This window comes from Ruegeria sp. CDSA020 (genome assembly GCF_059612345.1).
Map to the genome: position 1 here is coordinate 115,343 of NZ_JBXWQK010000002.1, position 54,677 is coordinate 170,019.

Here is a 54,677-nt window from a genome sequence, read left to right on the forward strand (position 1 = left end):
CCGATCTGGATCAAATCATCCGGGGATTGGATATTGTTTGCCGTCAGATCGAAAGCATCAGATGGCAACCCGTGTTGTGCCGCCATTGTATTGGCAAGCAAGGCCAACCCGTTGATGTTTTCGATCCGCAACTGAGCAATCTCGCTGCGCAGCCGGGTGAACTCGGCCCGGACTTCGGCCATTTGCAAGGCGCGCTCAATGCCGCCATCCGGGTCGGTAACCGCCTCGTTTCCTACACCAGGCACCGGCCGGCTAAGCAACGCGTTCATCCCATCATAGTCAAGCTGGCTGAGGAATATGCGCACATCCTGCTCCGGGGCATCCGTGTACATCTCAACACGTATTTCCTCACCCAGACCCAGGGTGCCCGTATAGATCTGGAACCCAACCGGCTCTGTCAGGTCCGTCACTTTGGCAGTGATCATCGACCAGACTTTACGGACATCGAGATGGATCGGGCTGTACTCAGCTTCGACGAACTGAAAATAGGCAACGCCCCCGATCACACCGAACGGAGCATAGTTGCTGGCACCGAAATCCATCGAGTCGATCGATCTTGCGATATTGCCTGCAAGTGAATCCGCGGAAGCTTCCTGCCGCAGTTTGATCTCAATCCAGTAAGTGTGACCAGCCTTTTCATAAACCCAGCTTGCCTTATCCAGTTTTTTGGCCTGTATTTCAGCTTTTTGAACGGCCACCTTACTGGCAAGCGGGCGCGCTGCCTCGCTGACTGATTTCAAGCCCCCCCCTTCACGCGCATCGAGCGTGAAGTCACTGTCCATTATTGCCCGACGCGAAAGCTCTGAATCCGGGACCGGCATATAGGGCTTGCCCCCTGCGCGCCAACGCTTCTGGCGGTCGCGTTCTGCCGCTTCGGCATCCAGTTCTTCATGATAAAGGGCGAACCGCGTTTTGAGCGTTTCCACATAGCCGTTTGCCGACAGCCTACTTTCGTGTTTCTTATCCTGCTGGTAGTAATCCAGCCCGGCGACAACCAATCCAACAATCAGCGCAAACCCGATCAGCCGCAACGCGTCCATCAAATTACCTCAATATTCATTCACTGCTTATTTCGCGCAGAATCTTTGAAAATTGAGGCATCCTTGTGGCCTAGATACGGAATAATCCGCGCGGTTTTTACCCGTCCCGAGCCGGAAATATTTTTCCAGGGTTCATGATATTGTCGGGATCAAGCGCCTTTTTCACCGCCTCCATAAAGGTCAGCGCTGCCCCTAGCTCCTTGGCCAGATATGACCGCTTTCCTTGCCCGATCCCATGTTCCCCGGTACAGGTTCCCTCCATCTCGATCGCAAGGTCATTCAACCACCCAACAAACCCGTCCGCTTTGGCCACTTCGTCGGCGTTTTCCATGTCGATCAACAGCAAGGTGTGAAAATTACCGTCCCCTACATGCCCGACAATCGGCGCCAAAAGCCCAAGTTCCTTGGCCTTGTTCCGGGTCGCAGTCACGCATTCTGCCAGTCGCGAGATCGGTACGCAAACATCGGTTGATATGCCCCGCGCACCGGGGCGCAACTGCAAGCTGGCCCAATACATATCATGGCGTGCCTGCCAGAGTTTGTTGCGTTCTTCGGTTGTCGAAGTGGCCGCGAAATCTGTGCCGCCGAACTCTTCGGCGATCTGACCAAATGTCTCAGCCTGCTCGACCGCACCACCAGTTGATCCATGAAACTCCAACAGCAAAAGCGGGGTTTCCGGTAAGGCCAGTCCCGAATAGGCGTTTGCGGCCTTCACCGACACCTCGTCCAACAACTCGATCCGGGCCACGGGAACGCCGTACTGGATCGTCATCATTACAGCCTGACATGCCGCGTCGACAGAAGGAAAAACACAACGCGCCGAGGTGATCGCTTCGGGGATGCCTTGCAGACGCAGAGTGAGTTCTGTGATGATGCCCAGCGTGCCCTCTGCGCCCACCATCAGGCGGGTCAAGTCATACCCGGCCGACGACTTTCTGGCCCGCTGCCCGGTTCGGATGATTTGCCCGTCCGGCATCACGGCCTCAAGGCTAAGGATATTGTCCTTCATCGTGCCATAGCGCACCGCATTGGTTCCCGAAGCACGGGTCGCCGCCATACCGCCCAGCGAGGCGTTCGCACCGGGATCAATCGGAAAGAACAGACCCTGATCACGCAGATGAGTATTCAGCTCCTCTCGCGTTACACCTGGTTGCACGACACAATCCAAATCATCGGAATGAACGGCCAGTACCTTGTTCATCTGAGACAGATCGACCGAAATGCCACCGGCTGGCGCGTTCACATGCCCTTCCAGCGAGGTTCCGGTGCCAAAGGCAATCACAGGGACCTTATGCGTGGCGCAGGCCTTGACGATTTCCGAGACTTCCTGGGTCGAACGCGGAAACACCACCGCATCAGGGGGCTGGTTTTCGATCCACGTGGTCGTATGCCCGTGCTGCTCGCGGATCGCCTGACCCGTTTGCAAACGGTCGCCGAATTGCTGTTTCAGAATGCCGACGACCGTTTCAATCCCCGCCTCGTTTCGCCGAAGCGACTTTGCCTGCACCATGCTTTCCCTTTCTGACTGGCCGCTAGACTATTCGCCCAGCGCAATGCCCTCACGTCGCGGATCGGCACCGCCTGTCAGCATGTCCCCGATCTCGATGGCATGAAGACCTGATGTCAGATCACGCGCGTTGACCTCATAGCCAAGTTCGGTCAACGCATCCGAAAGCCCTTCGGCCCCGGTGCCCTGTTCCACGTCGAACGTGCCGAAACGATTGACCAGATGCGGCAGTGCCAAGGCCTGTTGTACATCCATATCCCAATCTGCCCAGGCGATGATCGACTTGGCAACATAGCCGATAATCCGGCTTCCGCCCGGCGATCCGATGGCCAGAACCGGTGCACCGTCCTGCATCACAATGGTCGGACTCATAGATGAGCGCGGACGCTTGCCCGGTTCCAGACGGTTGGCAATCGGAACGCCATCACTGTGGGTTTTGAACGAGAAATCTGTCAGCTCATTGTTCAGCAAGAACCCGTTGGCCATCAGCCGGGATCCAAAGCCGTTTTCGATCGTCGTGGTCATGGACAGCACATTGCCATACTGGTCCACGATCGAAATATGCGAGGTCGACGGAAGTTCCAGCGAGATATCATCCGCCCAGTTCGAGGCGTGGTCAAATTCGGGATTCCCCGGACCGGCGTCGATCAATGCGGCCTCACCGCTCAGCAACGCGCCCCGTTCGGACAAATAGGCAGGATCGACCAGCCCCTGTGTCGGCATCGGGACAAAATCATGGTCAGCCATATAGCGCCCACGGTCGGCAAAAGCCAAACGCGAAGCATCCCCGATCAGCCGCCAGGATCTGATATCTTCGGGGCCTGACGCTGCCAGATCATAGGCGTTCAACATGCCCAGAATCTGCCCGACCGTCAGCGCCCCTGAGGATGGCGGGCCCATTCCGCAGACTTCATAAACGCGGTAGGTGGCGCAGACGGGGTCACGTTCGATGACCTGATAAAGCGCCAGATCTGTACCAGACAGCACGCCCGGATTCCCAGGCGCGTTGCGAACCGCGCTGACGATCCCGGCGGCAATCTCTCCTCCGTAGAATCCAGCTGATCCTTCCGCAGCCATGATGCGCAGCGTTTCCGCATAGGCCGGGTTCGTCAACCGCTGCCCCTGTGCAAGCGGCTGTCCATTCGGCAGGAAATACGCGGCTGTCTCGGCAAATCGAGACAGGCGTTCCGCGTCATTCTCAGCAAGGCTGGCCAATCGAGGGGAAACCAAAAAACCCTCATCAGCCAAATTAATGCCGTCAGAAAACAGGCCGGGCCACGGGCTGCGGCCCCAGCGGCGATGCGCCTCTTCCAACAAAGCCGGGGTGCCGGGTGTGCCGACGGAAAGTCCCCCGACAACCGCATCAAAGAATTTCAGCGGTTCGCCATTCTCGTCCTGAAACAGACGATGGGTAGCCTCAAGCGGGGCGGATTCACGTCCGTCCAGTGTTGTCAGCTTGCCAGAGGCCGCATCATACCAGACCAGAAATGCACCACCACCAAGGCCTGAGGATTGCGGCTCGACCAAACCAAGTACAACCTGCACGGCAACCATCGCATCAGCCGCCGAACCGCCTGCCCGCAGCACCTTGGCCCCGGCCTCAACCGCCAGAGGGTTGGCCGCGGCCACCATCCAGTTCTGCGACGTCACGGGTTCACCGGCCAATTTCGCTTCGAGTGAGGCTATGACTTCTGCGGTCAGGCCCTGAACCTGCCCGTCAGTACCACCCTCGGGTGCAACCGCATCCGCAGCTTCCTGAGAGGCCAACGGCCCGGCAAAGGTCATGGTTGCCAAAAGCAATCCCGAAATCAGACTTCGTTTCATAGTATCCTCCTGAAAAATTGACTTTGTATCGTCCGGCCACCAAGCCAAGTACTATAACATGGAAGGAACAACTTGGTCCGGTGGTCGGTGGCCGTCTTCGAATGTCTTGATATTTATGATAACTTTTTCGCCCATTTCGATCCGCCCCTCAAGCGTGGCAGATCCCATATGCGGCAACAGAACCACGTTCGGCAACTGCCGTAGGCGAGGGTTCACCTTCGTTCCGTGTTCATAAACGTCAAGACCTGCACCTGCGATATCGCCTGACCGGATTTGGCGGGTTAGCGCGTTTTCATCGACCACTTCGCCACGTGACGTATTGACGAGCACTGCACTGGGCTTCATCAGCTTTAGCCGCCGGGCATTCATCAGGTGAAAAGTCGAAGGCGTAGACGGGCAGTTGACCGAGATCACATCCATCCGTGCGACCATCTGATCAAGGCTTTCCCAATAGGTCGCCTCAAGCTCTTGCTCTGTCTCCGGTCTCAACCTACGACGGTTGTGGTAATGTATCTGCATTCCGAAGGCACTGGCACGACGGGCGACCGCCTGACCAATCCGGCCCATCCCCAAAATGCCAAGACGCCGCCCACCGATCCGCCCACCCAGCAACGCGTTGGGTGACCATCCTTGCCAGTCCCCTTTTTGCATGACGGACAGCCCCTCGGGGATGCGGCGGGTCACGGCCAATATCAGCGCCATGGTCATATCCGCAGTATCGTCGGTCAGCACACCGGGCGTATTCGACACAAGGATGCCACGCTGACGGGCGGTTGCGACATCGATATTGTCAACCCCTGCCCCATAGTTAGCGATCAGTCGCAGCCTTTCACCCGCCCGCCCCAGCAACCCGCCATCAATCGAGTCTGTAACCGTTGGTACAAGTACATCCGCTTCTTGTACGGCCGCTACAAGCTCTTCTCGGGTCATGGGTGCGTCGTCCGCACGCAACCGGACATCGAACAGCTCGCTCAATCGGGTTTCAACAGCCTCGGGCAACCGTCGCGTAACGACAACACTCAGACGTTCTCTAGGCACCTGTGTACTCCCACTGCTTTGCAAACTTTCGCGCGTCATGGCATCGTGGCGCAGGATAAGGCGGGGCACAAGAACCCCTGGGCATTGATCCAACCTTTTTTCGAAGCAAAATTAACAGGCATAAGAGCAGACTGTCAGTGAGTGTTCTCCTACCAGTAAATCGCCGGATTCTGGCGCTTTTTTCAGTAATTATGCTTGTGCTTGGTCCCTTGGTGGCCAGCGCACAGGATAAGCGCGGCCAAGTCACGAATCTGCCTTTGCCACGGTATGTTTCCATGAAAGCGGCCGAGGGAAACGTGCGCAGAGGACCATCCCTTTCGCATCGAATCGACTGGGTGTTCAAACGGCGTGGGATGCCTTTGCAGGTGACGGCGGAATATGGCAACTGGAGAAAGGTTCAGGACCGCGATGGCGCAGGGGGTTGGGTCCATTACGCCTTGTTGTCTGGCGTGCGCACAGTACTGATCGAATCCGACTTGCTGCCGGTCTATTCCAACCCGGACCCAAACTCGCAGGTCAGTGCGCGGTTTGAAACCGGCGTTGTCGCGCGGCTTGGAACCTGCACGATCGAGTGGTGTCGCATCTCTGCAGGTGGCTATCGTGGCTGGGCCCTAAAATCCAACCTTTGGGGCGTCGACCCCTCAGAGATTCGCGAGTAGCGCTGATCTCAGAGCAACCGGCAATGAAGTTCCCGATCCGCCACTCTCGAACTTGCTTATTCTTGTTATCTGCTTCGGCATTGGGCCGCCCTACGTAAGCAGGAGGCGCAACAAAGGGGTGCAGCGCCAGAAAGACCACATTCGCGACTGCCACTCGCCCTCGTTAAACCAATCGAAAACCTGCTTCCTGTCCGCCTGCCAGACGAATCCTCGCCCGGCCCAGCCGTTCAACATCTATCCGCAGAGTCATGCTTCATTGGCGGAAGAGCCAATTCACAGCCGTTGCCGTCAAACCATGTTCAACACCTTCGGGCAGGAAGAGGTGCTGCTAACATGACCCGTGAAAGATGCTCTGAATTTTTTTTATAACTGGCCTAATTTTTTGCCTGAAAGCTCTTGAACCCTACCAACAACAATCGTAGATAGCGCCTCACCGTTGGGGTGTAGCCAAGTGGTAAGGCAGCAGTTTTTGGTACTGTGTATCGTAGGTTCGAATCCTACCACCCCAGCCATGATATTCTCTTATTGCTAATTAACCATAAGCGTGCAAATTTCGCTCGGTTCGTGCAAATCGATGCCAATAAGTTTGTCTACTCACACCGTGTCGAAGATTCACCGTCATCTGTGCGTTTCTATTAGAAGCAGGGAATACTAGTTTTCCTTAGAATGTTGCTGCTGACTTTTTGTATCGAGCCGCGGCTGGTTGATGCAAAGGCCGATTCTAGGGTTCGCTCCAGATATGTTGGTTCCGTTCCCAGATCTTCTCGCTAATCAGGCAGTTTGAGGGTGAGGTAAGTTGCGCCTTCATAACCTCTCCTATTGCTGGCGCTGACCCAATTTCCAGTACCAATTTTCTTCGTACTCCCTCCGCAAAGCCCTGCCAGTCAAGCGCCGGGACTACGAATGAACCAGGTCCGCCTGTCACACAGTTCTGGTAGTAGACGTCAAGATCGTCGAAGTGCCGCTGACTCCCCATACCTTCGCGGGTCATCAACGGTTACCCATTTATAATAATCGACTTCGACAATACTGCCTCACGGGCCCGCAAAACCGGGCAGAAGTTGCGAAACATCAGCCGCGACAGCTGGTGAGGTCCAAACAAGGCCCGAAGCAAGCACAATCGCGGAAACCAAACCTTTCAACTGGCGCACTGTTTGGGAAGCTGGTTGGAAGGTGGCATCAATTGCATTGATCATACCTGTAGTCCCCGTACTCCAGCCAGTTTGCCGAGCCTTCCCTAAAAATCAGAAATTCGGACCTGTCTTCCCCTAGCAGGGCGACGACAAATCCGACCGGTGGCTCAGAGTTTCCGAAGTAACTGTAGGCCGTCATGGCTCTGATCGACTCGCCGTTGACCGCCACTCGCGCGTCCCACTCCCCCTCCGGGTTTTCCAAAATCATGGGTTCGATCACGCGTTTTATCGCACCGCCTCCACAATAGACGATGCCTTCGGGTGCTTCATAGGAGGCTCCCTGGCTGGCATCCGAAGCGCACTCAGAACGAAGGGACCGAATTGCGGCGCTGGAACCTTTTAAGTCGAAGATTCCATAGCTGACATCTTGATCAATCATCGACAAATTAACCGATGCATTGGCCGCAAGCTGGTCCAGTACAAAACCATAGTCCTGCTGACTATTGAAACTGATCTCGACAGGATAATTGTCAACGATCTGCAAAGCAGCGTTTTCAGCGCCAACCTGAAATGCCCCAACCTCGGTGGTTCCGTTCTTCAAAAAACGAAAGGAAAGCCCTTTCTTCTCCACAATGTCCTGGCTGTCCTCATATCCAGCTGGAGCAAAGCGAATACTGTTACACTGAAGCTCCAGCGTCATGTTTCCGGTCTGAATAAATGCATTGGGATTAGGCCCGGAACTGAACGACCACTCCGCCGATGCTGTGGTCGCCATTGCCATCATTAGCGTTCCAATGGAAATCGGTCTGAAACTCATTTTCTCTCTCCATGGTGTTGCGGTTTGCACTTTCATTCAGCAAAGATTCCGACCTGTTGCCCGGACAACAAGGTCAGGAAACAGGTGCGCCGTATCCGTTTGCGCCTTCTTGGGAAGGTCGTGTCAGCCACCAGATCATCAGAATGGACAGAACGAATTGCAGAATTGAGACAACAACTATACCGGTCAAACCCAGGACTGCGGCGGGTCCTCGCAATGCATCGGGGTTTTCGGTCCCTTGCTCCAATACCGAAAAGAACGCCACCCCACCCAGCATAACAAAAAGCGTTGCAATGCTGAGCGCCATCGGCAGCAGCAAGAACCAACCAGGTCGTCCTGTATCATGCAGCCTCCGCCAACCGGCGGCCAGCATAGGTATGAGAACGGCCAGTTGAAAAACAGAGGACAGAACCCGAGATCCTTGGCCTGTTTCGGGGTTTGTCCCAAACAGGATCGAATCCAACCCGGCTAAAACGGCACTCACGAGAACCACAAACAAGAAGAACCACCAGTATTCTGAGCGTATAGCCCGCCCGGAGAACTGGAAGTATTTCGAGAAACACGTTTTAACTGCTTCACCGAATCCCATCTTTCATTCCTTTCTCAGTTTCTGTGCGGTCTCAAAACATTTCGCCGCTCAGGAGAACACACTCTCCCCTCTGGGTACTCCCACTTACCTTTTTGTTTGAAAGCAGAAGCCTATCGTACGAGAGCGTAAAGAAGTTTGCGCGCGGAAAAAATGTTGATTTATGAAAAAATATATTCGAACATACGAATTCGACACAACTTTTTTTACCTCCGTTGTTGTCGCTGTCGCCCGATCTACCGGGCCCTTCCGACTGCTGGAGTGAGTGCCGGCGGTCGGAAGGCACTTCACAATAATCTGGCTTGGGAGAACACGATGCTCAGAATTAACGTACTCGCCCTCTCTCCCAAGCTCGCTCTAGCTTTTACCAGTGACGTCATACGGCCATCACGCGTTGTTGGCGGCCTCGGTAGTCAATGTAATGTCGTTCTGCCCCACAAGCCCCCCGCGGCAAGTTTTTGGGAAAGGTAGTCAAAGGATCGAGGTGTGTTCTGTTGGCTGCACAGACGCAAAAGCTTCAAACATGCGCATCCAATTTCACTAATTTCAATGGAACCAGAGGGAGAAGAAAATGACTAACAAGAAGGTGATGATTGCAGGCGCGACATGTTTCGCATTGCTTACAGCCTGCGACGACACGAGTACGTCAAGCGCGTCCGCCGAGCTCACGCCCGCTCAGCAGGCATGTTTACGGGATGTAGCCAACACGACAAACAATTCGCAAGTCGTGGTGCTCTCATCCGCGTTTAGCGAGGCGGGGACACAAGTCACTGTAGGCGTTGGTGAGGATCGCGCTCCGTGGAATTGCATTGCCTACAGTGATGGCGCGACAGCTGGTATCGAGTTCCTTGGCGACGAAGGCGCATTGTAGTCTGTTCGCTGTGTATCTCGAAAGCACCAGTCGTGATCAAATTTGAATAACGGCAAGCTTAGACATTCAAACCTCGTAATAGGATTGGGTTTTAACATGCTCAATCATGCTAAGGTTGTAGAAAATGCCCGTAACCAACTCGGTTGTAATTGCGATCATTTGCACTTTTGTGGCCATTGTTTCAGTTCCAAAATACAGCATTGCACAAACTTGGGACATAGCATCACAGCACTCTGTCAGCGGCGTAACGGTGTATGATTCAGATGAGCTGTTAACTTTTGCCGGTCAGTTGGCCTTTGATCGGTCAGGGCGCATCACAGCGGTGGAGGTCGCATCAACGATCACGCAGATCTACCGAGAAGACGGCTATTTTTTGGCTGAGGCCTGGCCTGGCCCCGATGGGCAGAGCATTGTTGTTGATGAAGGGCGTATTCAAACCATCGAAATTGAAGGTGTAGATACGCGCACGTTCCAAACCTTGGAAAAAATCTTTCGCCCCCTCACCACCGCATATCCAATAACTCTCAAACAATTTGAGCGGGCGGTTATGTTGGCCGAGGACATACCTGATTTGGAATTGTCGACCGAACTTGATTATCCGGATCAGGCAGGTGCTAGGCTGAGAGTATTGGGAGAGCCTCTGCGCAAACAAGCCGGGAGTGCGACACTCGACAACCCTCCGCGTGAGCTTGGAGAAGCGCTCAGCTTCTATGTCGTACAAGAGTTTTATTCGACGCTGACCGTCGGGGATTTACTGCGCTTTGAGGGATCAGGCAATTACAATTGGGACAAAGACGACGAACACTCTTTGTGGGGCGCTGTTACCTATCGCACGCCGCTGAACAGCAATGGTCTCTACGGTGAGATTTTCTACGGAAACATAAACGCAAAACGTGACCTCTCGGGGGATTTTGCAAGAACGGATATTGACGGCGAGAACTTCACCGTCGCGATGGGTTATCCCGTGATCCGCGATGTGGCCAGTTATGGATATTTTCTGCTGGATTATCGCCTTTCGAAAGCGGACTCAGTAAGTGGCGGCGTTCCATTGTCCAGTGACGCGAGCGTTGTTGGTCTTACGTATCTTTACGGGCAAAACTATCCAAAAGGACAAGCTCTGGAAGCGGGGCTAACCTTATCTTTTGGTGACAATGACAACGACACGACAGACGCGAATTTTGACGACGGAGACTCTTCGTTCTGGCATCTGCGGGGCGGCATCGGATACGAAAGCCCATTTACGAGCTTGTCACCCAACACAGCTTGGCGCACCGAGATCTGGGGCCAGTTCACAACCGACCGGTTACCCTCGGTCGAGGAGTACTTCCTTGGTGATCGCTATGCTTTGCGCGGATATCGGTTCGACGAAGTAGACGGTGATTCCGGGATTTCCGCGATTTTCGAAGTGTCGCACTCCTACTTTCCAAGTTCCCAAAGCATTCATCGCTTAACGCCTTTTGTCTTTTTCGACGTGGGTTACATCTCGAACAATGACCCAGCGAGTTTTGAAGTTGATAATGCTACACTGGCATCGACAGGTCTGGGTTTGGACATTGAGTTTAAGCAAAACCTATTCCTGTCCGGATATGTCGGTGTCCCTTTGAGAGACGGCCCTTTGACCGACTCAGGCGATCCTGGCGCGTATCTTGCTCTGACAACAAGTTGGTGAGGATGTTATGAAACGGAACCGCATTGTTTTATTTACCGCAGCTTGTTTGGTCGCAGAGCTGGCCGCTACGCAGGTCGTCGCTCAGGGAAATCATTTTGGGTGGTGCCGTGGCGTAGGGAATCCGCACCAGTCGAGCCAAGGATGTGGGCAGGCCGGTGGGCAAGGGGCAGGCAATCAAATTACCGGCCCAACGCAGCCGGTGGCAAATCAGTTGCCGCCTAAAGGAACACAGCAAACGCCCACATCAGTTACTGTTCCAGTCCTTGCGCCGGGCGCGGTCCCGAACGCAATTCCCGGTCAGGTTCCTATTGCGACACCAATAGCGGTTCCAGGTCAGGTTCCCACGCCGGTCCTAGCGCCGACCCTAGTTCCGCCTTTGACACCAAACGCGACACCAAACCGGGTTCCGACAGCTGTTCCAAATCAGGTTCCCTCATTGGCTACCGGTCCTACCGCGGTGCCGCCGCAAGTTCCGACTGCAACTCCCAATCAAGTTCCGATAGCTATCCCTGGCCAGGTTCCGCCTCAAGTTACTGGCCCGACGGCTGTGCCGCCCCTTGTGCCAACAGCGACACCCAACCAAATACCAGTCGCAGTGCCAGGCCGTGTTCCGCAACCCAGCGGCACTACAGCGACGCCACCGCTTGTCCCAACCGCAACCCCCAATCAAGTTCCCACGGCGGTTCCTGGCCAGGTTCCACAGTTGACACCAAAACCTACGGCAACTCACGTGGCCGTCCCAGGACATCCGAAGCCACAAGGCGTCGTGACAATCATGCGCCCAAAGCCGAGGCCGACAACCGGTACTGTTCAGCAACCTGGCACAACACAAGTGACCCACCATTTAACCCACCAAAGTAATTCAAAGAAACACGATCACGTCGCAGCAACACCTGGACGGCATGACCCGCACGACCTGCCGAGGTTCCGCAGCGCGGCGGCCAAGGAAAACTGGGAATGCGTTGCCAGCGGATTTGGGCAACGTCGGTATGATGCCGGGCGCGGCGTGTTGCTGAACAGCGGGGCACTACGACACCTTGGAAATGTGGATGCGATGGCTCGTGATGTACCAGCACGGCACCCGAAGCATTCCGGATGCATTATCTCGGTCAAACGAAAGCAGCGCTGAAGCTCGCTGGGTAGGTTTTGCTCGGGTAATGAGATTAATCGACCAATAGTTCGTCAATTGTCATCTGGACAATTGGATTTCGTATTGCCCTTAATCCCTGGCGTTTACGTTGGCTGATGTAGCCCAACAATGCTCCGTACCCAAATTTACTTCAAATAGGCCAACAATCTAAAATGCAGCACTTCCACGAAAAGTCTCCGACCATCTGGGCCGGTCAGGTTCGGCTAGAGAAACTTTGAACGGCAACTTTGCAAAGTCAGCTTTCTGCGCATAGCCGCCGTTTGCAACGACAGTTGCTGCAATCGCGGCGAATGTCGGCTCAGTGGCCACCTGCTCAATGCCCGCTTCGGTTTGCATGAAGATCGCGGCTGGGAATATTTCTACAAATAGCCGCGTCGCGCCATGTTTTGGGCTCAGAAGCCTCTCTGATTTTTTCCGGGAAATCGCGCCAAATTGTCCGAAAGCCGCCGCGCCGCTAAATCAGTTCTTTGTATTCGTACTTTTTACCAAGCGGTTGTCTCGGCACACAGCTTCGGGCAATGCAAAACACACTGGTGGATGTAATGGTGGATACACAAAGCAGATATCAGATCAAAGTCTCGATATTGAAGAGTTTATCTTAGCTAAATGGTGCCCGGGGGCGGAATCGAACCACCGACACGAGGATTTTCAATCCACTGCTCTACCCCTGAGCTACCCGGGCACGGAAACGGCTTTTGCCGTTGGGTGGAGGCGTTCTATGACTTGCTACTGGCAGTGTCCAGAGGCTTTTTTACATTTTTTCAATGTGGGCGCGGCATCTCAGTTTCCGATGAAGAAACATCCTGTTCAGCGTCTTCTTCACGCTGTGAAGGAACCGCGTAAGACCCGTTCAGCCATTTGGCCAAATCAATGTCTGCACAGCGTTTGGAGCAAAAAGGACGGAATTGAGACACGGTAGCTGCGTGGCAGATCGGGCAGCTCATTTCAGCACCTCTTCCAAGGAAATCCGACCGCGTTTGCGTTGCAATTCATAGTGACCCAAGGGGGTCCATCCTGCCAGAATCGTCTCGATCGGATCAGACTTGAATGCAGATCGCAAAGCGGCTTCGAAACCGCGCCGGTCTTTCTTGGGCATTGGAGCGAGGTCGAGCGTGATCTGCCCCCCCAACCCACGGACACGCAATGCACGTGGCAGTGCTTTTGCGCAGGCGAAATTGGCCTTGGTTCCGGCGGCCATCGAGGTGTCTGAACCCGTGTTTACATCTACGGCCACCAGGGCGCGGGTGGGCTGGATAAAGATGTGTCCGCCCCCGGCCAATGGTTCTGATATTCCGCCCGCCTGATCCAATGCATCCAGGACACCATGCGCCTCAAAGGCGCCGGGCTCGGTGACGACCTCGGCCGGGTCGGTCCAGTCGCGCCAGGCCAAAACATGCGGCCCATCACCTGCGAGCAGAACCTCAGGCTCGGTACCAGGATCGTTCATCACAGCATCGGCATGAGCCAGCATGACGCCGATATCTTCAGCAATCTCTTCGGCGTTCTCGCCCTGACAGCAGGACCGCAGGATCAACCCGTGTTCGCTGCCCGCCATCGCCTCATGTGCAATTTCCAGCAAGCGGTCGCGTTCATCGTCATCCCGGATGCTGCGCGAGATATTCAGGCCGGGCGCGTCCGGTGTGACAATCGCAAAGCGGCTTTTAAACAGCACGCGATCCGTCACCGGCACCGCCTTTCCGGGTTCGACAAAACCGGTCACCTGGACCAGCTTGAGCTCTCCGGGGGCCAATCCTTTGACCTGTCGCAAAAAGGCCTGGCCGTCCGGCGTGGCCAGAAACATCCCGCCCTGCCCCTTGACCGGGCGATCCGCCCGCGCCCGGTAGATAGTACCGGGTGCCGGGGCTTCGGAAGCAATCAGGAAATCGTCAAGCTTTCCGTCCACCATCAACGCCGCTGCCTCGCGGTTGTTGATGTGGTCTAAAACGATGGTACGCCCCTTCATGGTGCCTCGCGATACAAAGGATAGCCGATGCCCTGCAGCAAAGCGGCAGTCTCGGATAATGGTAGTCCCACGATGCTGGTAAATGAACCGGAAATCCATGGGATGAACGCCCCTGCAGGCCCCTGGATTGCATATGCACCGGCTTTGCCTTGCCAGTCACCCGTTGCCAGATAGGCATTGATCTCAACATCCGACAGGCGCTTGACCTTGACCTGAGACACCACATCGCGTTGCGATATGCGGTCTCCGCGCCGAACCGCAACCGAGGTAATCACCCGGTGCCGCCGTCCAGACAGAGCGTGCAGAAACTCGGCCGCCTGACCTGCATCTTCAGGCTTTCCCAAGATGCGCCGACCCAGCGCGACCGTGGTGTCCGCACAAAGTGTGACATCATCGCTTTCGGCGGGAACAGCTTGCACCTTGGCGCGTGTGATCCGGTGGCAGTAGGGCACCGGCAGCTCACCTTTCAAAGGCGTTTCGTCAATGTCGGGGGCGCGGATGGCGTCGGGCTGCACACCAAGCTGCGCCAGCAGGTCCAGCCGCCTTGGACTGCCCGATCCGAGAATAAACGCCATGTGTCGGGCGTTACTTAAAGCGATAGTTGATCCGACCTTTGGTCAGATCGTAGGGGGTCATCTCGACTTGAACTTTGTCGCCAGCCAGAACACGGATGCGGTTTTTGCGCATCTTGCCTGCCGTATGTGCGATGATCTCATGGCCGTTTTCCAGCTCGACCCGAAACGTCGCATTAGGCAGGAGTTCCTTCACGACACCGGGAAATTCGAGCGTATCTTCCTTGGCCATGTTGTCTCCATAATTACGTTGCACCCGCAGAATCTACGGGGATGTGCGCCTAAATGAGCCTATTTCAGGCTTATTTCAAGGGCGTATTCACCTAAAGAGAGGATATTGTGACTGTTTCGACTCGACCGCACTGCTCGTCCCAATGGGCGCGGTTCAACACATGGCCATCCCGGCGCACATTGGCGATCGTTGTCAGGTCGACGTCGGCATAGGTCCAGCCAGGTTGGTTCAGTGCACCCTCTGCTAACACTCCGGTCGCGGGAAAACCCTTGTCAGGTGGACCAAAAATACCGCCCGTTCCTGTATTCATATCCACCGCATCGGACCATTCGTTTTTGCCCACCAGAGACGCCATGACTGTAACACATTGGTTTTCCAGCGCACGCGACATAGCCCCGATGCGGACACGCCAGTACCCTGCCAACGCCTCGGTGCATGAGGGAACCAGGATTATATCCGCCTCACTTAGGGCTCTGCCTAGCAAGGGGAATTCACTGTCATAGCAGATCAGGATTCCGATTTTTCCAAGTGGGGTATTAAACAATTTCAGTGGTCCGCCCGGCGCGATATCCCAGTCTTCGCGTTCAAAGCGGGTCATGATCTGTTTGTCCTGATGGTCAAACGTCCCGTTCGGAGCGTAGAGCACAGCCCGGTTTACCGGACGGCCAGACCCGTCAATCACCGGAGCGGATGCGCCCAGGATGTAGGTCTCATGCTCTTGAGCCAAACGCGAATGCAGGGCCTGCACGTCCCCCATCCGATCTGAAACAGCACGGATCGAACGCTCTAGATCACCCGCTACTTCGGCCCCGTCCAAAGTCGACAATTCCATCGCGCCATACTCGGGGAAAACGAGAAGATCTGCCCCCTGCCCTGCGGCATCCGAGACCCAGCGGGCCAGCTTATCTTCATACTGCGCCCAGTTTTCGAGCCAGTCGAGGTTATAGGCGGCGGTGGCAGCTTTCATGGAGTAACTTTCATTGCGCTGGTTTGGCGAACACTAGTTGAGGGCGCCCTGAAAAGTACAGGAACATATGCGCATATACCGGCCCTGCAAGGGATTGTGAGTTGGCATCTCAAGCCTGAAATGGCTAAATAAGATTAGGAGAGTTGCGATGCAAAACCGGGAAAGTTTCGAAAAGTTCTATTACACAAAGGTTGGCATGGGAGAAGCCTGCGGTTGCGCCGAACGGATTATCGACGTGTACGAATTCAACCGAACGGGTGGAGCGCTATCAAAATCAACTCCGAGACAGCAAAGGCGGAAACGCCGGTCAATCAGGGCTTGGGCCGTAAAATACGGCCTTCTTGGGCGCAAACGTCAGCCATAAAATCTAAGCCGTGATATCCCTGATCCAAAACTGCAACGGCTTCAGCGTCTCGCCTTCTTCGCCGACATCCTTCCACGAAAACTGCGCGACAGCGCCGGGCAACGGCTCATACTTCCGCGCGCTCCAAAAAGCATCCAGCGGGCGGTAGGTATCAGGCCGCATCGGGTGATCGGTCGTGCGTTGCACACCGCAAAAGGCGCATTTGGTGAAGCCAAAGTTGCGCGCATGGGCTTCGCGCAGGTCAAAGAACCTATGCCCCACGCCCTGCCCGCGATAGTTGGGCAGCAAGACGGATTCGGCGCAGTAGAAGATCTGGGACAAATCCAGCCCAGAGCCATCGAAGGCCGCCGCGAAATCGGCGGCATGGTCGACTAGCGGGGCGCCGGTCGATGCGCCGATCAGACGATCCCCGTCAAAGGCACCAACAACGATGGCTCTGTCGCTGTCACGGTAGGATTGCAGGTATTTCCGCTCGTATTCCAGATCGCCGTCATAAAGATACGGCCATGCCCGAAACACCTCGATCCGCAAGCGAGCGACATCATCCAGAGCTGCCTCAAGCGCCGCCCCGGTCAAGGCGCGAACGCCTGTGACCTCAGCCATTCGAGACCTGCTTGGTCCAGTCGGCCAGGTTGTAAAAGGTGGTGACCCGCGTGATCTTGCCATCCTTCAGGTCAAAGAACGACCCGGCTGGTAGGCGGTAGGTCTGCCCGTGTGCTTTGGGCAGGCCTTCATCCGTCTCAAGATAGGTGCCGTTCACGATGAATTCAGCGGCGGCACGGGTACCGCCCTCGGCCGCGAACACAACGATATCGGTGAGGTTCTCGCGATAGCAGCGGTTCATGTGGTCACAAAAAGCTGCGAATTTCTCTTTGCCCACTCGTATCTGGCCTTCGTTCACATGATGGGCCACATCGTCGGACAAACAGGCCAGCATGCCGGTTACGTCCCCGGCGTTGAAGGCTTCGAAATAGGTTTTGACGGTTTCGTTCATGGTCACTCCGTTGGTTCACCCCAGCGGTCCTTCAGATGCTGAATGATCTGATCGCGGGTCTGTCGGTAGTGATGTAACTTTTCCTCGCGGCTTTCGCCCAGCCCGGTAGGGTCCATTATTGGCCAATAATCGACATCCAGATGAAAAACCCGCGTCAAATCCAGCGCACGGCGCTGGCTGGCCGGCGACAGCGCTACAATCAGATCGAACGAGCTGAGGTCGTCGCCCCATTCCTGCATTTCATCAAACGACCGGGACCGGTGACGTGAAAGCTCGACTTCGATTTCATGACAGACCGAAATGCAAAAGCCATCGATCTCAAGATCGTTGTGCACCCCGGCGGATTGCACATAGGTGCCGGTGCCATAAAACTTCTTCATGATGCCTTCGGCCATCGGAGATCGGACCGAATTGTGGTCGCAACAGAACAAGATGGACTGCGGCAGAGACGTCACCCGTCACCCCCCGAAATGCAATACGCAGATCAACGTAAACAGGCGACGGGCTGTGTCTGAATCAACTTCGGCCTTGCCTTCCAGACGTTCCTGCAACACCCGACTGCCTTCATTATGGATACCGCGCCGGGCCATGTCGATGGTTTCGATCTGGCTGGGCGGCAAAGTCTTTACGGCGTCGAAATAGCTTTCACAGATCTGGAAGTAGTCCTTGACCACCTGCCTGAATGGTCCAAGGGACAAATGGAACTCGGCCGCTTTTTCTTCGGCTTCGGTGGCAATGTCGAAGACCAAACGCTTGTCACGGATCGAGAGTTGCACATGATACGGCCCTTCCGGAACCACACGATCATCGCGTTTGGGCAGCGCGAAAGCGTTATCCTCAAGCAGATCATAGATTGCCACTTTGCGCTCCTGCTCGATCTCGGGTGTCGGCGGGGGCAAGTTTCTATCATCCAGTTCGATGTGCGAAATTCGGGTCATGGTCGTTTGGTCCGTTCAGGTCGGGACAGACTTATCCCAATGGAAATAAATGGGCAACGCAGTGACGGGCCGTCCGACGAAAATCGTCAAAGCGGGTGTTCGGACGGATCTATTCCGTGTTTGCGCAACAGCGTATCGACCAGTGAACCAGAGTTGATTTGGCGGCCAAGAAAGATCTTTCGGAACCAGGATCCAAAAAAATGGACAGACATCTGTTGGTCCCACTTCAGAAAATCCAATTTGGAAAGGTCAGGATCATTCCAAAGGCCGCGATATCGCAATGGGATAGGATAGAGGACCGACCTGTGCACAGCCATCTTATGCTCTGGTGTGCCATAAAGAAAATGAAACAGCATGGGCGGACCAAAGCTGAAAATTGGCAGGCTCCAATAGGTCGACCCGTTGAACATCTGGCGGTAGGTTTCCTTTTGCTCTTGTGTCCACCATGGTGGCACCAGATCGCTGTCAAAAGCATATTTGCACATGGCCTGCAGCCCCGGACTGTCGCAGGGCAACGCAAGTACACCGTTCATGATCCGTTGTTTCTTGAGGTTCGCATTCGGAAAAAGATACCCGTTCTTTGTCTCGAGTGGCCGGACCGCATAAGCATCCGCATCGGCCCAGATATAGTCGGTTTTTTGCATCAACTGCAGACGGAAAAGATCTGCATGAACGGCTACGGATCGGGTTATCGGATCGCGGTAGATCTCGGGAGTATCATAAATTTCGCGGGCATCGCGCGGCTCGATATAATCCGGAATGTCTTCAAGATCGCCATAGTGATAGACGATTGGCTTTTGGTCGACATCGGCGAAGGACTTCAGGCACAGATGTTCCAAAAAGCTAAAGCGCTTACCGATCCAGAGGGTCGCCACACGTTCCAAATCAACCTCCTTTAGATCCGGTCGCACATAAAGAGCGCCGCAATTTGCCCCTTGACTTCAAGCCCTATCGGAGAAAATCGGATGAGGTAATTGCAGGTGTGACCCTCTGACCATAGGTGATCAACCGTTCAATCGCTTCAACCGTGCGGTCACGGACAGGCCGTGCGCCTCGAGGCTTTCCGACTGCGCAAGTTGCTCTGCCGCTGGCCCGATTGCCCGCAGGGCTTCGGGTGTCATCTGGCTGAGAGTCGTGCGTTTCAGGAAATCCATCACACTCAGACCGGAAGAAAAACGCGCCGACCGAGAAGTGGGTAGGACGTGATTAGGCCCACCAACATAATCCCCGATTGCCTCGGGTGTGTATTGACCAAGAAAGATTGCACCTGCGTGAATTGTCTTTTCGCTCAGAGCGACGGGATCTGCGACGCATAGCTCAAGGTGTTCCGGGGCAATTCGGTTCGACAGAGAGGCTGCCTCATCCAGACTGCCCACAGTGATCACCGCACCAAAATCGCGCCAACTGGCCCCGGCTATGGCCCGGCGTTGCAGGGTTTCAAGACGTTTTTCCACGGCTTGCGCCACGGCCCGTCCAAAATCGGCGCTATCCGTGATCAGAATGGATTGAGCACTTTCGTCATGTTCTGCCTGGCTGAGCAGGTCCAGCGCGATCCAATCCGGATCGTTATCCTTGTCGGCAATGACCAGAATCTCGGACGGGCCCGCAATCATGTCGATGCCGACCTTGCCAAAGACACGGCGCTTGGCCGCGGCGACAAAGGCGTTTCCGGGGCCTGTGATCTTGTCCACCGCTGCAATGGTATCTGTTCCATAGGCCAGTGCCGCAATCGCCTGCGCCCCGCCGATGCGATAGACCGTAGTCACGCCTGACAGGCGCGCGGCCAAAAGGACCAGAGGGTTCGCCTGACCGTCTGGGGTGGGCACGGCGATTGCCAGACGCTCGACCCCTGCAACATTGGCCGGGATCGCGTTCATCAGAACCGACGACGGATACGAGGCCAGCCCTCCCGGCACATACAGCCCCGCCGCAGACACTGCGGACCAGCGCCAGCCAAGGGTCGCCCCGGCCTCATCCGTCCATTGGTGATCGGCGGGCATCTGTTTCTCGTGATAGGCCCGGATGCGTTCGGCTGCCAGTTCGAGCGCCTGACGATCCGCGTCCGAGACCTGCGCAATGGCGGCGTCGATTTCCTCTGCCGAAAAGGCCAGCGTATCCGGTGTCAGCTCTAACCGGTCGAATTTGGCCGTCAGTTCGATTACCGCCTCATCCCCACGGACCCGCACATCGTCAATGATCTGCGCGACGATGGCATCCACATCCGGGCTGTCTTCGCGCTTGGCCGACAGCAGGGTCTGAAAAGCCGCGTCAAATTCGAGCGACGTGGTGTCTAGAAAAACGGGCATGATCTGGCACTCCGTGGCGTTTCACCGGGTCATATCGCCGGGATGGGCTGTCCTCAACCCTCAGTCCACCGGGTGCAGCGATTTGCGCATCTCAAAACAGGATATGCTTTTGCGCGCCGCGCAGCCGCCAGTCGGTTTCCAGCCATGCCGGATATAAAACGCCTGGGCCGTCCGTGTCCCCTCAAGCTGTGCCTCGGTGCAACCGGCAGCGGCCAGTTCCTGTTCCAGCCGGGCCAACAACGCGCTTCCCACCCCAAGACCGGTATGAGCCGGGTCGATATAGAGCAGCGTGATCTCGCCGCCCTCACGCAATCCGCCGACAGCCGCAACCTGACCTGCGCGCTCGGCCAGCCAAATCTGCGCTCCGGCCTTGATCCAACCCCGAATGGTCTCCGGGTCTTTATTGGCGGTCCATTCCGCAACGGCCTGCGGATCATCGCCATGATCCGCCTCGCACAGCTGCGTGATCGAACGGATCAGAACCCGGCTTAGATCAAAGACATCAAACACGGTCGCGCGGCGCAACATCAGACCAGCGGGTGGTTCTGAGAAGGCCTGCGCGATACCGCGCTTATTCTGCATGATGCGGCGCTTGCCCCGAAGGCGCCTGATAGGGGCGGGTTACATCCTTGAGCGTGACGTCTATTGCCTCGACCGATAGACGGATCGCGCCATCTCCGGCCAATGTAAGCAAAATCTGACCCGCGCCGTCTTCGCCGGGTTCAAAATCGACCGAAAGCAAGGACATCACCAAATCCTTCTCGCTACGGTCGATACCCTGGCTGGCCACGGTTAGAACGGAAGCGAACACCAGCACAGACTGCACCCTTTCGAATGGACGGCCCCGGCGCGTGGCCGCATCCTTGTCCTCCCAGCGGAAACGGTTCAGCAACAGGCCAAAGCGGCGCTGCGACGGATGCCAGGTCATTTCGGATACGGGGAACACCGCATCCTGTGTCAAAGTCGAGATCACCTGAAGGTCATCCCCATCCTCTGCACCCAGATTCAGTGGAGCCTCACGCCCATCGTGGAAACTTGCGTCTGTCATTGGTCTTTGATCCGTTCAATTTTGGCGCCCACGCCTTCCAACTTGCGCACAACATGCTCATACCCACGATCCAGATGATAGACCCTGCTGACAGTTGTTTCACCTTCAGCAGCCAGCCCCGCCAGTATCAGCGAGACCGAAGCGCGCAGATCTGTCGCCATAACCGGTGCGCCCTTCAGACGTTCGACACCAGTCACGGTTGCCGTGCCACCGTGCACTTCGATATTCGCGCCCATCCGCACCAATTCGGGGGCGTGCATGAAACGGTTCTCGAAAATGCGTTCTTCGAGCACCGAGGTACCTTCGGCCGTGCACATCAGCGCCATCATCTGGGCCTGCAGGTCGGTCGGAAAACCCGGGAACGGCTCGGTCACGACATCCACGGCTTTGACGCGCCCGTTCTTGCGGGCGACCAAAAGACCGTTTGCTGTTTCCGAGACATTCACGCCCGCCGCATCCAGTTTCCCGGCAAATGATTCCACCAGAGACATCCGCCCGCCCAACAGTTCGACTTCTCCACCACAGATCGCCGGCGCCAGCATATAGGTGCCCAGCTCGATCCGGTCAGTCACAACCTGATGGGTGGCACCATGTAACCGGTCTACGCCCTGAATTTCGATGGTCGGCGTGCCTTCACCAGAAATCTGGGCACCCATCTTCCGCAGACACTCGACCAAATCGACGATTTCAGGTTCGCGCGCCGCGTTCTTCAGAACCGTTGTGCCTTTGGCCAGCGTGGCCGCCATGACAATGTTCTCGGTCGCGCCCACGGATGCAAATCGCATCTCATGCACGGCACCTTTCAACCCGCCCACAGCTTTGGCATGCAGATACCCGTCCTTAAGCTCAATCTCAGCCCCTAGCGCCTCGAGCCCTTCGACGTGCAGATCCATCGGACGCGCGCCGATTGCACAGCCTCCGGGCAGCGAGACGACCGCCTGCCCAAACCGCGCCAGCAAAGGACCCAGCACAAGGTTTGACGCGCGCATCTTTCGCACGATGTCATAGTCCGCCGTCTGACTGGTTAGGTCGTGGCTGGACATTGCGATCACCTGACCATCCTGCAATGACGACACCTCGGCCCCCAAGGACTGCAGCAAAGCCGTCATCGTCTTGATGTCGCTCAGCCGAGGCGCATTGGTCAGCGTCAGCGGTTCTTCGCTGAGCAAGGTCGCCGGCATCAGCGTCAGACACGCGTTTTTTGCCCCTGCAATCGGTATCTGACCTTTAAGCGGCCCGTTGCCTGTCACCAGAATCGAATCCATCTGCTCTTATCCCTCGTCTTTGTCGGCTTTGCCGTTCTGGGTTGCCCGCGCCTTAGCCTGCGCCTTACGCCGCGCCATATTCGCTTTGAGCGCCGCTTTCAGCCGCTCTTCGCGCACATCGCCGGATCTGCCGTGTTTTTTAGGTGTATTTTTATCTGCCATAACCTTTCTCTACAGGAGGCGAAAAAAACCGTCCAGACACCCTTGCGCCGCGTTTCGTTTGAGTCTAATCACCCGCCCACAGCGCTGCTGTAGCTCAGAGGTAGAGCACTCCCTTGGTAAGGGAGAGGTCGAGAGTTCAATTCTCTCCAGCAGCACCATCTCATCTTTGCACCTCTGGTTTTCTTTGAAGCTCCGAAACGGGCGGGCAAATGACGTTGAGATATGCCTTGTTTCGACAATATCGCACTGGCTCCGCCGAAGCTGACCTACGTAGCCGACCATGTACAGCTAGGCTGCCGCAAGTTTTGTCCTGACCATCTCTCGCATATCCCTAATCCGGGGCAAACTGTCCACGCAGCCAAGCTTTGAACAGGTCGACATCGATATGCGAAACGTTCGAATGCCGGGCCGCTGCCTCGAAGTTGCTTAACCAACTAAGGGTATTGGATTTGATCTAATCTAGCGACAAATAATTTTTGTGGTAGATAGCCTGTTTTATCATTTTCACTTGCGGCTCAGGTCGCGATACAAGTTTTTGAATTGTCTCAAATCCGAACAGGAAATCTGGACTTGGTCAAACCAGACGTCTCATCGACGAAAGTCAGGATTGCCGCATTCGTGGCCAATCCGGCGCTTGGCTTCGACTTCGTGGCAAACGCGGCCGGTCCTGGCGTTATTGCAGGTTCCAACGTCGTTCATCAGACAAAGGGGTCGGTGGCACCTTGTTCTCGGGAATCGCTTATCAGCTGCTCATCTAGCGGAACTGTTTGTTTGGATTTTTCGTACACTCGGAAGGAATAGAAGATGAAAGTAGGGTTCATTGGACTTGGTAATGTCGGCGGAAAGCTTTCAGGCAGCCTGTTGCGGAACGGAATCGATCTGACGGTTCTTGATCTAAACCGCGACCTGATGGAAGCGGCGGCGGCCAAGGGTGCCAAGTTGGCGGAAAATGCCGCAACATTGATGCGTGATTGCGATGTCGTCATCACCTGCCTACCCTCGCCTGCCGCCTCGGACGCTGTCATGCAGGAGATGCTGCCAGAGGTGAAAGAAGGCAAGATCTGGCTGGAGATGTCTACCACTGACCAAGCCGAAGCCGAACGCCTTGGCGGTATCGTCATCGCCGCCGGTGGTGCCGCAGTCGATTGCCCGGTATCTGGCGGTTGCCACCGCGCCGACACTGGTAATATCTCGATCTTTGCGGGCTGTGACCGCTCTACGTTCGAGCGAGTTCTGCCGTTGCTGAAGACCATGGGACGACGTATCCTGCATACTGGTGAGCTTGGCAGCGCCTCGATGCTCAAGGTACTTACCAATTATCTGGCCACCGTCCATCTGGTCGCCAATGCCGAAGCGTTGGTGACGGCGAAGGCTGCAGGTATGGACCTAAACACAGCCTACGAGGCGATCAAAATTTCGTCTGGTAACAGCTTTTCCCATGTTACCGAAAGCCAGGTAATCCTGAACGGTTCGCGCGATATCTCATTCACCATGGATCTGGTGAAAAAAGATGTGGGCCTGTTCCAGAGTATTGCCGAACGAAACAATGTGCCGCTGGAAGTTTCACCCTTGATTTGCCAGATTTTTGACGACGGCATTGCACGCTATGGCGATCGCGAGCTATCCCCCAACATTATCCGCCGGTTAGAGGACGCCACCGGTCTTTCCATCCTTGCCCCCGGCTTCCCTGCGGAAATGGCGGATGACGAACCAGAAGAGCCTGGATACGAGGTGATCCCGCAGGGTTCGTCGCACGTCTCTGCCGGCAGCTAGAGCCCGTTTCGGCAGCCACGAGCAAGTTGAGGGCAGGTATCATACCTGCCCCAACGGCCAATGATCAGGGGCTCAATGCCCTTTGAACGGCGTCGCACCAGCTAACTCGGCCTCGAATTGCGGGACAGTATGATGCAATGCGCAAAGCAAAAAATCCGAGGATGAGGCGGATATACGATAGGGACGACGGTCCGACAGGGCCGTATTGATATTGGGTGAGGGCGTCGGATGTGGGCTGCCGACCGCCCAAAAACTCATTTCCTAACACGCCCTCTCTGTGATCCCGACACGCGCCTCTGCTCTTACCCGTCGAGCATAGCGAGAACAACGTCACGATCGGACAGAACCAGCAGCAAAGCGATATCATCCGGTTGTAGCTTTTCAAGTATCATTGATGCGGCTTGTGTGGGCGAAGCGGCTCTGAGTATTTGTTCTGCACCATACCCATGTTCCAACGCTGTCCTTTCGATCAGATCAGAAATTTCCCCCGACTCGCGGCCTCTTAGATACCCTTCCAGCTCGGTTGCGACGACCACGTCGGGTTGGAAATTCAGCGCTGTCGCGGTTACGTCCCGGATATCCTGATCCGATCTGTCCCCCGCATGGCTGAGCATGATGAAACGCCGTTTTGCTGGCAAGCTCGACAGCGCATCGCAAACGGCGGAAATCGAATGCGGGTTATGTGCAAAATCCACAAAGACCCGTGCGCCGTTGTATCGGAACTCGTTGCAACGGCCTGGATTATCCTTAGCGTCTGGTTTGAACCCGGCCAACCCATCCCGAGCCGCCTGAACGGGCAAGTCCAGCGCCAAAGCCAGGCACAAGGCCGCCAGCGCGTTCAGGATATTGTATTTCGCAGCGCCGCCCATGGTCAGGGGGACATCGGAAACTGCGATCACCACCTGTTCCGCTGTGCCGTCGAAAAACACGATATCACCCTGCCGCACATAGGCGCAGCACCTGTCTGCATCGCGCGCCCGGCGGATCAGGTCGTTCTGCGCGTCCAGCGAAAACCACCAGATATTCGCCGAGGTATTCTCCGCCTCGGCACGGACAAAGCCGTCATCGGCATTCAGGGCCAGCACGCCCCCCTCGGCCAATGTTCGATGTACGGCGAATTTGGCCTGGGCCAGTTCCGGCACCGTGTTGACCCCATATTGGCCCAGATGGTCGTTGGCTACATTGGTGACAGCCGCCGCCGTGGCGGCGCGGGTCGGCAGACCCCGGCGCAGGATGCCCCCACGGGCGACTTCAAGACAAGCAACCTCCAGCCTTTTATCACGCAGCAACATCCGCCCGCCGCCGGGACCCGAGTAATCGCCACGGTCCAGTATATCATCGCCCACGCGGACAAACTCGGTCGAGGTTAGCCCAGCGACCTTGCCCGAAGCGCGTGCGATAGCCTCAAGCAGCCGGGTCGTGGTGGTCTTGCCGTTGGTTCCGGTGATGAACGCGACCGGGACATCATGCAGCGCAGACCAGTCCACCTCACCCGGGGTGGGCAGCCCATCAACAGGCCAAGTCTGACTGCCTGTACCATGCCCGATCGACACCTCGTCATCATCGCAAAGGATATCCACGCCATGCGCCTCAGCCGCGGCGATCAAGGCGATCAGAGCAGGATTGGCTTCCATTTCCATGACGCCTTTGACATCCGCAACCATCTGATCGAAATCTCCGGGCTCGGATGCCAGCAGTTCTGCAGCACAGAAATGCCAGGCGGTTTGCGCTGCGAATATCCCGGAATAGAGCTGATCCATCGGTGCCGAGATCGCCAGATTGACGCCGCCCGTAAAGGTACGGTGGATCAGACCCTGCCCCTGCCAGCCCAGTGCGTCCAGAACCCGGCGCGCATGCTTCTCCCACAAGTCGGTGATCTGCGTCGCGTCGATATCAGTGAAGAAAACATCCATCACCGCGCCGGGTCGGTTCCATAGCAGGCCCGGCCCGGTCAGACGCCGGGCGTCATCCACCTGAATATGGTCAACGGTCGCGCTTTCTATTGTCAGCGCGGTCTCAAGCTCTTCGATCCGGTCCATTCCGGTGCCTCCGCTCAATCCGCGTCTTCGCTGATTTCACGGGCCAGACGCACGCCACGCTCATCCCGGATCAGGTTCTGGTCGCCTTCGAACATATCTTCGAACGAGGTTTCGGTGGGGGCTGCCACAGGTGCGACCTCGGGTTCTTCGCCATCAGAATTGAAATAGATGATCTGTTTCCAGCAGCGCGTTGTGTCATCACCAAAGATCACCAACAGATCGCCCTGTCCGGCCTGTTCCAACGCGGCACTGACCGCTTCGACCTCGTCGGGGATGACCGTGATGGCTGCGGCATCCACGCCGTTGTCGATCAGGGCTTGACGCATCATCTGCGGCACCTCGTCATGCCCGCGTCCGCGACGGCGGTCATCTGCCTTGCAGATGAAATGATCAAAATGTCCGGCCAGGGCGGCGGCCCCATCGACAATATCTTCGTCGCGCCGGTCGCCAGGCATCGCTACCACGCACAGCCTGCGGCCCTTGATCTCTAACTGATCGGCCAGTGCCGCCATCGCTTTCAGCGCGGCGGGGTTATGGCCATAATCGAGGATCACCTTGAAGGGATGTTCGTCATAGACATTCATCCGTCCAGGTGCCTGAAAATAGCTGGTGTCGAAGGTGCGCAGCCCATGACGGATATTATCCAGATCCACGCCGAAACTATAGGCCATCGCGGCGGCGAACATCGCATTCTGGACGTTGAAAATCGCCTTGCCTTCCAACGTCGCCGGGATCAGATGCGACCACAGAACCGGGATATGAAGCCCGTTGTCATAGATGGTCAGCATGTCACCATTCATGCCTTTTTCAAGCACGATAGCCTTGCCGCCGGCCTTGATATGTTCCTTGACCAGACTGTGCGCTGGATTGGTCGTGACATAGAAAATCTGATCCGCTTGAGCGTAGTCGGCCATTTTCAGACAGTTGATGTCATCGGCATTCAGCACCGCAGTCTCCACAGCGCTTTCAACCACCACGCGCTTGACAACGGCCAGCTCCTCGACCGTGTTTATGCCGCCGAGACCTAGATGATCGGCCGAGACATTCAGACACGCCGCCACGTTCGACCGCTGATAGCCCAGACCGGACCGCACAAGCCCGCCGCGTGCGGTTTCCATCACTGCAAAATCGACCGCCGGATCACGCAGGACGATCTGCGCGGATTTCGGTCCCGTCATGTCGCCCTTAACGCTTAGTTTACCGTCCACATAAACGCCATCGGTCGAGGTCATGCCAACGGTCTTGCTGCTGGTTTTCATAATATGCCCCAGCATCCGCGAGGTCGTCGTCTTGCCGTTGGTGCCTGTGATCGCCGCAATCGGGATGCGGGTTTCTTCGGTGGCTGGGAACAACATGTCGATCACTCTGCCCGCCACGTCGCGAGGCTGACCTTCGGACGGCGCCACGTGCATCCGAAAGCCCGGGGCGGCGTTCACCTCGACTATAGCTCCGCCAATATCCTTGTAGGATTTGGTGATGTCGTCGATCAGAAAATCCACACCTCCCACATCCAATCCAACCGCCATTATGGCGCGTTCGGCCATGTCACGATTGTCAGGATGCACCACATCCGTCAGATCAATCGCTGTCCCCCCCGTCGACAGATTTGCCGTTGAACGGAGATAGAAGATCTCGCCTTCCGACAGCACGGTTTCTTCGGTCACGCCCGCATTCTCCATCAGGCGTTTGGCCTGATTGTCGATTTCCAGCATGGTCAGCACTTTCTCGTGTCCGATGCCACGGCGCGGGTCCTGGTTCACGATGTCAACCAGCTCGGCAATCGTGTGTGTGCCGTCGCCAACGACATGTCCGGGGACACGCTTGGCCACCGCAACCAGTTTGTTGTTCACAACCAGCATTCGGTGGTCAAAACCGGTGATGAAGCTTTCCACCAGAATGGCCCTGCTGCGAGAATGTTCCTTGGCTTCGGCAAAACCGGCCTCGACCTCGGACTCTGAATTCAGATTGATCGAAACACCGCGCCCATGATTGGCGTCGAGCGGCTTGACGACAACAGGAAACCCGATACGCCCCGCTGCTTTTGCCGCCTCGCGTGCCGAATAGACCATGCGCTGCTGTGGTACCGGCAGGCCCAGATCGTTCAGCAGATTGTGGGTATCTTCCTTGTCGCAGGAAATCTCGACCGAGATATGTTTGGTCTCAGAAGTGATGGTAGCCTGGATGCGTTTCTGATACTTCCCGTGTCCGAACTGCACCAGCGAGCCAGAGTTCAGCCTGATCCACGGAATGTCCCGCTCTTGTGCCGCCTTGACCAACGAGCCGGTCGAGGGGCCAAATTCTTTGCGCTGCGCCCGCAGCACAAAGCTGCGTAACTCATCATCCCAGTTGAAATCTGGATCAAAGTCGTAATCCACCTGGTCCTTGAGGGAGTGTGGCAACAGATGCATTAGCAGACGCATCGCCAGCTTGCCCGCATCCAGTCCGACATCGCGCTGGCGGTATTCATAGACCATGTTGTACTGGCCGGGTTCGCCAGTGCCGCGCGTTCGGCCAAAAGTCACATCCGTACCAGCTACGTTCTGAACCTCGATAGCGCAATGTTCCAGCACATGACCCAGCCAGGTGCCCTCATCTTCGCGCAGGCGGCGGATGAACCCGCCGGGTTCGCGATAGGAACAGCCATGTTCTGTCAAACCGGGAAGTGCCGCGACCAGAGCGTCGATAAATTCCGAACCAATCTTTGCCGAAGGCCATTCTTCCAGAATACCCAGATCGATAACGTGGCGAATAACCGGAAAACTTGCCCAAACATTCGGGCCGACAAAGACGTTGGTCGAAATTATTTTCATGAGGCACCCTGTTGGTTAGTTTTTATTTTCCCCCGCCGGCGCCCTCGTCCCCGGACAGGTCCGGCAATGTACAGAACGCCATATGCTCATCCGGCGGAAACGCCTGGCGAGCCGTCAGATCATAACGGCACCCTTCGCCCAGAACGTCAAGCCGAAGTCCCAGAAGGCTCAACGCCTCTCCGCGGCGGGCATCCCACATCGATGAATGCGTCAGATGGCTGGCATCCACCACAGTGACCGTTCCGCTACCCACTACCTCAAGGACGTTATCGGGCCCAATGAAGGCCGCCGTGTCTTCGTCAACGCCCAACCCGATCAGGAAAGGGTTGAAAGATGAGGCGGTTAACAGGCGCCCCAGGCGGTTACGTTGCGTGAAATGCTGGTCAATGATGACCGCATTGGTCAAACCCATGCCCGGGGCCAGAGTGATATTGCCTTCGGCTGGGGCCGAATTGCTGCTGCCGCCTGCAACCATATGCTCGGACATGACCGACGCCCCGGCTGAGGTTCCCGCAATCGGTATCCCCGCCGCATTCCGGCGCCGGATTTTTTGAGCAACAAGCGTGCCACCCAGAATCGCCGACAAGCGCAGCTGGTTCCCGCCGGTCATGAATATCCCGGTGGCGCGGTCCAACATCTCGGCATAGTCGGGATTGTCGCAATCGGCGCGACGCGAGATGGGCAGGAACTCAACCTGACCCGCTCCAAGCTCAGAGAATATGCGGTTATAATCCGGCCCTGTTTCTTCCAGCATCGAGGCTGTCGGGATCACGACAATATCGGCATCGCCGCCGCCGGACAGCTCCACGAATTTGCGGTGAATCTGCATTTCCTTGACGCGGTCTTCGCCACCACCGATCGGGATGATGAACCCGCGCGGGGTCTCTGCATCAATGGGTGCAGGGCACATATCTTAACTACCTTCCGGAGCTATAGCGGGCAGCCACCGGGGACCGCGCGGACGTTCAAATCTGTTCATACATGCCGCGCCGGGCTATCTGGCCATCGCGGACATGCCATTCCCCCCGGGCCATCACATGCCGCACGGCGGTGTTTTCGTCAAGAACCACCAGATCGGCCTCCATACCCACTTTCAAACGGCCCTTTCGATGTAGCTTGAGCAGATCAGCGACATTAGAGGTCATCGGAGCAAGCGCATCAGACAGGGACATTCCTTTATCGGTCAAGTCGCGCAGTGTTTCGGGCAGAGTGTCCGACAATCCCACACCGAACCGTGTCAGATTGCCTTCACGGTCAAAGGCCGGCAAGCAGCCACCGCCGTCAGAGCTGATGGTGAAACGGTCCGCACGACCACCCAGATCGCGAAATTGGATATAGGCCTCGGCGGCTGATATGCCCGGCTCGATATGTTCGCAGGGGAATGCGGTCGCGTCGATGTAACATCCGTGCCGCGCCAACGCGACGGCCTGTTCAAAGAGGGGTTTGTTGCGATTGACATGAGTTGGATTGAAGACGCGTGCGGGGATTTCGCAGGTTGCGATCGCCTGTTCCAACATCGACAGGCCCCTGTCGCCGTCACCCATATGGCAATGCACGATCCCTGCCTTGCCGGTCATCAGGCCCGCGACATGCGCCTCACTTGCGATCCGCAGAAACTCGTCCATTGTCGGTTGGCTTGACCGGTGATCACTGATCGCCAGTTCCCCAACGCCGATAACCGGGTCAAGAAACACGATATCACCCCGGGCCGAACCGGTGAGCGTGGTCAGTGGGACGTGATAGCCACCAGTGTGACACCAAGCCGAAAGCCCCTCCTCCCGCAGCCCATAGGCCTGCTGCACCAACGTCTGCGTGTTGCGGGTCAGATCGTCCGTCCCCAATACCCCCACAACCGACGTGACCCCGGCACGGGTGAACGAGGACAGGACCATCGGCGGCACCCGGCTGGCTGGCCCGGTTTCACCGCCACCACCCGTGATATGCGCATGTCCGTCGATCAAACCCGGAACAACCGATGCACCTTCGACGTCAACGACTTCAGCCTGAAGCGGATCCGGCAGTTCGGGTTGAGTGCTACCGAGGTAAATAATGCGTTCACCTGCGGTGAGAATATGGCCTAAACCAACAGGCTCAGGCGTATAGAGCCGCGCATTCTTGATCAGTTTCAACACGTTTCATACCCGTCAGTAAGAGCAAAGACATCCTTTCTTGCACTGAAAGTCAGCAGAAGAACCATCCCTTAATTCGGAGAAAGCGTAAATGTCGGGCGCAGGCCTTAAAGGCAAAATCTTAGGAGCGCTGAGGTAAAGTTGGGCATTTGCGCAATTCGCCGCGCCAGACGCTTTCGGATCGGAACAACCGTAAGAAGCGAATGTAGCGGAGGCAGTGAAACCTTTGTTGACAGCCGCCTCACTGAGAAAAGGCCCGCCGGAATGGTGGGCCTTTCTATTTTCACGTTCAGCTCTTTTTGCCGACATTTTCTTCGAATGAGACTTCAAAAGCCGCCTGCTTTTCAGGACTGGCTTCGGTCTGATACTTGGCTTTCCATTCGCTCATGGTCATCCCGTAAAAGATCTGACGGGCTTCGTCCTTGTCCATCTCAATGCCCTGTTCATTGGCCGCTTCCTGATACCAGCGCGACAGGCAGTTGCGGCAAAATCCGGCCAGGTTCATCATGTCGATGTTCTGAACATCGGTCCGGTCTTCCATCAGGTGCTGCTGCAACCTGCGGAATGCGGCGGCCTGAAGTTCGGTTTCGGTTTTCTGGTCCATGTTCTCGTTCCGGATGCTTGCCCAATATGTTCAAGAAGACCTAACAACCCAAGCGGGCCGTTTCAATCATCAGCAACACCTCAGTGCGCTAGGCCAGTTTCAACGCCAGCCAGGGCACGATGAAAAAGATAAGCACCAGAATTTTGTAATTGGCCAGATACCTGAAATACGCACGTTTCACATCCGCGCGGTCCATTTGGAACATCCGACTATGGATGCCAGCCGCCCAATCCTGCATCAGCACGACCATCAGGGTCGAAAACAGTAACACAGCAAGGTTGATCACCGCCATCCAGCCGAAAACAGATGTCAAAAGCTCTTGCGTCATGATCGCCTCCTTTCGCCTGATATATGGGGTTTCGGGCGTGGTCGCTCAATGGTGCGCGGGCTCTCAGCTGCCGAAAGTCACAATTCGCTATGCGAAAGGGCGTCTTCCAGGACAATTCCCAGACGTTCGGCCCATGCGCGCTGCCCCGCGTGGTCGGCGATCAAGTCATTGCGCAGTTCGATCAACGCATTAGGGCGGCCAAAGGCAGTGCAATGCTTGTCGATCGCATCGCCCGGCAGAACGCCAGTATAGGGTTCATTGACGCCAACACATAGGTCCTTTTCAGCCTGCAACCGGTGGATCAGTGGGCGCGAAAAACGCTCATCCGGAGTGTGCAGCACACCGACATGCCAGGGACGCGGTTCGCGTCCACGCAACTGCCGGGTGAAAGAATGCATCGACACGATCACCGCATGGGGCAGTGCGGCCAGCTCAGCCAATGCCCTATGGTAAGGGCGGTAACACATGTTCAAACGCCGCTCGCGCTCATCCGCATCGGCGTGACGGTTGCCGGGAATGATTGACCCGTCATACAATTTCATCACAAGAGTCGGGTCGTCCTCGCCTCGGTTCGGATCGATCACAAGGCGCGAGAAATTCGCCGCAATCACAGGCGCGTTCAGAATTTCACCCAGATGTTTCGATACTTCATAGGCGCCCACGTCATAGGCGATGTGGCGCTCCATATCCTCACGCGGCAAGCCAAGATCCCCACCATTGATTCCCGGTGGAACAGTATTGGTCGCGTGGTCACATGTGATCAGCCAGCGGGAAGGGCGATCCGCGCCATGGATAAAAAACGGAGAATACGTCATAAGCCTGTCATGTTGTTTCCGGCAGGTTTAGGACAGTTGCTTCGGAAAGGGAATTGCGCAATAAGCGGGCAGAGTCGATGTTTGCGGTAACATTCGCGCAAATTCAGGACATGATTTGAGGAGAACAAGGTCAATGCGACGCCTGAGAAATGTGAAAATCGTGGCGACGCTGGGGCCGGCGTCCAATGACTATGACACCATTCGCGCGTTGCACGAAGCCGGAGCCGACGTATTTCGCCTGAACATGAGCCATGGCAGCCATGACGAAATCCGCGAGCGGCACCGGATCATCCGTCAGGTCGAAAAGGATCTGGACAGCCCTATCGCCATTCTTGCAGATCTGCAGGGGCCAAAGCTGCGTGTCGGCGTATTTGCCAATGATGCGGAAGAGCTGATCGAGGGTGCCGTGTTTCGGTTGGATCTGGATCCGGCCCCGGGCGACGCAGGCCGCGTATGCCTGCCCCATCCCGAGATTTTTGCTGCGCTGGAACCCGGTGCGCGCCTCTTGGTCAATGATGGCAAAATTCGCCTGATCGTACAGGATTGCGGCCAGGATCATGCGAATTGTACCGTCGAGGTCGGCGGGACAATTTCGAACCGAAAAGGCGTGAACGTGCCGGATGTCGTGCTGCCCTTGGCCGCGTTGTCCGCCAAGGATCGTGGTGATCTGGAATTCGTCTGCCAGCTGGGTGTGGATTGGTTGGCGCTGAGTTTCGTTCAGCGGGCCAAGGATGTTTTTGAGGCTCGGGCACTGGCCGATGGGCGCGCCTCGATCCTGTCCAAGATTGAAAAGCCTGCCGCGGTTGAGGCGTTTGACGACATCCTCGATGCCTCTGACGGCATTATGGTTGCGCGCGGAGATCTGGGCGTGGAGCTACCGGTTTCCGCGGTGCCCCCGATCCAGAAACGTCTGGTCCGCCGGTGCCGTAGCGCCGCCAAGCCGGTGATTGTGGCCACACAGATGCTGGAAAGCATGATCGAAAGCCCGATGCCCACGCGGGCCGAGGTTTCAGATGTGGCAACCGCTATCTATGAGGGCACAGACGCCATCATGCTAAGCGCGGAATCCGCCGCAGGTTCCTATCCGATCGAGGCCGTGCAGACCATGAACAAGGTCGCCATCGAGGTCGAAGCCGACCCCACCTATGATCAGATCATCGCGGCATCGCGCACGGCAAAGGGAACAACCGTGGCCGATGGTATCGTCGCCGCCGCTCGCGAAATTGCCGAGAAAACGGATATCAAGGCCATCTGTTGTTTCACTCAAAGCGGCACAACTGCGCTGTTGACCGCGCGCGAACGCCCCGGAGTTCCGATCATTGCAATGACCCCTGCAAAGGGAACGGCCCGTCGGTTATGCCTGAGCTGGGGCTGCCATTGCGTAATGACGCCCGAGCTTGAGCGTTTCAAAGGGGCGGTCGTCAGCGCCGCCCGTGCTGCTCGTTCTGGTGGATTTGCAACTGACACGGATCAGATCGTTGTCACCGCCGGTGTTCCGTTCAACGTGCCCGGCACGACCAATATCCTGCGGATCGCGCCTTGCGACGAAAGGCTGATCTATAACACGGATCCTGGCTGATCAGGCGGGTATGACATTCTGCCCGACCGGTTCCTTGACGATTTCCATCACGGTAAAGGAACTGGTCTGGTGAATGCCCGGAAGCTTATTGATCTTTTCCCCCAGGGTCTGGCGGAAATGGGCGATGTCGCGTGTGCGAACGGTTAACAGATAGTCAAACGACCCCGCCACCATCAGGCAGCTTTCGATTTCGGTGACATCGCGCACGGCATCGTTGAATTTATCCAATGAGTTCTCAGACGTTGCAGCCAGGGAAACCTGCACAACCGTCATATGCCCGAGACCCAACCGCTCCTTGTCCAGAACGGCGCTGTATCCGGTGATATAGCCGGTTCTTTCCAGTCGTTTTACACGCTCTGAGCACGGGGTGTTGGTCAGGTTTACCCGCATGGCAAGCTCGACGATCGGCAGGCGGCCATTGGCTTCCAATTCCCGCAGGATGCGTTGATCGATCTTGTCCAATTCTCTGTCCATTAGGAAAATTCCCTGTAATTTTGGCGCATAATGGGGTAATTTACTGAGAATAGACCAAAAATAACACCATTTCCTAGTGATTTTTCCTGATACTGGCTTGAGGGCAGTCTACAATAAATGCTCCAAGTTCCGGCTGCCCTGCCGGGGGCACGGGCCCCGGTCAAATGAACAATAAATGGAGGAACGAGATGACAACAAAAATTGTCATAGGACTGGACGGGACAGAATCCGGAGAACGTGCCATCGCTTTTGCCAAAGATTTGGCTGAAAGGATTGGTTCATGCGAGCTTCTGGTTGCATATGTCATTGAATGGTCGCCCTACACTTTTCAGACACCTGAAGAAAACGCAAAGCGGCACATGCGGCGTGAGGAGGAGATTGAACTAGCAACGACACGGGTGGTGGCACCCGCCGTCGACGCCCTGAAGGCCGCGGGTTTCGCCGCGACCGGAGTGGTGCGCCACGGAGATGTGGCTGAAACGCTGAATGCCATCACGGTAGACAGCAAGGCCGTACAGATTGTCGTTGGACGCTCGTCCGCAGATGGCCTCAAAAAGCGTATCTTCGGCAGCTCAACGCAAAACCTTGTAATGCATGCCGATGTACCGGTCACGGTCGTGAATTGAGGGAGGCACAGGAATGAAAACACTATCTCAACTGGGATTGGCAGCCGCCACCCTGATGGCCAGCCCCGTCGCCGCGCAAGAGGCGCCCGGGTTGGACGAAAAGATCAATCAGGCTTTTGCTGATATCACTGGGCCATTCGTTAGCTTCATATTCGCACCAATTCCCGGGACAGGATTTCCCTGGATCGTGATGTGGTTGGTTATCGCGGCGTCGGTCTTTACTCTGTACTTTGCTTTTGTGCAGATGCGCTTCTTCGGCCACGCGATAAGTCTGGTCAAAGGCGACTATTCCGATCCCAACGATGCGGGTGAGGTTAGCCACTTTCAGGCATTGGCCACTGCCCTGTCGGGCACGGTCGGGCTTGGCAATATCGCAGGCGTTGCCGTTGCTGTTGGCATTGGTGGCCCCGGGGCGACCTTCTGGATGATCCTGGCTGGTCTTCTGGGCATGGCGTCAAAATTCACCGAATGTACACTTGGCGTAAAGTATCGCAACGAATACGAAGACGGCAGCGTCTCGGGCGGCCCGATGTACTATATGTCCAAGGGTTTTGACGAGCTTGGTCTACCCGGAGGTAAGATCCTGGCGGTTGTGTTCTCGATCTTCTGTATTCTTGGAGCGCTGGGCGGGGGCAACATGTTCCAGGCCAATCAGGCGCATCAGCAGATTGCAGGCATCGTCGGGAATTACCCGGGTTGGATCACCGGTGTGGTCTTTGCGGTTGTCGTGTTCATGGTGATCGTCGGTGGACTTAAATCCATCGCGCGAGTGACTGAAAAAGTTGTGCCCTTTATGGGCGTGATGTATGTCGCGGCGGCTCTGGTCATCATCGTCATGAATGCGGATATGATCGGTTGGGCCTTTGGTCAGATCTTTGCCGGTGCGTTTACCGGTCTTGGTGTGGCCGGCGGTATGGTCGGTGCTCTGATCCAGGGCTTCAAACGGGCCGCGTTCTCGAACGAGGCCGGCGTTGGGTCTGCTGCGATTGCCCACTCGGCGGTGCGCACAAAGGAGCCGATCACAGAAGGCTTTGTTTCGCTGCTTGAGCCGTTCATCGATACGGTCGTGATCTGTACCATGACCGCGCTGGTGATCATCATCACACAGCAGTTGATCATCGACCCCGAGACCGGCAACTATATGTTGAACGAAGCAGGAAGCGCTATTGCGACCGTTGACGGCAACTCGGGCGTCAGCCTGACCTCTGCCGCCTTTGGCAGCGCGTTCAGCTGGTTCCCCTATGTTCTGGCGATTGCGGTGATCCTGTTTGCTTTCTCGACTATGATCAGCTGGTCCTACTATGGCCTCAAGGCCTGGACCTATCTGTTCGGTGAGGGGCACACCAAAGAGCTGGTGTTCAAGATCATCTTCTGCGTCTTCGTGGTGATCGGTGCTGCGGCCAACCTCGGCCCGGTTATCGACTTCTCGGATGCGGCGATCTTTGCGATGGCGGTTGTGAACGTCTTTGCGCTCTACTTCCTGATGAAGATCGTTCGTCAGGAACTGGCATCGTATAGTGAAAGACTGAAAAGCGGTGAGATCCGCAAATACGGTCACTAAATAGACCACCGGGGCGGCCTGCGTCGCCCCGGTGCCTGACTGGGCTGCTAAAATTGCAGATTCAGCCAAAACCCCCTTGCCAGTATGGTCGAACTTGCGTAAACGGCGCTTCTGATCGCGTGACCGGCCGAGATGGCATGCCGAGTCGCGTTTCGAACCGAACCCCGAAAGGAGACGGAAATGCCTAAGATGAAGACAAAGTCGAGCGCCAAAAAGCGCTTTAAGGTGACTGCGACCGGTAAGGTCCTTGCTGGCCAGGCCGGCAAACGTCACGGCATGATCAAGCGGACCAAGAAATTCATCCGCGATGCTCGTGGCAACACCACCCTGTCCGCCCCCGACGCCAAAATCGTCAAGGGCTATATGCCCTACGATCGATAAGAGGAGATTAAGACATGTCCCGCGTTAAAGGTGGAACCGTAACTCACGCCCGTCACAAGAAGGTTATCAAGGCTGCCAAAGGTTACTATGGCCGCCGCAAAAGCACCTTCAAGGTTGCCCGTCAGGCCGTAGACAAGGCCAACCAATATGCAACCCGCGACCGTAAGAACCGCAAGCGTAACTTCCGCGCGCTGTGGATCCAGCGGATCAACGCTGCTGTGCGTTCGCATGACGAAGCCCTGACATATTCCCGCTTCATCAACGGCCTGAACCTGGCCGGTATTGAAGTGGACCGTAAAGTTCTGGCCGATCTGGCCGTGCACGAACCGGAAGCGTTCGGCGCGATCGTCGCCCAGGCTCAAGCTGCTCTGACCGCCTGATCCTCTGTAAAGAGACAGTGAATAAAGGGCCGTTCCGTTTGGGGCGGCCTTTTTTGTTACTGGTAGGGTCCGCTTTGAACCAAGAAGGCCGGATGCTGTGCAATGTCTGTCTGCCCGATTACTGAGAACGGTCAAACGATCTTGGGTTTATTTGCGATTTGGCTCACATAGGACATAAAACCAAAAAACATCTTGGCAGATACTCTGCGTTTCGCTTCTGATTTCAAAGCCTCTGCAGTTTCGGAAAATAACAGACCCTCTTCCACCATGCGGTCCGCTCCGCGTTCAATTACGGTGAGAAAATAGGTCGCTTCCCCTTCTGCCACATATCCATGACCTTTCCGGGCCCCAAGTCGAAATCCCGCATCGACCAGGATGGCTGAAATCTGACGCATTATCCAAAGATTAGTGACATTTTGATTGATCATGAATTTGATGAGTTGATCGAGCGGATCAAAGTCCGCGATCTGCGCAGTTGCGGTACTGTAGTCGCCATCACAAATTGCCAGCACACCTCCGGGCTTCAAAAGGCGGAAGGCCTCTTGAACAACGTCTTCAGGTCTAGGGACGTGGCACAACAACGTGTGCATTAACACAAGGTCAAAGGTCTCGCTTTCAAAACCTGTGTTTTTGGCATCCCCGATATCGAAGCTAAGTCGATCATCATCCCCAAAGCTCTTCTGGGCCCGTGCGACCATGACGGGCGAGGGTTCAATTCCATGAGCCGTTGCGGCTCCTGCAAGCTCCAACAAATCTCGGGTAACGTGTCCTGTTCCTGAACCAAGCTCCAGCGCCCGTGCACCTTTGGGGAGCCTCAGGTTTTCCATGTAGGCTTTGCGAATTGCAATCTGCGCAGGCTCTAAACAGCGCACTTCCATTGCTGATGCGATCCGCTCTTGAAGGGCGGTGTCTTGCGTACCGAGGTCAGAGTATGGATCGGCCATAAGTTAACTCATTTGAAATGGACCACAGGAGGACATGATAGACCAACATTTTCATCGGCACCAATAACGGCCATTGAGGCCCATTGGTCGTGTTACGGGGCATCTCCGGCCCTCTGTCCCCTAGCTACACCAGCAACACGTAGGGGCTTCGCCATCATCATGTGTGAAGTTGGCTCCTGAAAACCGCAACTCAGCGCGTAATATGCCGCCTGGTTTCGGCCAAACCAATACCCTTTGTCAGGCTGAGTATGACTATTCTCAAAGCGGCCTGTCAGGATGCAGGATCACCAACTATCGTGTTCAGATCGCGCTCAGAGATTTTGGTGCCGCACCCTCTTTGCGCCGTTCATCCCGACCAAGACCTGCACGCGGCACCAAATGTTGTCAAATTCGTTGCGACCACCCCATGCCACACAAACGCCCAGCATGAGATTCCTTTAGAGCGCTGCCTTGCGGCTTTCGTCCAGATAAATCTCGCGCAGACGTTTGGCTATGGGTCCCGGCGTGCCGTCGCCCAGCGCTGTGCCGTCAATTTCAACCACAGGCATGACAAAAGCACTGGCAGAGGTGGTGAACGCCTCATCAGCCTCCTTGGCCTCGTCGATGGTGAACAGGCGTTCTTCGACAACCATCTGCGCTTCGGCTGCCATTCGCAGAACGGCCTTGCGGGTGATGCCGTGCAGGATGTCGCTCGACAACGGTCGGGTGACAATTTTGTTGCCTTTGACAAAATACGCGTTGTTGCTGGTGCCCTCGGTCACATAACCGCCTTCGACCATCCAGGCATCATCACAGCCCGCGGCCTTGGCCATCATCTTGCCCAGCGAGGGATAGAGCAGCTGTGTCGTCTTGATGTCGCGCCGGCCCCAGCGGATATCCTCGATCGAGATGACCTTGGCACCTTTCCGGGCAGCAGGGCTGTCTGCCAGACCCGGCTTGTTTTGGGTGAACAAAACCAGTGTGGGTTTGGTATCAGCCGCAGGAAATGCAAAATCTCGGTCGCCGTCGCTGCCGCGCGTGACCTGAAGATAGACCAGCCCCTCTTCAATGCCGTTCAACTCAACCAGCTTGCGGTGGATCTCCAGCAGCTCGTCCTTCGCGCAGGGTTCAGTCATCTGTAATTCGTCCAGCGAGCGCTTGAGGCGGACCGCATGGCCTTCGAAGTCGATCAGCTTGCCGTCCAGAACGCTGGTCACCTCATACACGGCATCGGCCATCAGGAAGCCACGATCAAAGATCGACACTGTGGCTTCGGTTTCGGGCAGGTAGTCGCCATTCACATAAACGGTGCGGGTCATGTCAATCTCCTTAGCCCCAGAGCGCTGCCAATGGCGGGTACACTCCGGCATCATCAAAAGTCAGCGGGTTGTCGCGGTCTTCGGCCAACAAAAGTGGTCCGTCAAGGTCCGTTACCATCGCACCCTGCGCCAGCAATGTCGCAGGGGCCATCGCCAAAGAGCTGCCGACCATACAGCCGACCATGATGTCATAGCCTTCAGCAATCGCCGCTTTGCGCAGCTCCAGCGCTTCGGTCAGACCTCCGGTCTTGTCGAGCTTGATGTTGATCACATCATATTTGCCCTTCAGTTTGGGCAGGCTGGCACGATCATGGCAGGATTCGTCGGCACATACGGGTACCGGGCGCTCCATCCCGATCAGCGCGTCATCGTCACCGGCGGGCAGAGGTTGCTCGACCAAGGCCACACCCAGGCGCACAAGATGTGGCGCAAGATCGGTGTAAACGGCGGCGGACCAACCTTCATTTGCGTCCACGATGATCGTCGCATCCGGTGCGCCTGCGCGAACGGCTTCAAGTCGGGGCATGTCATCCGGCGTGCCCAGTTTGATCTTTAAAAGCGGGCGATGTGCATTCGCAGCCGCCTGCGCCTGCATCGCCTCGGCGGTGTCCAACGACAATGTATAGGCCGTGATTTCGGGGCTCGGCTGAGGCAGCCCAGCCAGATTCCAGACGCGTTTACCGGCACGCTTGGCCTCAAGATCCCACAGCGCACAATCTACGGCATTCCGTGCAGCGCCCGCAGGCAACAGATCCATCAGTTGCGCCCGGTCAAAACTGTCCGGCAATCTGGCAATTTCAGCCTCAACCGAGTCCAGAGTTTCATCATAGCGCGCATAGGGTACACATTCGCCCCAGCCCTGATGCTGACCGTCAGAAATGCGTACGGTCAGAACCTTGGCCTCGGTCCGTGACCCGCGTGAAATCGTAAAGACCTGAGCCAGCCTGAACACATCGCGAGAGACGTCAATTTGCATCACATACCTTTTCCTGGCTGAACCGCCCGGCTTTTCCAAATTTCGATCCGGGCCGGCGGGACCAGACCGCTTTATACTGCTGCCAGCGCGTCGACCAGCTTGCCTGCACCAAAACGGAACGGGTCCGTTGCGGGCAGTCCCATGTCGGCCTCAACCTGCGCCAGATAGGCAGAGGCATCCGCTTCGCTCATGTGCTGCGTATTGACCGAGACGCCGACGACCTGACAGTCAGGGTTGGCAACCTTGGCCAGCCCCAGCGCCGTATCGCGCAAGGTTTGCAAAGACGGCAAGCTATATGTCGGCAGACCGCGCATATGTTCGCGTGTCGGTTCATGAGACAGGATCAACGCATCGGGCTGACCGCCATGAATCAGCGCCATTGTCACGCCGGAATAGGACACGTGAAACAGTGACCCTTGCCCTTCGATCAAATCCCAGTGGTCGTCATCATTGTCGGGTGTCAGCCATTCGACCGATCCCGCCATGAAATCTGCGATCACCGCGTCCAGCGGTACACCGTCACCGGTGATCAGAATGCCAGTCTGGCCAGTAGCTCGGAAGGTCGACTTCATGCCACGCTTGCGCATCTCGGCATCCATGGCCATCGCGGTGTACATCTTGCCAACCGAACAATCGGTGCCCACGGCAAGACAGCGCTTACCTTTACGTTTGATGCCGTTGGCGATTGGATAGTCGACCGACGGAACCCGCACATCATGCAGCTTGCGGCCTGTTGCTTCGGCGACTGCGACTAGATCGGGCTCATCACACAAAAGGTTGTGCAGGCCCGAGGCCAGGTCGAAACCTTCCTCCAGCGCCATGACCAGCACCTTTTTCCATTCCTGACTGATCACACCACCACGATTGGCCACGCCGATGACCAAAGTCTTGGCCCCGGCCTCTTTGGCCTTAGCCAAGGACATGTCGGTCAGGCCCAGATCGGCTTTACAACCCTCCATCCGGTATTGACCCACGGCGTTTTCCGGACGCCAGTCCTTGATTCCAACGGCAACCTTGGCCGCCAGCTGGTCGGGCGCATCGCCCAAAAACAACAGATACGGTGTCTCGATCATTGCGGTGCACTCCTTTGATTCTGGCGCAGGCTATGGGACGGGCAAGGCGAGTGTTTCTCGATTTCGCCCAGCATCGCTGGATCCCGCAGGAAAATTTCGCGCAAATATCGTAGCTTGCGCAAAATTCTTTCAAGTTTTTAAAGCGATTAAACTTTAATCACCAGAGACACGGCGCATTGCGGCGAATGCTGCGACTGCATTGCCGCAGATGCACAAACATGCTTGCGGAGACCTGCGCAATTTAATACCTCATAAGACAACAAAATCGCAATTTCCTTTCCTGCACGAGGTCCAGATGAGCTTTCGCATTCAACCCGCCGCCCCCGCGCGCCCTAACCGTTGTCAGTTGTTCGGCCCCGGGTCGAACACCAAGCTCTTCCCCAAGATGGCGGCCTCTGCGGCGGATGTGATCAATCTTGATCTTGAGGATTCGGTTGCACCATCTGACAAGGACACAGCGCGTGCCAATGTCATCGAGGCGCTGAACACCCTTGATTGGGGCACCAAATACATGTCCGTACGAATCAACGGACTGGATACGCCTTACTGGTACCGCGATGTCGTGGATGTGATGGAGCAGGCCGGAGATCGACTGGACCAGATCATGATCCCCAAGGTCGGTTGTGCGGCGGATGTCTATGCGGTGGACGCGCTGGTCACCGCCATCGAACGCGCAAAAGGCCGTACCAAACCGATCAGCTTTGAGGTCATCATCGAATCCGCAGCTGGCCTCGCCCATGTCGAAGAAATCGCTGCCTCGTCCCCCCGGATGCAAGCCATGAGCCTTGGGGCCGCCGACTTTGCGGCCTCGATGGGCATGCAGACAACTGGCATCGGCGGCACGCAGGAAAATTATTACATGCTGCGCGAAGGTGAAAAACACTGGTCCGACCCGTGGCACTGGGCGCAGGCCGCCATCGTTGCCGCCTGCCGCACCCATGGCGTGCTGCCGGTGGATGGACCGTTCGGCGATTTCAGCGATGACGAAGGCTATATCGCGCAGGCCAAACGTTCTGCCACTTTGGGCATGGTCGGCAAATGGGCAATCCACCCCAAACAGATCGCGCTGGCCAACCAGGTCTTCACCCCCTCGGACGAGGCGGTGTCAGAGGCCCGCGAAATCTTGGCCGCCATGGAGCAAGCCAAGGCCAATGGCGAAGGTGCGACGGTCTACAAAGGGCGTCTGGTCGATATCGCCTCGATCAAACAAGCCGAGGTGATCGTGGCCCAGGCCGAATTGATCGCTGCCAATAGCTAAAAGTAGAAAGGCGCCTCACCGGGCGCCTTTTTCTTACCGTCCGAAGACATCATTGGGTGTCCAGGTGAACCTTTCGCCCTTTTTCCCAGATTTCATCATCAGACAGGATGTCCCGAGCTTCTGGAAATAGATGATCTTGAGCGCGTACCACCCGGCTCTGGGCACATCGACTTCGGTCCGCTGATTGGCCTCGCAGCCCTGAATGCCCGAGACTTGTCCAATGTTCTGGCCTCCGACGAATGCCTCTATCCCGTCATTTGACCACGTTTCCAACTCGTAGATTCCAGCAGAGTCGAACCGCATGTACCCCGTAATTTCGGCGGCGACATTGTAAGCGCCGTCAAACGTCATGACGTCCTGACCCTTACTGGTGTCCCTGTAATCCAAGCCCCGCAACGGTTGTCCGGGCTGCGCTTTAGACAGCATGCTTTTTGCATGGCTCAGATCTCGGATCTTCTTGTGTTGATTGCCAGTGCCAAAGTAGTTCACATTCAATCCCGCCTTGGGGCTGGGCTGTGGGTTGGCAGGTTGCAGCTTTAACGGAGCTGCCAAAGATGCTCCCGCAATCATCACCAAAGTTGCGACCAGTGCTCCGGTCCGAACAAGTTTCATCGTCTTCTCCCTGAATACGACCGGTTGGGGTTGTCCCCATTTTTGGTCAAATCTTTGGCAAGACAGTAAAACGTGAATCCAACTCCGGCAAGCCGGTACAGAATCATCTTTCCAATGTCAGGCCCGCATATCCTTGGGCGAGCCCATGACGACATAGGACGTGATCGACGTGACATGGGGCAAAGTCCCCAGAACTTCGGTGTGAAAAGTTTTGTAAGACGACAGATCGGCACATTCCACGCGCAACAGGTATTCGATCGTGCCGGTGATGTTATGGCACTCCACCACCTCAGGCGCGCGCTGCAATGCACGCTCGAACCCTTCCTGAGCGGCCTTTGTATGTTCGCCCAGCCCCACGCCAATATAGGCGACAAAGCCGATGCCCAGCGCAGGTGGGTTCAATACAGCACGATAGCCCGAGATCACGCCCGCACGCTCTAATTCCTGAACACGGCGCAAACAGGCCGAGGCTGACAGCCCGACCCGATCGGCCAATTCAAGGTTGCTTATCCGCCCATCACGTGTCAGCTCACGCAATATATGGCGATTTATATCATCCAACTTGATCATTAATTGCAGAATTACCGCAATAACCAGCGCAAACGCAATTTCATTTGGGCGGATTCCATCAATTATCTGCGCTATGAACCCTGAATTGCTTTTTGCCCTCGTCACCTTTGCCTTCGTCTCGTCGATCACGCCGGGACCCAATAACCTGATGCTGATGGCCTCGGGCGCGAATTTCGGGTTTCGACGCACAATCCCACATATGTTCGGAATCGGGTTGGGCTTTACAGTCATGGTCCTTCTGGTCGGAACGGGGCTGGTGCAGGTGTTTGATGCCTATCCAATCAGCTATACCGTGTTGAAAGCGGCGTCGGTGGCCTATCTGCTGTATCTGGCATGGAAAATCGCGCATTCGGCCCCAGCCGAAGCGGGCGCGCCTGCGGGAAAACCGATGACGTTTTTACAGGCTGCAGCATTCCAATGGGTCAATCCAAAAGCCTGGGCCATGGCCCTGACAGCAACAACTGTATACACACCCGACCGGACGCTGAACGCCATCGTCATTGTCGCGATTGTTTTCGGCGCAATCAATTTGCCCTCGGTCAGCACATGGACGGTACTCGGGCAGCAGATGGCGCGGATTCTCACGAACCCACACCGACTGATGCTGTTCAACTGGGTGATGGCGGGGCTGCTGGTCGCGTCGCTCTACCCTGTGCTTTGGCCCGTTTGAGAACGTTCGCAGGCTAGCAATGACCGGTCATCAAGGCCCTTTTGAGGGTGAATACGGGAACCCCTACCAACCCTTTGAATCTTGCTGAGTTGCATCCGGGGCAACGTCAGGCCATATAGCAGGGAACTTCCGCGTTGAGAGGCGTCATGACCCAGTATCTGGAATTCGAAAAACCTTTGGCCGAGATCGAAGGAAAGGCCGAGGAACTGCGTGCACTGGCGCGCGCCAATGAAGAGATGGATGTGGCCGCAGAGGCCGCCGCTTTGGACGCCAAGGCTGAAAAGCTGTTGGACGAACTCTATGCCGATCTGACGCCATGGAGAAAATGTCAGGTCGCTCGTCACCCTGGACGTCCCCATTGCAAAGACTACGTGGAAGATCTGTTCACCGAATTCACACCTCTGGCAGGCGATCGGAATTTTGCTGACGACCTGGCCGTGATCGGCGGTCTGGCGCGGTTCAACGATCAACCTGTTATGGTGATCGGCCACGAAAAGGGCAGCGACACCAAATCGCGCATCGAACGCAATTTCGGCATGGCTCGCCCCGAAGGGTATCGCAAGGCTGTCCGACTGATGGAAATGGCAGGACGCTTTGGACTGCCGGTTATCACCTTGATCGACACGGCTGGCGCCTATCCCGGCAAAGGCGCCGAAGAGCGCGGCCAGTCCGAGGCTATTGCCCGCTCGACCGAGATGTGCCTGAAGATCGGCGTGCCGTTGGTCTCGGTCATCATCGGCGAAGGTGGATCAGGCGGTGCGGTGGCTTTTGCAACGGCAAACCGTGTCGCGATGCTGGAACATTCGGTCTATTCGGTCATTTCACCCGAAGGCTGCGCCTCGATCCTGTGGAAGGACTCCGAGAAAATGCGCGAAGCAGCCGAGGCGTTGCGGCTGACCGCGCAAGACCTGCACAAGCTGGGCGTTTGCGACCGGATCATTTCGGAACCCAAGGGCGGCGCACATCGCGATCGCGCTGCGACCGTGGACTCCGTGCGGGACGCGATTACGGCGATGCTCAAGGATCTGGACGGCAAGGATTCCGCCGCCCTGATCAGAGATCGTCGTCAAAAATTCCTCGACATCGGCTCAAAAGGGCTGGCTGCGTAACCCTCAGCCCCCCAACTGCCTCAGCAGCGCAACTGAGGGTTCTCCGGTCGCGGGCAGCCCATTGGCCCGCTGGTACGCAGAAATCGCGGATGTCGTGTTTTTACCGACTACACCATCTGCGCCTTCGGTGTCGTACCCGGCGGATGTCAGGCGGCGCTGCAGCTCTTTGCGATCTTCAAGCGTCAGACCAGTCGCATCCGGTCCGAAAGAGGCCTGGAACGGCGCACCTCCGGCAATCCGGTCTGATAGATGCCCTACCCCGATCGCGTAGCTGTCCGAGTTATTGTACCGTTTGATCACCTGAAAATTGCGGAACACGGCGATGCGGGGCCCTGGCACCTGGGGTTGCAGCACAGCAACCGGCGTACCGGATACCGTCCCGGCCTCACCGCCCCAGGGCTGCCCACGCACCCAACCGGAACGCGCCAGATAAGCCGCCGTTGATGCCAGCGAATCCGTTGGATCGTCGGACCAGATATCGCGCCGTCCATCGCCGGTGAAATCCACCGCATAGGCCAGATAAGAGGTCGGAATGAACTGCGTGTGCCCCATGGCACCGGCCCAGCTACCTGTCATGTTGGCAGATGTCGTGTCACCGTTCTGCAGGATCTTCATCGCCGCTATCAGCTGGCTTTCAAAGAACTGCCCGCGCCGACCGTCATAGGCCAGCGTCGACAGGGCCGATACAACAGGCACATCACCGCGCCGCGCACCATAGCGGCTTTCCAGCCCCCAAATCGCCACGACAACTTCTTTGTCGACGCCGTACTGCGCTTCGATCTGAGACAGCGTTCCGGCATGGCGCACCAGCATTTGCTTGCCGGTCGCGATCCGTTCATCCGAGGTTGCAATCGCTAGGTAGTCTTCAAGCGACCTCTTGAACTCGACCTGATTTCGGTCCCGCTCGATCACTCCGGGCAGATATCCGGCGCCCTGGAAGGCGCGGGTAATTGTGCTTTGCGAAATCCCCTGTGCGGCCGCGCGGCTTTTGAAGCCCGCCACCCAGGCGTCCCAGCCCGCGTTCCGAACCGGTTGCATGCGCGCAGCCGGCGCCGAAGAAGAAGGCACGCTGTCCGTACAGGCAACCAACAAGCCGGAGCCCAGCCCAAGGGAAAATAACCGTCGATCAATCATGGTTGAAAACTGCTCTTATTGTGATTTCTCACAGCCTAGCGCAGAGAAATCGTCGGGGCCAGAACAGCGATACTGAACACGGCAATTTCGGCAGCTTCGGCAACAAGCCGCTTAGCTGACCAGCATCCGCAGGCCCTGTGTAACATCCGAGCGAACCGCAAGGCGCAAACCCGGCTCATCCCCGGCCTTTAGTGCCGCAATTATCAGCTTGTGGTGATGCGGTGGTTCCGTTCGCCGCAGCCGCCCATAAAGCGCGCGCATCGTTGGCCCAAGCTGCAACCATACGGTTTCGGCAATCGCCAGCATCGCCGGGGCCTGCGCCCGCAGATACAGAGTTCGGTGAAACTCCAGATTGGTGCGAATATATCCAACGGCATCACGTTTGGTGACCATCTCGGCCACCGTCATGTTGATGCTCTGCAATCGGTCAATCAGGGCAATATGCGCACGCGGCAATGCCCGGCTGGCCAGCTCGACCTCAAGCAAAGCCCGCAGCGCAGCCAACTCCTCGATCCGGTCATTGGTCAACTCAGGCGTAGAAACGCGGCCCGAGGAAGACAGAAACAACGCCCCTTCAGCCGCAAGCCGACGCACCGCCTCTCGGGCCGGTGTCATCGAGACACCAAACTCTTTCCCAATTCCCCTTAAGGTCAGTGCCTGACCGGGGGCGATATCACCATGCATGATGCGGGATCGCAGGGCCCGGTACACCCGGTCATGCGTTGCGGTCTGCGTTTCTGAAGGGCGTGTGTTCAGCATTTCTCTATGTGATCACAAACACCGCACAGGTCAACTCGCAGGCGCGTCAAATCTGTACTGATGCAACTGCGCCCCGTTGTCGCGCAGCCAGCGCCGCTGTTCTTTGTAATCTCCGAATAACCGTTCGACCTGGGCCCAAAAGGCTGGGGAATGGTTCATCTCGGCCAGATGCGCCACCTCATGTGCGGCAACATAATGCAGGACGTCTGGTGGAGCGAGAATCAGCCGCCAGGAAAACATCAACCCACCCTCAGAACTGCATGATCCCCAGCGCGATCGGGTATCCCGAATAGAGATGCTGGCATAAGCCCTACCCAACATCGCTGCGTAGTCATCACATGCGCCGGTCAGCCGGTCGCGTGCCAGTTCTTTCAAGAAGCGCGCCAAACGTCGCGCTTCAGCGCCTTCAGGTACTGAAATCTGGTCCGCCTGCAACAGAACGCGTCGGCCCGTTGCCCGGACAATGCGCCGTTGGGTGCCCTCAACAGGAATATGCTGCCCAAATTGAACCACCGAGGGGTCTGGCCGATCACTCAGGTGCTGCCGAATCCAGCTTTCTTTTTGGCGGGCAAAGTTCAACGCATCGGATTCAGCAACGCCATTTGGATAGGTCAGTGTAACACGCCCGTCCAACTGGGATATACGCAGACTGATCCGCCGTGCCCGCGCCGATTTGCGCAATGTCAGCGGCACCGGAGGCGATCCTGGCAGTGCGTGATCTCCCATAGGTCTGTTTCTCCTGCTCAAAGGCTTTGACAGTGCCCGCTGCTTGTGGCACCTGACCTGAATCGTCGATACGACTCACCTGATATCAAGGGGATTGGACATGCCCAAGGAAGAATGGGGTGTAAAGCGCGTTTGCCCGACCACCGGTAAACGGTTTTATGACCTGAACAAAGACCCGATCGTTAGCCCTTATACCGGCGAGATCGTGGAACTCGAAACCGGCAAAAGCCGGATGATCGCAGCAGATGCAGAAGATGCCGCATCGGCCAAGGCGCGCGAAAACGCGCCCGAGGAAGAACTGGTTCTGGATGACGACGACGAAGTCGAAGTCGATCTGGATGATGATTTGCTGGATGACGATGATGACAGCAGTGATGAAGTTCCGCTGGACGACATCACTGACATTCCAGCAGAGGACGATAGCTGATCACGGTTAGAGGCGGCCTCGCGCCGCCTCGTGCCATTTGCAATCTGGTTGCAAAATTTTAACGGCGACGCCTGTTTTTGGACTTGCGCTTAGCGCCACTGTCTCATAAACGTCCGCCCACTGCTTCTGCAGTACCTGTATGGGGCCTTAGCTCAGTTGGGAGAGCGCTTGCATGGCATGCAAGAGGTCAGGGGTTCGACTCCCCTAGGCTCCACCAAAACCTAATTCAGATAATTTGCGTCACTTAAGAATCTGAATGGAAAAGATAATTCACCGGTTCGAAGATCCGATTTGGAAGAGTAACTTCCCTTCTGAACAAATAGCATTCTAAGCAGCGCTCTCTTGCCCCTATAGTCGCTTTTTTTCCATACTTTCCAAGATTTTGACAGAATTTCGGCGACCGGTTCGAACATCTCTTCAAAATTCCTTTGCGGAACTTCGAAATCTTCCAACTTCCGCTTGAGCTCTTCCTGCTTCATCGTCTGTCTGGCTACGGGAATGGCAACCCACACGTTGCGGACTTTTCCGCCGCTCCACCCATGATTGATAATATCTGATCTGTAGCACATTGCGACAATAGTGACGTGTGCTTGTTTCAAGTTTCAATCCTGGCCACTTTGACCGGATTGGGCCTTGTAGTAAGGAATCTTGGAATTGCGGCCTGATCCAGGCAATATTGCCAAATCAAAGCGGTCTCAATCGAGTGCTGCGCCCACCCCAGAGTTTGATGCGGTAATGTTTACCGCTGTCAACTCAGCCAAGGATGGGCGAGACAGACATCCCCTAGCCCAATACTGCTGTAACCGCGCGCAGAGTTGCGGCGACGACGGTATCAGCTTCTTCACGACTCAGGCAAAACGGTGGCGCGAAGCCCAAGATGTCGCCTTGCGGCATAGCGCGTGCGATGACCTTATCCTGTGCCAAAAGAGCGGCTGAGACTTGCGGGCCGATCTTGTCCGCGGAGTCAAAGAAGGTGCGGCTATCTTTATCCTTCACGAACTCGACCGCGCACAACATTCCTTCGCCGCGCACATCGCCGACATTGGCGTGTGCTGACAGTGCATCCTTCATCGACTGCTTCAGATAAGCGCCGACTTTGCCTGCGTTTTCGATCAGGTTCAGATCATCAATCAGTTTGAGGTTTGCCACACCGGCCGCGGCCCCGATCGGGTGTGCCGAATAGGTCCAACCGTGGCCGATGGCGCCGTTTTCATCCGTGCCCTGTTCCAGCACCTTCCACACTTTTTCAGAAACAATCGAACCTGACAGCGGCGCGTAAGCCGAGGTGAGGCCTTTGGCGATGGTGATGATATCGGATTCCATGCCGTAATGCTCCGACCCGAACATGCTGCCCAGGCGGCCAAACCCGGTCACAACCTCATCGGCAACCAACAGGATGTCATGCTTACGCAATACGGTCTGGATAGCGGCCCAGTAGCCTTCGGGCGGGGGCACGATACCACCGGTTCCCAACACCGGCTCGCCAATAAACGCGGCGATTGTATCAGCGCCTTCACGTTCAATCAGCGCCTCCAGTTCAGTAACGCAATGCGCGACGAATTCGGCTTCGCTTTGGTCCAGATTATCGCGGCGGAAATAATAGGGCGCTTCGGTATGAACCACCTGCGTGAGCGGCAGATCGAACTTTTTGTGGAATAGTTCCAGCCCAGTCAGCGACCCGGTGACAAGGCCCGAGCCATGATACCCTCGCCAGCGCGAGATGATCTTTTTCTTTTCGGGGCGGCCCAGGATATTGTTGTAATACCATATTAATTTGACGTTGGTCTCATTTGCATCTGAACCGCCCAGGCCGAAATAGACCTTGGACATGTTCGAAGGCGCGCGATCAAGGATCATCTTGGACAGGGTGATGGAGGCTTCTGTGCCGTGGCCCACGTAGGAATGATAATAGGCCAACTCGCGGGCTTGATCCGCAATCGCTTCGGCAATTTCCTGACGGCCATAGCCCACATTCACGCAATAAAGTCCTGCAAAGGCGTCCAGCAATTTGGTACCATCACGGTCTTCGATATGGACCCCGCTTGCGGTTTTGATCACTCGGGTCGCTGTTTCGCCCCGCGCGTGCTGGGCCAGATGAGTGGAGGGATGGAAAAAGTTCTCGCGGTCCCATTGGTCAAGTTGATCGTTCTTCAGCATCTTTTCACTCCTCATGCCCAGTCGCGGCAGACATATTTGATTTCGGTAAACTCTTCCATTCCCCGTCTTGCCCCTTCACGGCCCAGACCGGATTGTTTGGTGCCGCCAAAGGGGATCGGCGCGCCGGTGACCTTGGTGCGATTCACCGCCACCATGCCAAATTGCAATGCACGAGATACGCGGTAAATACGGCGTGGGTCATGGCTGTGCAGATACGCAACCAGACCGTATTCGGTGTCATTGGCCCGGGCGATCACCTCTTCTTCGGTATCAAAGGGCGCAATGGCCGCCACAGGGCCAAATGTTTCCTCTGACATAAGCACGGCATCGGCGGGCACGTCGGTCAGAACCGTGGGCTGATAAAACAGCGGGCCGAGAGGATCCCTTGCACCTCCGCACGCCAGTTTGGCCCCCTTGGCCAGCGCATCGGCGACATGTTCTTCCTGCTTTTGAACCGCCTTTTCATTCATCAGAGGGCCGATATCGGGGTCGTCCATACCGATGCCAAGGGACAGCCTGCGGGTCGCTTCGGCGAACTGCGAGCAGAATGCGTCGTAAATTGAGCGCTCCACAAATATCCGATTGGCGCCAAGACAGTCCTGCCCGGATGTGGCGAATTTGGCCTTGATCGTTTCAGAAACCGCAATTTCAAGATCGGCCCCTTTGAACACAATCACCGGTGCATGCCCGCCTAGTTCCATTACAAGTTTTTTCACTGTGTCGGCGGACTGACGGTAAAGTAACCGTCCGATTTCGGTGGAGCCTGTGAACGAGAGTGCCCGAACACGGGTGTCTTTCGTCCAAGGTTCGACCACGGTCGAGGCCTGGCCGGTGACCACGTTGAATACGCCCGCCGGAATACCCGCCTTTTCCGCCAGTTCAGCCAACGCGAGGGCCGAAAACGGGGTTTCACCTGAGGGGTGAGCCACAACCGTACATCCCACTGCCATGGCTGCTGCTGCTTTGCGGGTCAGCATGGCAGCAGGGAAATTCCACGGTGTGATCATTGCCACCACCCCGACCGGCTCTAGCCAAACCTCGACCTCGGCATCGGGCAGATGGCTAGTGACGCCTTCAATATTGGGTCGCTTGGCCTCTTCGGCGTAGAATTCTACAAAAGACGCAGCATAATCAATTTCACCGCGCGCCTCGGACAGGGGCTTGCCCTGTTCCAGTACCATGATCCGTGCCAGATCTTCTTTGTGGTGCAGCATCAGGTCGAACCAACGGCGCAGAATGGCGGATCGGTCTTGTGGCAAGAGGCCCGACCAGGTCGGAAAGGCGGCCTGTGCCGCATCCACGGCGGCAGAGGATTCCTCTGCCGAAAGGCTGGCGGCCTCACCGATAACATCGCCAGTTGCCGGATCGGTGACGCGGATGGTGTAACCCGACGAAGCTGCACACCATTTACCATTCACATAGGAAAAACTGCGCGCCAAAGATTTGTCAGCAATATCATCGCGCGCAGAAAGTGCAGTTTCTTTCATGGATACCTCTCCCTCGATGCCCGACAATGTCGGGCATTACAGGCAAAGGATGAGACCAAATTTCGGGTCCAAAGCAGAGTATTCTGCTGTCAACCATCTCTCAGGCAGAGGGTTACTCCTGCCATCCAGCAATGAGGGAAATCGGCGGAACGCCCTGCCCCTTCACTGGTTTGGTGACAATATAGGTAAAATATTTTTCCAGACCTATGTCAGCATTGAGCATTTCATCAATCAGGCGTTGATAGGCATCGATATCGCGCGTCACGATTTGCAGGATGTAATCAAATCCTCCGCCAAGCGCCCAGCAGGCCAACACTTCTTCATAGCGTTGCATTGCGGCCTCAAAAGCCTGAAAGCTGGCAGCGGTATGATCGGACAGTTCGGCCGCAACAAAAACAGTTACATGTGGCCCAAGTTTGCGCAGGTTGATCTCGGCTCTATATCGCTTGATCAACCCGGCTTTTTCCAACTTTTTCAGCCGCTCCCAGCAGGGGGTGGGCGACAGGCCAACGCGGTCGGCCAAAGCCGTTTTTGTGATGCGCCCGTCGGTTGAAAGCACCCGTAGAATATCCAGATCGCGGGCGTCGAGCCGCATGGTCTCACCTCCGGGGAATAAAGTTATCCAACGTTCAACCCGATCACCGCCGCGCAATCGCCCGCTTTGATGAGACCGGGAAAGTGGCGACTGATCAAAAGGCCCGTAACTTTGGCACGGTATTCAATCGGGGCAATCCCGGTGCGATCAACGGGCCAAACGCGGGCCACAACATCGCCTTGGTTGACCTGTTCACCAAGATCAACCATCGGCTCGTAGAGGCCATCGTTTTCCGAGAACACGAAGCAGTTACCATCGGGCATATCCAGGCGCACGGT

General features: G+C 56.4%; 61 protein-coding genes and 4 tRNA genes (2 of these 65 running past the window's edge). 18 read left to right on the top strand and 47 right to left on the bottom strand.

Annotation, left to right across the window (positions count from 1 at the left end):
- The 4 genes from AC2FJW_RS03515 to AC2FJW_RS03530 form a co-directional block, all read right to left on the bottom strand.
- Positions 1–1,040, bottom strand: partial view of a hypothetical protein gene (locus AC2FJW_RS03515; protein WP_496749222.1) — the 5' portion only. Its footprint begins 307 nt before the window's first position; the window shows 1,040 of its 1,347 coding nt (coding positions 1–1,040); the start codon lies at positions 1,038–1,040; its stop codon lies off the left edge, out of view.
- A gap of 97 nt (positions 1,041–1,137) precedes the next feature.
- On the bottom strand, positions 1,138–2,550 hold the full coding sequence (locus AC2FJW_RS03520; protein ID WP_496749223.1) for an FAD-binding oxidoreductase: 1,413 nt from the start codon (positions 2,548–2,550) through the stop codon (positions 1,138–1,140).
- A gap of 27 nt (positions 2,551–2,577) precedes the next feature.
- The gene (ggt, locus tag AC2FJW_RS03525; protein ID WP_496749224.1) at positions 2,578–4,371 is read right to left on the bottom strand and encodes a gamma-glutamyltransferase; all 1,794 of its coding nucleotides are present in this window, start codon (positions 4,369–4,371) and stop codon (positions 2,578–2,580) included.
- Positions 4,372–4,422: 51 nt separating this feature from the next.
- Positions 4,423–5,409, bottom strand: coding sequence for a 2-hydroxyacid dehydrogenase (locus AC2FJW_RS03530; RefSeq protein ID WP_281973630.1), 987 nt, complete (start codon positions 5,407–5,409; stop codon positions 4,423–4,425).
- A gap of 191 nt (positions 5,410–5,600) precedes the next feature.
- On the opposite strand from AC2FJW_RS03530, the gene AC2FJW_RS03535 reads away from it, so the two are divergent.
- From AC2FJW_RS03535 to AC2FJW_RS03545, 3 genes are all read left to right on the top strand, one after another.
- Positions 5,601–6,068 (top strand): SH3 domain-containing protein, encoded by a 468-nt coding sequence (locus AC2FJW_RS03535; protein ID WP_282022367.1) that lies wholly within the window; start codon positions 5,601–5,603, stop codon positions 6,066–6,068.
- 118 nt (positions 6,069–6,186) lie between these two features.
- Complete coding sequence (locus AC2FJW_RS03540) at positions 6,187–6,405, top strand: hypothetical protein (RefSeq protein WP_496749225.1); 219 nt, start codon at positions 6,187–6,189, stop codon at positions 6,403–6,405.
- A gap of 100 nt (positions 6,406–6,505) precedes the next feature.
- Positions 6,506–6,580: transfer RNA gene (locus AC2FJW_RS03545), tRNA-Gln, on the top strand.
- Positions 6,581–6,789: 209 nt separating this feature from the next.
- Here AC2FJW_RS03545 and AC2FJW_RS03550 read toward each other — a convergent pair.
- The 3 genes from AC2FJW_RS03550 to AC2FJW_RS03560 all read right to left on the bottom strand — a co-directional run bounded on the left by AC2FJW_RS03550 (position 6,790) and on the right by AC2FJW_RS03560 (position 8,607).
- Entirely contained in the window at positions 6,790–7,059 is a 270-nt protein-coding gene (locus tag AC2FJW_RS03550; RefSeq protein WP_496749226.1) for a DUF1194 domain-containing protein, read from the bottom strand.
- A 188-nt stretch (positions 7,060–7,247) separates the two neighbouring features.
- Positions 7,248–8,018, bottom strand: coding sequence for a hypothetical protein (locus tag AC2FJW_RS03555; protein WP_496749227.1), 771 nt, complete (start codon positions 8,016–8,018; stop codon positions 7,248–7,250).
- Between the two features lie 73 nt (positions 8,019–8,091).
- A complete protein-coding gene (locus AC2FJW_RS03560; protein ID WP_496749228.1) occupies positions 8,092–8,607 on the bottom strand; it encodes a DUF805 domain-containing protein in 516 nt (171 codons plus the stop codon).
- Positions 8,608–9,175: 568 nt separating this feature from the next.
- On the opposite strand from AC2FJW_RS03560, the gene AC2FJW_RS03565 reads away from it, so the two are divergent.
- The 3 genes from AC2FJW_RS03565 to AC2FJW_RS03575 all read left to right on the top strand — a co-directional run bounded on the left by AC2FJW_RS03565 (position 9,176) and on the right by AC2FJW_RS03575 (position 12,273).
- Positions 9,176–9,475, top strand: a complete 300-nt coding sequence (locus AC2FJW_RS03565) for a hypothetical protein (RefSeq protein WP_496696819.1) — start codon at positions 9,176–9,178, stop codon at positions 9,473–9,475.
- 169 nt (positions 9,476–9,644) lie between these two features.
- On the top strand, positions 9,645–11,144 hold the full coding sequence (locus AC2FJW_RS03570; RefSeq protein ID WP_496749229.1) for a ShlB/FhaC/HecB family hemolysin secretion/activation protein: 1,500 nt from the start codon (positions 9,645–9,647) through the stop codon (positions 11,142–11,144).
- 832 nt (positions 11,145–11,976) lie between these two features.
- Complete coding sequence (locus AC2FJW_RS03575) at positions 11,977–12,273, top strand: hypothetical protein (protein ID WP_496696816.1); 297 nt, start codon at positions 11,977–11,979, stop codon at positions 12,271–12,273.
- A 168-nt stretch (positions 12,274–12,441) separates the two neighbouring features.
- Here AC2FJW_RS03575 and AC2FJW_RS03580 read toward each other — a convergent pair whose 3' ends face one another.
- From AC2FJW_RS03580 to AC2FJW_RS03660, 17 genes are all read right to left on the bottom strand, one after another.
- Positions 12,442–12,630: a hypothetical protein gene (locus tag AC2FJW_RS03580; protein WP_496749230.1), complete on the bottom strand. Its 189-nt coding sequence runs from the start codon at positions 12,628–12,630 to the stop codon at positions 12,442–12,444.
- 271 nt (positions 12,631–12,901) lie between these two features.
- Positions 12,902–12,976: transfer RNA gene (locus AC2FJW_RS03585), tRNA-Phe, on the bottom strand.
- A gap of 79 nt (positions 12,977–13,055) precedes the next feature.
- Positions 13,056–13,238: a DNA gyrase inhibitor YacG gene (locus AC2FJW_RS03590; RefSeq protein WP_496749231.1), complete on the bottom strand. Its 183-nt coding sequence runs from the start codon at positions 13,236–13,238 to the stop codon at positions 13,056–13,058.
- Positions 13,235–14,257, bottom strand: coding sequence for a ribonuclease E/G (locus AC2FJW_RS03595; RefSeq protein ID WP_496749232.1), 1,023 nt, complete (start codon positions 14,255–14,257; stop codon positions 13,235–13,237). Before AC2FJW_RS03595 ends, AC2FJW_RS03590 begins: the two co-directional genes overlap by 4 nt.
- Complete coding sequence (locus AC2FJW_RS03600; protein WP_496749233.1) at positions 14,254–14,832, bottom strand: Maf family protein; 579 nt, start codon at positions 14,830–14,832, stop codon at positions 14,254–14,256. Before AC2FJW_RS03600 ends, AC2FJW_RS03595 begins: the two co-directional genes overlap by 4 nt.
- Positions 14,833–14,842: 10 nt before the next feature.
- Positions 14,843–15,061, bottom strand: a complete 219-nt coding sequence (gene infA, locus AC2FJW_RS03605) for a translation initiation factor IF-1 (RefSeq protein ID WP_005978431.1) — start codon at positions 15,059–15,061, stop codon at positions 14,843–14,845.
- A 91-nt stretch (positions 15,062–15,152) separates the two neighbouring features.
- Entirely contained in the window at positions 15,153–16,028 is an 876-nt protein-coding gene (locus tag AC2FJW_RS03610; protein WP_496749234.1) for a carbon-nitrogen hydrolase family protein, read from the bottom strand.
- 367 nt (positions 16,029–16,395) lie between these two features.
- Positions 16,396–16,995, bottom strand: coding sequence for a GNAT family N-acetyltransferase (locus tag AC2FJW_RS03615; RefSeq protein ID WP_496749235.1), 600 nt, complete (start codon positions 16,993–16,995; stop codon positions 16,396–16,398).
- A complete protein-coding gene (locus AC2FJW_RS03620) occupies positions 16,988–17,386 on the bottom strand; it encodes a ketosteroid isomerase-related protein (protein ID WP_496692238.1) in 399 nt (132 codons plus the stop codon). Before AC2FJW_RS03620 ends, AC2FJW_RS03615 begins: the two co-directional genes overlap by 8 nt.
- Before the next feature lie 2 nt (positions 17,387–17,388).
- Positions 17,389–17,841: an arsenate-mycothiol transferase ArsC gene (locus AC2FJW_RS03625; protein WP_496749236.1), complete on the bottom strand. Its 453-nt coding sequence runs from the start codon at positions 17,839–17,841 to the stop codon at positions 17,389–17,391.
- A gap of 3 nt (positions 17,842–17,844) precedes the next feature.
- Positions 17,845–18,324 (bottom strand): UPF0262 family protein, encoded by a 480-nt coding sequence (locus tag AC2FJW_RS03630; protein WP_142639020.1) that lies wholly within the window; start codon positions 18,322–18,324, stop codon positions 17,845–17,847.
- Between the two features lie 86 nt (positions 18,325–18,410).
- Positions 18,411–19,208 carry a hypothetical protein gene (locus tag AC2FJW_RS03635; protein ID WP_496749237.1) on the bottom strand — a complete coding sequence of 266 codons (798 nt, stop codon included), beginning with the start codon at positions 19,206–19,208 and terminating at the stop codon, positions 18,411–18,413.
- A gap of 120 nt (positions 19,209–19,328) precedes the next feature.
- Positions 19,329–20,630 (bottom strand): histidinol dehydrogenase, encoded by a 1,302-nt coding sequence (gene hisD, locus AC2FJW_RS03640; RefSeq protein WP_496749238.1) that lies wholly within the window; start codon positions 20,628–20,630, stop codon positions 19,329–19,331.
- Between the two features lie 60 nt (positions 20,631–20,690).
- A complete protein-coding gene (locus tag AC2FJW_RS03645) occupies positions 20,691–21,212 on the bottom strand; it encodes a GNAT family N-acetyltransferase (RefSeq protein ID WP_496692235.1) in 522 nt (173 codons plus the stop codon).
- The gene (locus AC2FJW_RS03650; RefSeq protein WP_281973613.1) at positions 21,202–21,678 is read right to left on the bottom strand and encodes a DUF2948 family protein; all 477 of its coding nucleotides are present in this window, start codon (positions 21,676–21,678) and stop codon (positions 21,202–21,204) included. Before AC2FJW_RS03650 ends, AC2FJW_RS03645 begins: the two co-directional genes overlap by 11 nt.
- The gene (gene murA, locus AC2FJW_RS03655; RefSeq protein WP_281973612.1) at positions 21,675–22,943 is read right to left on the bottom strand and encodes a UDP-N-acetylglucosamine 1-carboxyvinyltransferase; all 1,269 of its coding nucleotides are present in this window, start codon (positions 22,941–22,943) and stop codon (positions 21,675–21,677) included. The genes AC2FJW_RS03650 and murA overlap by 4 nt, the downstream gene beginning before the upstream one ends.
- 6 nt (positions 22,944–22,949) lie before the next feature.
- Entirely contained in the window at positions 22,950–23,105 is a 156-nt protein-coding gene (locus AC2FJW_RS03660; RefSeq protein WP_496696796.1) for a hypothetical protein, read from the bottom strand.
- A gap of 83 nt (positions 23,106–23,188) precedes the next feature.
- On the opposite strand from AC2FJW_RS03660, the gene AC2FJW_RS03665 reads away from it, so the two are divergent.
- Positions 23,189–23,263, top strand: a tRNA-Thr gene (locus tag AC2FJW_RS03665).
- Between the two features lie 646 nt (positions 23,264–23,909).
- Positions 23,910–24,878 (top strand): NAD(P)-dependent oxidoreductase, encoded by a 969-nt coding sequence (locus tag AC2FJW_RS03670; RefSeq protein WP_496696795.1) that lies wholly within the window; start codon positions 23,910–23,912, stop codon positions 24,876–24,878.
- Between the two features lie 72 nt (positions 24,879–24,950).
- Here the strand turns inward: AC2FJW_RS03670 and AC2FJW_RS03675 are convergent, their stop codons facing one another.
- The 8 genes from AC2FJW_RS03675 to AC2FJW_RS03710 form a co-directional block, all read right to left on the bottom strand.
- Positions 24,951–25,136 carry a hypothetical protein gene (locus tag AC2FJW_RS03675; RefSeq protein ID WP_496749239.1) on the bottom strand — a complete coding sequence of 62 codons (186 nt, stop codon included), beginning with the start codon at positions 25,134–25,136 and terminating at the stop codon, positions 24,951–24,953.
- Positions 25,137–25,180: 44 nt separating this feature from the next.
- Positions 25,181–26,917, bottom strand: a complete 1,737-nt coding sequence (locus AC2FJW_RS03680; RefSeq protein WP_496749240.1) for a Mur ligase family protein — start codon at positions 26,915–26,917, stop codon at positions 25,181–25,183.
- A 14-nt stretch (positions 26,918–26,931) separates the two neighbouring features.
- Complete coding sequence (cphA, locus tag AC2FJW_RS03685; protein WP_496749241.1) at positions 26,932–29,727, bottom strand: cyanophycin synthetase; 2,796 nt, start codon at positions 29,725–29,727, stop codon at positions 26,932–26,934.
- Positions 29,728–29,749: 22 nt separating this feature from the next.
- The gene (locus AC2FJW_RS03690; RefSeq protein ID WP_142637921.1) at positions 29,750–30,637 is read right to left on the bottom strand and encodes a cyanophycinase; all 888 of its coding nucleotides are present in this window, start codon (positions 30,635–30,637) and stop codon (positions 29,750–29,752) included.
- Positions 30,638–30,692: 55 nt separating this feature from the next.
- Positions 30,693–31,859 (bottom strand): beta-aspartyl-peptidase, encoded by a 1,167-nt coding sequence (gene iadA, locus AC2FJW_RS03695; protein WP_496749242.1) that lies wholly within the window; start codon positions 31,857–31,859, stop codon positions 30,693–30,695.
- Positions 31,860–32,145: 286 nt separating this feature from the next.
- Positions 32,146–32,460 carry a DUF1244 domain-containing protein gene (locus tag AC2FJW_RS03700; RefSeq protein WP_142637917.1) on the bottom strand — a complete coding sequence of 105 codons (315 nt, stop codon included), beginning with the start codon at positions 32,458–32,460 and terminating at the stop codon, positions 32,146–32,148.
- 88 nt (positions 32,461–32,548) lie between these two features.
- Positions 32,549–32,788: a DUF6868 family protein gene (locus tag AC2FJW_RS03705; protein ID WP_496689976.1), complete on the bottom strand. Its 240-nt coding sequence runs from the start codon at positions 32,786–32,788 to the stop codon at positions 32,549–32,551.
- A gap of 77 nt (positions 32,789–32,865) precedes the next feature.
- Positions 32,866–33,603: an N-formylglutamate amidohydrolase gene (locus AC2FJW_RS03710; RefSeq protein WP_496749243.1), complete on the bottom strand. Its 738-nt coding sequence runs from the start codon at positions 33,601–33,603 to the stop codon at positions 32,866–32,868.
- A gap of 133 nt (positions 33,604–33,736) precedes the next feature.
- On the opposite strand from AC2FJW_RS03710, the gene pyk reads away from it, so the two are divergent.
- A complete protein-coding gene (gene pyk, locus AC2FJW_RS03715; RefSeq protein WP_142637911.1) occupies positions 33,737–35,182 on the top strand; it encodes a pyruvate kinase in 1,446 nt (481 codons plus the stop codon).
- Here the strand turns inward: pyk and AC2FJW_RS03720 are convergent, their stop codons facing one another.
- The gene (locus tag AC2FJW_RS03720; RefSeq protein WP_142637909.1) at positions 35,183–35,656 is read right to left on the bottom strand and encodes an Lrp/AsnC family transcriptional regulator; all 474 of its coding nucleotides are present in this window, start codon (positions 35,654–35,656) and stop codon (positions 35,183–35,185) included.
- Positions 35,657–35,844: 188 nt separating this feature from the next.
- On the opposite strand from AC2FJW_RS03720, the gene AC2FJW_RS03725 reads away from it, so the two are divergent.
- From AC2FJW_RS03725 to rplT, 4 genes are all read left to right on the top strand, one after another.
- Positions 35,845–36,282, top strand: a complete 438-nt coding sequence (locus tag AC2FJW_RS03725; RefSeq protein WP_142637907.1) for a universal stress protein — start codon at positions 35,845–35,847, stop codon at positions 36,280–36,282.
- 13 nt (positions 36,283–36,295) lie between these two features.
- A complete protein-coding gene (locus AC2FJW_RS03730) occupies positions 36,296–37,843 on the top strand; it encodes an alanine/glycine:cation symporter family protein (protein ID WP_271950089.1) in 1,548 nt (515 codons plus the stop codon).
- A gap of 180 nt (positions 37,844–38,023) precedes the next feature.
- Positions 38,024–38,224, top strand: coding sequence for a 50S ribosomal protein L35 (gene rpmI, locus AC2FJW_RS03735; RefSeq protein WP_010443552.1), 201 nt, complete (start codon positions 38,024–38,026; stop codon positions 38,222–38,224).
- A gap of 14 nt (positions 38,225–38,238) precedes the next feature.
- The gene (gene rplT / locus AC2FJW_RS03740) at positions 38,239–38,604 is read left to right on the top strand and encodes a 50S ribosomal protein L20 (RefSeq protein WP_142637903.1); all 366 of its coding nucleotides are present in this window, start codon (positions 38,239–38,241) and stop codon (positions 38,602–38,604) included.
- A gap of 131 nt (positions 38,605–38,735) precedes the next feature.
- On the opposite strand, the gene AC2FJW_RS03745 is transcribed toward rplT, so the two are convergent.
- From AC2FJW_RS03745 to dgcN, 4 genes are all read right to left on the bottom strand, one after another.
- Positions 38,736–39,548, bottom strand: coding sequence for a methyltransferase domain-containing protein (locus tag AC2FJW_RS03745; protein ID WP_496708166.1), 813 nt, complete (start codon positions 39,546–39,548; stop codon positions 38,736–38,738).
- Positions 39,549–39,985: 437 nt separating this feature from the next.
- Positions 39,986–40,846, bottom strand: a complete 861-nt coding sequence (locus AC2FJW_RS03750; RefSeq protein WP_496749244.1) for a D-amino-acid transaminase — start codon at positions 40,844–40,846, stop codon at positions 39,986–39,988.
- A 10-nt stretch (positions 40,847–40,856) separates the two neighbouring features.
- Positions 40,857–41,822, bottom strand: a complete 966-nt coding sequence (gene dgcA, locus AC2FJW_RS03755) for an N-acetyl-D-Glu racemase DgcA (protein ID WP_496749245.1) — start codon at positions 41,820–41,822, stop codon at positions 40,857–40,859.
- 71 nt (positions 41,823–41,893) lie between these two features.
- Positions 41,894–42,895 carry an N-acetyltransferase DgcN gene (dgcN, locus tag AC2FJW_RS03760; RefSeq protein ID WP_496749246.1) on the bottom strand — a complete coding sequence of 334 codons (1,002 nt, stop codon included), beginning with the start codon at positions 42,893–42,895 and terminating at the stop codon, positions 41,894–41,896.
- Positions 42,896–43,190: 295 nt separating this feature from the next.
- Between dgcN and AC2FJW_RS03765 the strand changes: the two genes are divergently transcribed.
- Entirely contained in the window at positions 43,191–44,153 is a 963-nt protein-coding gene (locus AC2FJW_RS03765; protein ID WP_496749247.1) for an L-malyl-CoA/beta-methylmalyl-CoA lyase, read from the top strand.
- 33 nt (positions 44,154–44,186) lie between these two features.
- On the opposite strand, the gene AC2FJW_RS03770 is transcribed toward AC2FJW_RS03765, so the two are convergent.
- A complete protein-coding gene (locus AC2FJW_RS03770) occupies positions 44,187–44,765 on the bottom strand; it encodes a PA14 domain-containing protein (RefSeq protein WP_496749248.1) in 579 nt (192 codons plus the stop codon).
- 117 nt (positions 44,766–44,882) lie between these two features.
- Positions 44,883–45,335: an Lrp/AsnC family transcriptional regulator gene (locus AC2FJW_RS03775; protein WP_281973130.1), complete on the bottom strand. Its 453-nt coding sequence runs from the start codon at positions 45,333–45,335 to the stop codon at positions 44,883–44,885.
- Positions 45,336–45,408: 73 nt separating this feature from the next.
- Here AC2FJW_RS03775 and AC2FJW_RS03780 point away from each other — a divergent pair, with 73 nt between their 5' ends.
- Together AC2FJW_RS03780 and AC2FJW_RS03785 are read left to right on the top strand one after the other, a co-directional pair.
- Entirely contained in the window at positions 45,409–46,005 is a 597-nt protein-coding gene (locus AC2FJW_RS03780) for a LysE family translocator (RefSeq protein WP_496696771.1), read from the top strand.
- Between the two features lie 146 nt (positions 46,006–46,151).
- Positions 46,152–47,114: an acetyl-CoA carboxylase carboxyltransferase subunit alpha gene (locus AC2FJW_RS03785; RefSeq protein ID WP_142637885.1), complete on the top strand. Its 963-nt coding sequence runs from the start codon at positions 46,152–46,154 to the stop codon at positions 47,112–47,114.
- Between the two features lie 3 nt (positions 47,115–47,117).
- Here the strand turns inward: AC2FJW_RS03785 and AC2FJW_RS03790 are convergent, their stop codons facing one another.
- The 3 genes from AC2FJW_RS03790 to AC2FJW_RS03800 all read right to left on the bottom strand — a co-directional run bounded on the left by AC2FJW_RS03790 (position 47,118) and on the right by AC2FJW_RS03800 (position 49,733).
- The gene (locus AC2FJW_RS03790) at positions 47,118–48,248 is read right to left on the bottom strand and encodes a lytic murein transglycosylase (protein WP_496749249.1); all 1,131 of its coding nucleotides are present in this window, start codon (positions 48,246–48,248) and stop codon (positions 47,118–47,120) included.
- Positions 48,249–48,359: 111 nt separating this feature from the next.
- Positions 48,360–49,007 (bottom strand): GntR family transcriptional regulator, encoded by a 648-nt coding sequence (locus AC2FJW_RS03795; protein ID WP_271950069.1) that lies wholly within the window; start codon positions 49,005–49,007, stop codon positions 48,360–48,362.
- 30 nt (positions 49,008–49,037) lie between these two features.
- Positions 49,038–49,733: a M48 family metallopeptidase gene (locus AC2FJW_RS03800; protein ID WP_496693976.1), complete on the bottom strand. Its 696-nt coding sequence runs from the start codon at positions 49,731–49,733 to the stop codon at positions 49,038–49,040.
- 100 nt (positions 49,734–49,833) lie between these two features.
- Here AC2FJW_RS03800 and AC2FJW_RS03805 point away from each other — a divergent pair, with 100 nt between their 5' ends.
- Both AC2FJW_RS03805 and AC2FJW_RS03810 read left to right on the top strand, forming a co-directional pair.
- Positions 49,834–50,160: a TIGR02300 family protein gene (locus AC2FJW_RS03805; protein ID WP_496693020.1), complete on the top strand. Its 327-nt coding sequence runs from the start codon at positions 49,834–49,836 to the stop codon at positions 50,158–50,160.
- Between the two features lie 141 nt (positions 50,161–50,301).
- Positions 50,302–50,377, top strand: a tRNA-Ala gene (locus tag AC2FJW_RS03810).
- 4 nt (positions 50,378–50,381) lie between these two features.
- Here the strand turns inward: AC2FJW_RS03810 and AC2FJW_RS03815 are convergent.
- The 5 genes from AC2FJW_RS03815 to doeB form a co-directional block, all read right to left on the bottom strand.
- Complete coding sequence (locus AC2FJW_RS03815; RefSeq protein ID WP_496749250.1) at positions 50,382–50,759, bottom strand: hypothetical protein; 378 nt, start codon at positions 50,757–50,759, stop codon at positions 50,382–50,384.
- A gap of 184 nt (positions 50,760–50,943) precedes the next feature.
- Complete coding sequence (locus tag AC2FJW_RS03820) at positions 50,944–52,317, bottom strand: aspartate aminotransferase family protein (protein WP_496749251.1); 1,374 nt, start codon at positions 52,315–52,317, stop codon at positions 50,944–50,946.
- An 11-nt stretch (positions 52,318–52,328) separates the two neighbouring features.
- The gene (locus tag AC2FJW_RS03825; protein WP_496749252.1) at positions 52,329–53,804 is read right to left on the bottom strand and encodes an NAD-dependent succinate-semialdehyde dehydrogenase; all 1,476 of its coding nucleotides are present in this window, start codon (positions 53,802–53,804) and stop codon (positions 52,329–52,331) included.
- Positions 53,805–53,916: 112 nt separating this feature from the next.
- Positions 53,917–54,399: an Lrp/AsnC family transcriptional regulator gene (locus tag AC2FJW_RS03830; protein WP_142637871.1), complete on the bottom strand. Its 483-nt coding sequence runs from the start codon at positions 54,397–54,399 to the stop codon at positions 53,917–53,919.
- Positions 54,400–54,422: 23 nt separating this feature from the next.
- Positions 54,423–54,677, bottom strand: partial view of a N(2)-acetyl-L-2,4-diaminobutanoate deacetylase DoeB gene (gene doeB, locus AC2FJW_RS03835; RefSeq protein WP_496702251.1) — the 3' portion only. It continues 738 nt past the right edge of the window; 255 of the gene's 993 nt are visible here — the last part of the coding sequence; its start codon lies off the right edge, out of view; it ends in the stop codon at positions 54,423–54,425.

Excerpts from the sequence above, each read along its gene's own strand:
- AC2FJW_RS03535 (WP_282022367.1), top strand. The coding sequence starts at position 5,601 with ATGCTTGTGCTTGGTCCCTTGGTGGCCAGCGCACAGGATAAGCGCGGC.
- AC2FJW_RS03680 (WP_496749240.1), bottom strand. The coding sequence starts at position 26,917 with ATGGACCGGATCGAAGAGCTTGAGACCGCGCTGACAATAGAAAGCGCG.
- AC2FJW_RS03725 (WP_142637907.1), top strand. The coding sequence starts at position 35,845 with ATGACAACAAAAATTGTCATAGGACTGGACGGGACAGAATCCGGAGAA.
- cphA (WP_496749241.1), bottom strand. The coding sequence starts at position 29,727 with ATGAAAATAATTTCGACCAACGTCTTTGTCGGCCCGAATGTTTGGGCA.
- AC2FJW_RS03775 (WP_281973130.1), bottom strand. The coding sequence starts at position 45,335 with ATGATCAAGTTGGATGATATAAATCGCCATATATTGCGTGAGCTGACA.
- AC2FJW_RS03615 (WP_496749235.1), bottom strand. The coding sequence starts at position 16,995 with ATGGCTGAGGTCACAGGCGTTCGCGCCTTGACCGGGGCGGCGCTTGAG.
- AC2FJW_RS03660 (WP_496696796.1), bottom strand. The coding sequence starts at position 23,105 with ATGGCAGATAAAAATACACCTAAAAAACACGGCAGATCCGGCGATGTG.
- AC2FJW_RS03805 (WP_496693020.1), top strand. The coding sequence starts at position 49,834 with ATGCCCAAGGAAGAATGGGGTGTAAAGCGCGTTTGCCCGACCACCGGT.
- AC2FJW_RS03675 (WP_496749239.1), bottom strand. The coding sequence starts at position 25,136 with ATGAGTTTTTGGGCGGTCGGCAGCCCACATCCGACGCCCTCACCCAAT.
- AC2FJW_RS03520 (WP_496749223.1), bottom strand. The coding sequence starts at position 2,550 with ATGGTGCAGGCAAAGTCGCTTCGGCGAAACGAGGCGGGGATTGAAACG.
- AC2FJW_RS03560 (WP_496749228.1), bottom strand. The coding sequence starts at position 8,607 with ATGGGATTCGGTGAAGCAGTTAAAACGTGTTTCTCGAAATACTTCCAG.
- AC2FJW_RS03630 (WP_142639020.1), bottom strand. The coding sequence starts at position 18,324 with ATGACCCGAATTTCGCACATCGAACTGGATGATAGAAACTTGCCCCCG.
- dgcN (WP_496749246.1), bottom strand. The coding sequence starts at position 42,895 with ATGATCGAGACACCGTATCTGTTGTTTTTGGGCGATGCGCCCGACCAG.
- AC2FJW_RS03745 (WP_496708166.1), bottom strand. The coding sequence starts at position 39,548 with ATGGCCGATCCATACTCTGACCTCGGTACGCAAGACACCGCCCTTCAA.
- rplT (WP_142637903.1), top strand. The coding sequence starts at position 38,239 with ATGTCCCGCGTTAAAGGTGGAACCGTAACTCACGCCCGTCACAAGAAG.
- AC2FJW_RS03710 (WP_496749243.1), bottom strand. The coding sequence starts at position 33,603 with ATGACGTATTCTCCGTTTTTTATCCATGGCGCGGATCGCCCTTCCCGC.
- AC2FJW_RS03670 (WP_496696795.1), top strand. The coding sequence starts at position 23,910 with ATGAAAGTAGGGTTCATTGGACTTGGTAATGTCGGCGGAAAGCTTTCA.
- murA (WP_281973612.1), bottom strand. The coding sequence starts at position 22,943 with ATGGATTCGATTCTGGTGACAGGCAACGGGCCGCTTAAAGGTCAGATA.
- AC2FJW_RS03705 (WP_496689976.1), bottom strand. The coding sequence starts at position 32,788 with ATGACGCAAGAGCTTTTGACATCTGTTTTCGGCTGGATGGCGGTGATC.
- dgcA (WP_496749245.1), bottom strand. The coding sequence starts at position 41,822 with ATGCAAATTGACGTCTCTCGCGATGTGTTCAGGCTGGCTCAGGTCTTT.
- hisD (WP_496749238.1), bottom strand. The coding sequence starts at position 20,630 with ATGCCCGTTTTTCTAGACACCACGTCGCTCGAATTTGACGCGGCTTTT.
- AC2FJW_RS03580 (WP_496749230.1), bottom strand. The coding sequence starts at position 12,630 with ATGCAAACCGAAGCGGGCATTGAGCAGGTGGCCACTGAGCCGACATTC.
- AC2FJW_RS03690 (WP_142637921.1), bottom strand. The coding sequence starts at position 30,637 with ATGTGCCCTGCACCCATTGATGCAGAGACCCCGCGCGGGTTCATCATC.
- infA (WP_005978431.1), bottom strand. The coding sequence starts at position 15,061 with ATGGCCAAGGAAGATACGCTCGAATTTCCCGGTGTCGTGAAGGAACTC.
- AC2FJW_RS03770 (WP_496749248.1), bottom strand. The coding sequence starts at position 44,765 with ATGAAACTTGTTCGGACCGGAGCACTGGTCGCAACTTTGGTGATGATT.
- pyk (WP_142637911.1), top strand. The coding sequence starts at position 33,737 with ATGCGACGCCTGAGAAATGTGAAAATCGTGGCGACGCTGGGGCCGGCG.
- AC2FJW_RS03795 (WP_271950069.1), bottom strand. The coding sequence starts at position 49,007 with ATGCTGAACACACGCCCTTCAGAAACGCAGACCGCAACGCATGACCGG.
- AC2FJW_RS03700 (WP_142637917.1), bottom strand. The coding sequence starts at position 32,460 with ATGGACCAGAAAACCGAAACCGAACTTCAGGCCGCCGCATTCCGCAGG.
- AC2FJW_RS03750 (WP_496749244.1), bottom strand. The coding sequence starts at position 40,846 with ATGACCCGCACCGTTTATGTGAATGGCGACTACCTGCCCGAAACCGAA.
- AC2FJW_RS03800 (WP_496693976.1), bottom strand. The coding sequence starts at position 49,733 with ATGGGAGATCACGCACTGCCAGGATCGCCTCCGGTGCCGCTGACATTG.
- ggt (WP_496749224.1), bottom strand. The coding sequence starts at position 4,371 with ATGAAACGAAGTCTGATTTCGGGATTGCTTTTGGCAACCATGACCTTT.
- AC2FJW_RS03820 (WP_496749251.1), bottom strand. The coding sequence starts at position 52,317 with ATGCTGAAGAACGATCAACTTGACCAATGGGACCGCGAGAACTTTTTC.
- AC2FJW_RS03645 (WP_496692235.1), bottom strand. The coding sequence starts at position 21,212 with ATGCAGAATAAGCGCGGTATCGCGCAGGCCTTCTCAGAACCACCCGCT.
- AC2FJW_RS03765 (WP_496749247.1), top strand. The coding sequence starts at position 43,191 with ATGAGCTTTCGCATTCAACCCGCCGCCCCCGCGCGCCCTAACCGTTGT.
- AC2FJW_RS03610 (WP_496749234.1), bottom strand. The coding sequence starts at position 16,028 with ATGAAAGCTGCCACCGCCGCCTATAACCTCGACTGGCTCGAAAACTGG.
- AC2FJW_RS03650 (WP_281973613.1), bottom strand. The coding sequence starts at position 21,678 with ATGACAGACGCAAGTTTCCACGATGGGCGTGAGGCTCCACTGAATCTG.
- AC2FJW_RS03790 (WP_496749249.1), bottom strand. The coding sequence starts at position 48,248 with ATGATTGATCGACGGTTATTTTCCCTTGGGCTGGGCTCCGGCTTGTTG.
- AC2FJW_RS03555 (WP_496749227.1), bottom strand. The coding sequence starts at position 8,018 with ATGAGTTTCAGACCGATTTCCATTGGAACGCTAATGATGGCAATGGCG.
- AC2FJW_RS03830 (WP_142637871.1), bottom strand. The coding sequence starts at position 54,399 with ATGCGGCTCGACGCCCGCGATCTGGATATTCTACGGGTGCTTTCAACC.
- AC2FJW_RS03785 (WP_142637885.1), top strand. The coding sequence starts at position 46,152 with ATGACCCAGTATCTGGAATTCGAAAAACCTTTGGCCGAGATCGAAGGA.
- rpmI (WP_010443552.1), top strand. The coding sequence starts at position 38,024 with ATGCCTAAGATGAAGACAAAGTCGAGCGCCAAAAAGCGCTTTAAGGTG.
- AC2FJW_RS03780 (WP_496696771.1), top strand. The coding sequence starts at position 45,409 with ATGAACCCTGAATTGCTTTTTGCCCTCGTCACCTTTGCCTTCGTCTCG.
- AC2FJW_RS03620 (WP_496692238.1), bottom strand. The coding sequence starts at position 17,386 with ATGAACGAAACCGTCAAAACCTATTTCGAAGCCTTCAACGCCGGGGAC.
- AC2FJW_RS03565 (WP_496696819.1), top strand. The coding sequence starts at position 9,176 with ATGACTAACAAGAAGGTGATGATTGCAGGCGCGACATGTTTCGCATTG.
- AC2FJW_RS03550 (WP_496749226.1), bottom strand. The coding sequence starts at position 7,059 with ATGACCCGCGAAGGTATGGGGAGTCAGCGGCACTTCGACGATCTTGAC.
- AC2FJW_RS03730 (WP_271950089.1), top strand. The coding sequence starts at position 36,296 with ATGAAAACACTATCTCAACTGGGATTGGCAGCCGCCACCCTGATGGCC.
- AC2FJW_RS03590 (WP_496749231.1), bottom strand. The coding sequence starts at position 13,238 with ATGAGCTGCCCGATCTGCCACGCAGCTACCGTGTCTCAATTCCGTCCT.
- AC2FJW_RS03720 (WP_142637909.1), bottom strand. The coding sequence starts at position 35,656 with ATGGACAGAGAATTGGACAAGATCGATCAACGCATCCTGCGGGAATTG.
- AC2FJW_RS03825 (WP_496749252.1), bottom strand. The coding sequence starts at position 53,804 with ATGAAAGAAACTGCACTTTCTGCGCGCGATGATATTGCTGACAAATCT.
- AC2FJW_RS03600 (WP_496749233.1), bottom strand. The coding sequence starts at position 14,832 with ATGGCGTTTATTCTCGGATCGGGCAGTCCAAGGCGGCTGGACCTGCTG.
- AC2FJW_RS03595 (WP_496749232.1), bottom strand. The coding sequence starts at position 14,257 with ATGAAGGGGCGTACCATCGTTTTAGACCACATCAACAACCGCGAGGCA.